Annotated in this window: 48 protein-coding genes (2 of these 48 running past the window's edge); 30 read left to right on the top strand and 18 right to left on the bottom strand. The window is 48.5% G+C overall.

The window, feature by feature from the left end; all coding sequences use genetic code 11:
* On the bottom strand, positions 1 to 88 hold the beginning of the coding sequence (locus ACYVFD_RS03015; protein ID WP_461088273.1) for a hypothetical protein. 1280 nt of this gene lie to the left of the window's left edge; the window shows 88 of its 1368 coding nt (coding positions 1-88); its start codon is at positions 86 to 88; the stop codon falls past the left edge of the window.
* A 421-nt stretch (positions 89 to 509) separates the two neighbouring features.
* Between ACYVFD_RS03015 and ACYVFD_RS03010 the strand changes: the two genes are divergently transcribed.
* A complete protein-coding gene (locus ACYVFD_RS03010) occupies positions 510 to 701 on the top strand; it encodes a cold-shock protein (protein ID WP_461088272.1) in 192 nt (63 codons plus the stop codon).
* Between the two features lie 162 nt (positions 702 to 863).
* Here ACYVFD_RS03010 and ACYVFD_RS03005 read toward each other — a convergent pair whose 3' ends face one another.
* From ACYVFD_RS03005 to ACYVFD_RS02990, 4 genes are all read right to left on the bottom strand, one after another.
* Positions 864 to 1034: a hypothetical protein gene (locus ACYVFD_RS03005; RefSeq protein ID WP_461088271.1), complete on the bottom strand. Its 171-nt coding sequence runs from the start codon at positions 1032 to 1034 to the stop codon at positions 864 to 866.
* Positions 1035 to 1089: 55 nt separating this feature from the next.
* Entirely contained in the window at positions 1090 to 1533 is a 444-nt protein-coding gene (locus ACYVFD_RS03000; RefSeq protein ID WP_461088270.1) for a cold-shock protein, read from the bottom strand.
* Between the two features lie 172 nt (positions 1534 to 1705).
* On the bottom strand, positions 1706 to 2023 hold the full coding sequence (locus tag ACYVFD_RS02995) for a hypothetical protein (protein ID WP_461088269.1): 318 nt from the start codon (positions 2021 to 2023) through the stop codon (positions 1706 to 1708).
* Between the two features lie 274 nt (positions 2024 to 2297).
* Positions 2298 to 3149: a CvfB family protein gene (locus tag ACYVFD_RS02990; protein ID WP_461088268.1), complete on the bottom strand. Its 852-nt coding sequence runs from the start codon at positions 3147 to 3149 to the stop codon at positions 2298 to 2300.
* 276 nt (positions 3150 to 3425) lie between these two features.
* On the opposite strand from ACYVFD_RS02990, the gene ACYVFD_RS02985 reads away from it, so the two are divergent.
* The 4 genes from ACYVFD_RS02985 (at position 3426) to ACYVFD_RS02970 (ending at position 7328) form a co-directional block, all read left to right on the top strand.
* Positions 3426 to 4274: a lytic transglycosylase domain-containing protein gene (locus ACYVFD_RS02985; RefSeq protein ID WP_461088267.1), complete on the top strand. Its 849-nt coding sequence runs from the start codon at positions 3426 to 3428 to the stop codon at positions 4272 to 4274.
* A 262-nt stretch (positions 4275 to 4536) separates the two neighbouring features.
* A complete protein-coding gene (locus tag ACYVFD_RS02980) occupies positions 4537 to 5349 on the top strand; it encodes an MlaE family ABC transporter permease (RefSeq protein WP_461088266.1) in 813 nt (270 codons plus the stop codon).
* Between the two features lie 93 nt (positions 5350 to 5442).
* The gene (locus ACYVFD_RS02975) at positions 5443 to 6198 is read left to right on the top strand and encodes an ABC transporter ATP-binding protein (RefSeq protein WP_461088265.1); all 756 of its coding nucleotides are present in this window, start codon (positions 5443 to 5445) and stop codon (positions 6196 to 6198) included.
* A 98-nt stretch (positions 6199 to 6296) separates the two neighbouring features.
* Positions 6297 to 7328 carry an MlaD family protein gene (locus ACYVFD_RS02970; RefSeq protein ID WP_461088264.1) on the top strand — a complete coding sequence of 344 codons (1032 nt, stop codon included), beginning with the start codon at positions 6297 to 6299 and terminating at the stop codon, positions 7326 to 7328.
* A gap of 151 nt (positions 7329 to 7479) precedes the next feature.
* On the opposite strand, the gene ACYVFD_RS02965 is transcribed toward ACYVFD_RS02970, so the two are convergent.
* The 5 genes from ACYVFD_RS02965 to ACYVFD_RS02945 all read right to left on the bottom strand — a co-directional run bounded on the left by ACYVFD_RS02965 (position 7480) and on the right by ACYVFD_RS02945 (position 12897).
* The gene (locus ACYVFD_RS02965; RefSeq protein ID WP_461088263.1) at positions 7480 to 8196 is read right to left on the bottom strand and encodes a GIN domain-containing protein; all 717 of its coding nucleotides are present in this window, start codon (positions 8194 to 8196) and stop codon (positions 7480 to 7482) included.
* Positions 8197 to 8488: 292 nt separating this feature from the next.
* On the bottom strand, positions 8489 to 10330 hold the full coding sequence (locus ACYVFD_RS02960; RefSeq protein ID WP_461088262.1) for an STN and carboxypeptidase regulatory-like domain-containing protein: 1842 nt from the start codon (positions 10328 to 10330) through the stop codon (positions 8489 to 8491).
* 56 nt (positions 10331 to 10386) lie between these two features.
* Positions 10387 to 11493 (bottom strand): FecR family protein, encoded by a 1107-nt coding sequence (locus tag ACYVFD_RS02955; protein ID WP_461088261.1) that lies wholly within the window; start codon positions 11491 to 11493, stop codon positions 10387 to 10389.
* 3 nt (positions 11494 to 11496) lie between these two features.
* On the bottom strand, positions 11497 to 12210 hold the full coding sequence (locus ACYVFD_RS02950; protein WP_461088260.1) for an RNA polymerase sigma-70 factor: 714 nt from the start codon (positions 12208 to 12210) through the stop codon (positions 11497 to 11499).
* Between the two features lie 174 nt (positions 12211 to 12384).
* Positions 12385 to 12897 (bottom strand): HPP family protein, encoded by a 513-nt coding sequence (locus ACYVFD_RS02945; protein ID WP_461088259.1) that lies wholly within the window; start codon positions 12895 to 12897, stop codon positions 12385 to 12387.
* Between the two features lie 383 nt (positions 12898 to 13280).
* Between ACYVFD_RS02945 and ACYVFD_RS02940 the strand changes: the two genes are divergently transcribed.
* A complete protein-coding gene (locus ACYVFD_RS02940; RefSeq protein ID WP_461088258.1) occupies positions 13281 to 15665 on the top strand; it encodes a TonB-dependent receptor in 2385 nt (794 codons plus the stop codon).
* A 75-nt stretch (positions 15666 to 15740) separates the two neighbouring features.
* On the opposite strand, the gene murI is transcribed toward ACYVFD_RS02940, so the two are convergent.
* Both murI and alaS read right to left on the bottom strand, forming a co-directional pair.
* Positions 15741 to 16574, bottom strand: a complete 834-nt coding sequence (murI, locus tag ACYVFD_RS02935) for a glutamate racemase (RefSeq protein WP_461088257.1) — start codon at positions 16572 to 16574, stop codon at positions 15741 to 15743.
* 98 nt (positions 16575 to 16672) lie between these two features.
* A complete protein-coding gene (gene alaS / locus ACYVFD_RS02930) occupies positions 16673 to 19333 on the bottom strand; it encodes an alanine--tRNA ligase (RefSeq protein ID WP_461088256.1) in 2661 nt (886 codons plus the stop codon).
* A 166-nt stretch (positions 19334 to 19499) separates the two neighbouring features.
* On the opposite strand from alaS, the gene ACYVFD_RS02925 reads away from it, so the two are divergent.
* Entirely contained in the window at positions 19500 to 19835 is a 336-nt protein-coding gene (locus tag ACYVFD_RS02925) for a MerR family transcriptional regulator (RefSeq protein WP_461088255.1), read from the top strand.
* A gap of 145 nt (positions 19836 to 19980) precedes the next feature.
* Here the strand turns inward: ACYVFD_RS02925 and ACYVFD_RS02920 are convergent, their stop codons facing one another.
* A complete protein-coding gene (locus ACYVFD_RS02920; protein WP_461088254.1) occupies positions 19981 to 20262 on the bottom strand; it encodes a hypothetical protein in 282 nt (93 codons plus the stop codon).
* Between the two features lie 122 nt (positions 20263 to 20384).
* Between ACYVFD_RS02920 and dprA the strand changes: the two genes are divergently transcribed.
* The 16 genes from dprA to ACYVFD_RS02840 all read left to right on the top strand — a co-directional run bounded on the left by dprA (position 20385) and on the right by ACYVFD_RS02840 (position 39640).
* Positions 20385 to 21509, top strand: a complete 1125-nt coding sequence (gene dprA / locus ACYVFD_RS02915) for a DNA-processing protein DprA (protein ID WP_461088253.1) — start codon at positions 20385 to 20387, stop codon at positions 21507 to 21509.
* 387 nt (positions 21510 to 21896) lie between these two features.
* Entirely contained in the window at positions 21897 to 22304 is a 408-nt protein-coding gene (locus ACYVFD_RS02910) for a response regulator (protein ID WP_461088252.1), read from the top strand.
* Positions 22305 to 22332: 28 nt separating this feature from the next.
* Positions 22333 to 23502, top strand: a complete 1170-nt coding sequence (locus ACYVFD_RS02905; protein WP_461088251.1) for a sugar transferase — start codon at positions 22333 to 22335, stop codon at positions 23500 to 23502.
* Positions 23481 to 24431: a glycosyltransferase family 2 protein gene (locus tag ACYVFD_RS02900; RefSeq protein ID WP_461088250.1), complete on the top strand. Its 951-nt coding sequence runs from the start codon at positions 23481 to 23483 to the stop codon at positions 24429 to 24431. The genes ACYVFD_RS02905 and ACYVFD_RS02900 overlap by 22 nt, the downstream gene beginning before the upstream one ends.
* Before the next feature lie 13 nt (positions 24432 to 24444).
* A complete protein-coding gene (locus ACYVFD_RS02895; RefSeq protein ID WP_461088249.1) occupies positions 24445 to 25638 on the top strand; it encodes a glycosyltransferase family 2 protein in 1194 nt (397 codons plus the stop codon).
* Positions 25639 to 25662: 24 nt separating this feature from the next.
* Positions 25663 to 27162 (top strand): O-antigen ligase family protein, encoded by a 1500-nt coding sequence (locus tag ACYVFD_RS02890; protein WP_461088248.1) that lies wholly within the window; start codon positions 25663 to 25665, stop codon positions 27160 to 27162.
* Entirely contained in the window at positions 27149 to 28348 is a 1200-nt protein-coding gene (locus tag ACYVFD_RS02885) for a glycosyltransferase (RefSeq protein ID WP_461088247.1), read from the top strand. Before ACYVFD_RS02890 ends, ACYVFD_RS02885 begins: the two co-directional genes overlap by 14 nt.
* Before the next feature lie 55 nt (positions 28349 to 28403).
* Positions 28404 to 29231 carry a TolC family protein gene (locus ACYVFD_RS02880; RefSeq protein WP_461088246.1) on the top strand — a complete coding sequence of 276 codons (828 nt, stop codon included), beginning with the start codon at positions 28404 to 28406 and terminating at the stop codon, positions 29229 to 29231.
* Between the two features lie 3 nt (positions 29232 to 29234).
* Positions 29235 to 31451 carry a GumC family protein gene (locus ACYVFD_RS02875; RefSeq protein WP_461088245.1) on the top strand — a complete coding sequence of 739 codons (2217 nt, stop codon included), beginning with the start codon at positions 29235 to 29237 and terminating at the stop codon, positions 31449 to 31451.
* Positions 31452 to 31456: 5 nt separating this feature from the next.
* Positions 31457 to 32893 (top strand): MOP flippase family protein, encoded by a 1437-nt coding sequence (locus ACYVFD_RS02870; RefSeq protein WP_461088244.1) that lies wholly within the window; start codon positions 31457 to 31459, stop codon positions 32891 to 32893.
* A gap of 98 nt (positions 32894 to 32991) precedes the next feature.
* Positions 32992 to 33948, top strand: a complete 957-nt coding sequence (locus tag ACYVFD_RS02865) for a hypothetical protein (RefSeq protein WP_461088243.1) — start codon at positions 32992 to 32994, stop codon at positions 33946 to 33948.
* A 157-nt stretch (positions 33949 to 34105) separates the two neighbouring features.
* A complete protein-coding gene (locus ACYVFD_RS02860) occupies positions 34106 to 34978 on the top strand; it encodes an alpha-1,2-fucosyltransferase (protein ID WP_461088242.1) in 873 nt (290 codons plus the stop codon).
* A gap of 33 nt (positions 34979 to 35011) precedes the next feature.
* Positions 35012 to 36106 carry a glycosyltransferase family 4 protein gene (locus ACYVFD_RS02855; protein ID WP_461088241.1) on the top strand — a complete coding sequence of 365 codons (1095 nt, stop codon included), beginning with the start codon at positions 35012 to 35014 and terminating at the stop codon, positions 36104 to 36106.
* A 79-nt stretch (positions 36107 to 36185) separates the two neighbouring features.
* Complete coding sequence (locus tag ACYVFD_RS02850) at positions 36186 to 37046, top strand: glycosyltransferase family 2 protein (protein ID WP_461088240.1); 861 nt, start codon at positions 36186 to 36188, stop codon at positions 37044 to 37046.
* A 112-nt stretch (positions 37047 to 37158) separates the two neighbouring features.
* Positions 37159 to 38646 carry a gliding motility-associated C-terminal domain-containing protein gene (locus ACYVFD_RS02845; protein ID WP_461088239.1) on the top strand — a complete coding sequence of 496 codons (1488 nt, stop codon included), beginning with the start codon at positions 37159 to 37161 and terminating at the stop codon, positions 38644 to 38646.
* 217 nt (positions 38647 to 38863) lie between these two features.
* Positions 38864 to 39640 (top strand): glycosyltransferase family 2 protein, encoded by a 777-nt coding sequence (locus ACYVFD_RS02840; protein WP_461088238.1) that lies wholly within the window; start codon positions 38864 to 38866, stop codon positions 39638 to 39640.
* 151 nt (positions 39641 to 39791) lie between these two features.
* On the opposite strand, the gene ACYVFD_RS02835 is transcribed toward ACYVFD_RS02840, so the two are convergent.
* Positions 39792 to 44021 (bottom strand): carbohydrate-binding protein, encoded by a 4230-nt coding sequence (locus tag ACYVFD_RS02835; protein ID WP_461088237.1) that lies wholly within the window; start codon positions 44019 to 44021, stop codon positions 39792 to 39794.
* Positions 44022 to 44304: 283 nt separating this feature from the next.
* On the opposite strand from ACYVFD_RS02835, the gene ACYVFD_RS02830 reads away from it, so the two are divergent.
* On the top strand, positions 44305 to 45504 hold the full coding sequence (locus ACYVFD_RS02830) for a glycosyltransferase family 2 protein (protein ID WP_461088236.1): 1200 nt from the start codon (positions 44305 to 44307) through the stop codon (positions 45502 to 45504).
* A 123-nt stretch (positions 45505 to 45627) separates the two neighbouring features.
* Here the strand turns inward: ACYVFD_RS02830 and ACYVFD_RS02825 are convergent, their stop codons facing one another.
* Genes ACYVFD_RS02825 through ACYVFD_RS02815 form a run of 3 tightly spaced genes read right to left on the bottom strand, consistent with a single transcriptional unit; the run spans position 45628 to position 48713 of the window.
* A complete protein-coding gene (locus ACYVFD_RS02825; protein ID WP_461088235.1) occupies positions 45628 to 46002 on the bottom strand; it encodes an Hpt domain-containing protein in 375 nt (124 codons plus the stop codon).
* A 38-nt stretch (positions 46003 to 46040) separates the two neighbouring features.
* Positions 46041 to 47570, bottom strand: coding sequence for a response regulator (locus tag ACYVFD_RS02820; protein WP_461088234.1), 1530 nt, complete (start codon positions 47568 to 47570; stop codon positions 46041 to 46043).
* A 3-nt stretch (positions 47571 to 47573) separates the two neighbouring features.
* Positions 47574 to 48713 (bottom strand): FIST signal transduction protein, encoded by a 1140-nt coding sequence (locus ACYVFD_RS02815; protein WP_461088233.1) that lies wholly within the window; start codon positions 48711 to 48713, stop codon positions 47574 to 47576.
* Between the two features lie 373 nt (positions 48714 to 49086).
* Here ACYVFD_RS02815 and ACYVFD_RS02810 point away from each other — a divergent pair, with 373 nt between their 5' ends.
* Entirely contained in the window at positions 49087 to 49215 is a 129-nt protein-coding gene (locus ACYVFD_RS02810; RefSeq protein ID WP_461088232.1) for a 30S ribosomal protein THX, read from the top strand.
* A 64-nt stretch (positions 49216 to 49279) separates the two neighbouring features.
* Here ACYVFD_RS02810 and ACYVFD_RS02805 read toward each other — a convergent pair whose 3' ends face one another.
* A complete protein-coding gene (locus ACYVFD_RS02805; protein ID WP_461088231.1) occupies positions 49280 to 51880 on the bottom strand; it encodes a hypothetical protein in 2601 nt (866 codons plus the stop codon).
* Positions 51881 to 52295: 415 nt separating this feature from the next.
* On the opposite strand from ACYVFD_RS02805, the gene ACYVFD_RS02800 reads away from it, so the two are divergent.
* The 5 genes from ACYVFD_RS02800 to ACYVFD_RS02780 all read left to right on the top strand — a co-directional run.
* Complete coding sequence (locus ACYVFD_RS02800) at positions 52296 to 52805, top strand: response regulator transcription factor (RefSeq protein WP_461088230.1); 510 nt, start codon at positions 52296 to 52298, stop codon at positions 52803 to 52805.
* Between the two features lie 234 nt (positions 52806 to 53039).
* Entirely contained in the window at positions 53040 to 54215 is a 1176-nt protein-coding gene (locus ACYVFD_RS02795) for a sugar transferase (protein WP_461088229.1), read from the top strand.
* Positions 54194 to 55123: a glycosyltransferase family 2 protein gene (locus ACYVFD_RS02790; RefSeq protein ID WP_461088228.1), complete on the top strand. Its 930-nt coding sequence runs from the start codon at positions 54194 to 54196 to the stop codon at positions 55121 to 55123. Before ACYVFD_RS02795 ends, ACYVFD_RS02790 begins: the two co-directional genes overlap by 22 nt.
* A 43-nt stretch (positions 55124 to 55166) precedes the next feature.
* A complete protein-coding gene (locus ACYVFD_RS02785) occupies positions 55167 to 56699 on the top strand; it encodes an O-antigen ligase family protein (protein WP_461088227.1) in 1533 nt (510 codons plus the stop codon).
* Positions 56656 to 57671, top strand: the 5' portion of a protein-coding gene (locus ACYVFD_RS02780) for a glycosyltransferase family 4 protein (RefSeq protein ID WP_461088226.1). It continues 130 nt past the right edge of the window; only the first 1016 of its 1146 coding nucleotides appear in the window; its start codon is at positions 56656 to 56658; the stop codon falls past the right edge of the window. The genes ACYVFD_RS02785 and ACYVFD_RS02780 overlap by 44 nt, the downstream gene beginning before the upstream one ends.

Genomic DNA, 57671 nt, shown 5'->3' with positions numbered 1-57671 from the left:
CTTGCGCGAACGAGGGCTGTAAACCAGCCCCGGCTAGTCCAAACGCAAGCAACAGAGCTTTAGCGGGGAGTTGAATGAACGATTTCATGACTGCTAATGAAGGCATTAACTGTCTTCTGTTTCAAATACGAGTTGTTGTATTCACGGTCAACAATCCGGTCCGATTCTGGCACAAATCCAGTCTAAATTGAATCACCAGCGGGACCTCTTGCTGACCATACAAAAAACGTCAGGCAGCCTGAAGGGGAGCTAAAGGAGGGGTTAAGGTTTGGTTAAAAATGAAGTATATAGGTTCACTGTTAGCTACTTCAGAAGTTGAAACAGTACTTTGGCAAGACTATTTTTTGATTGACAAAGTCATATTCCGCACATATAAGCAACTCTGCTTTCATACGGCTAACGAATTATCAACCAGCTTAGAGCTTATCTGCTGATTTACTGAAAATCAATACGATAATTACTAGGAATTGCCATTTATTGTACTGTACTTTGTGCCAAACTTTAATAAAATGCAAACAGGAATTGTAAAATTTTTCAATGAGACCAAAGGGTTTGGCTTCATTAAACCTGATGATGGTAGCGCTGATATTTTTGTACACGCTTCGGGTGTCATTGATCTTATCCGTGAAAACGACAAAGTGAAGTTCAGCGTCGAGCAGGGTAAAAAAGGCTTAAATGCTATCGATGTAGAGCGAGCTTAATTAAGCGATATACGTAATCAGTTATAAGAAAGCACACCTAATTAGGTGTGCTTTCTTACTTTAAAATGAATTTTTAATTCTAGTTACTCCAAAGAGTTCTATACTGTACCTCCATCTAATCGAAATCGCTAACGGGTAAGTCCCCTATAGCAAGTTTACTAGTTATCGACCAAACTGAGGAATTAAATCGAGTCGCTTCGTTGCCTGCTCGTCACTTAAATACAGCACGGTTTTGGGCAGACCTTTCACCATATAAGGCTTTTTAGCCACTTCGGCCTGCTGACGAGCCATCAACTGCCGTTCTTTGGCATTTAATTTTGGATATTCTCTCATACTAATTCAGGGATTTGTTAAAAGAAGGTAATGTCCATACTTAATTGACTCTCGCTTATGCCTGTTTTTTTACCTGAATGGCACTCGCTCCTTTAGGCGTAGTCTTTATTTCAAAAAGAACTCGATCATTTTCCCTAATTGGGTCGATAAATTCATTCTGATGCACAAAAATGCTTTGTCGACTTTGTCTATCCTGGATAAACCCATACCCTTTTGCAGAATCAAACTTGGTCAATGTACCTTCCCGAATTATGCTGTTCGCTCCCTGATTCTGTTCATTTCGAACAACACTATACCCCTCTGATTTAGACTGACTGTATATAGGGGGCGTTGAGGATAAGTTGCCATTTTCATCAACGTAAGCTAACATCTCATCTAAACCTTTCCCTTTAGTAGGGTTCGCTTTCCGGTCGTCGCGTTTCTCCTGCTTCTGTTGCTTCTTCTTTTGTCTGATCTTCTCTTTTTCTCGTTTATTAAATGTTTCTTTGGATGTGCCCATATAAAAAATTTTGTCGTGACAGGCAGAGCCATTGCTTGACTCTGCCAATAATTAATGAGGTGAATGATACTTGGAAATGCGTTAGCTGATTTACCACCGAAAATCAGTTAACGGTTTTTTGTCCTGAATTGATACCCTTATCAATTCAGCACGGAATTGGACTAACGGTAAGTCAGCCGCTTTTAAAGTCAGTTACTGCCTCAATATCCTTTGCATAAGCGATCATTGGTTTACCCCAGGTTACTCCTCGGCTGTATGTGCAAATCAGATACTCGTCGCTATATTTGGAGATGGCCAGTATGATTTCTTTATTTTGAATCGACGCTTCGCCGACCGTATCGGATACCAATGTTCCCTCGTGGAAATAACTGATCTGATAAACGAAATCCTGGCTCGATGGATAGCCATTGGACAGCAAGTTATCGCTCAATCGTTTTAAAATACGCTGAGCTTGGGCTTCGCTAGCCGCAAACGGGATGAAAAAATGCATCAATTGATGGTTTGTAGACGAGCTAGACCATCAACTCAACGGGGAGCAGAAGGAGAAGTAGTCGGTGAACAACTAACCGGTAAACAACTAATAAGTACCTAAAGGTACATAATTATAAATAACTTAACGGAAATTCAACCATTAATTTTATAAGATTTTGGCTCATGCTGCTAATTTCTGCTTACTATTTTAGTTGAATCAATACCCGATTGAGCTAAACAGACTCCATTAAACTCGTATATTCGCCACAGTCCGCTCTATACTGAAACCCACATCAAATCAACCGGATTCCCTTTTCTTCGAGCACAATTTTACGTTCCCGATACAGGGTTCCGATGGCTTTTTTAAAGGTCTTCTTACTCATTTCCAGCGTGCTGTAAATTTCTTCGGGCGGGCTATTGTCTGTCAGGGGCAGAAATCCATTTTCGGCTTTTAGCGTCGCCAGAATGCGTTGGGCATTGGGTTCTACGTTCTCAAACCCAGCCTTTTGTAAGCTTACGTCGACCAATCCGTCGGCACGAATCGTTTTGATGTAGCCAATTAGGGGATCACCCGGTCGAACGGTTCTAAAGATTTCGTTGGCATAAATCAGACCTTTGTAGCGATTGTTGATAATCACATTCAGGCCCAGATCAGTAGTTTCGTAGGCCAGCAATTGCACTTCTTCACCGACAACCAACTCACTGACATCGGGGTCTAGAAACCGGCCTACCTTACTGGAAGCCACTAGCCGGTTAGTGCGTCGATCCAGGTACATAAACACCACATACCACTCTCCTACCTGCATCGGACGCGACTGTTCACGATGAGGCACGAGCAGGTCTTTCTCTAATCCCCAATCCAGGAAAGCGCCCGCATTGGTTACCGAAACGACTTGCAGGGTCGCAAATTCATTGCGTTGAATAGCGGGCGTTAAGGTTGTGGCAATAGGCCGATCTTCGGAGTCGGTGTACACAAACACGTCGATATCGTCGTCCACTTCCAGCGTATCGGGTACGTATTTATTGGGCAGGAGAATGTCATTGGCAAAGTCCTGCGTTTTTCGATCCGACAGGTCGCCCAGAAAAAAACCGACGCTGGTTTGGCGGAGCGCCGTCAACGTATTTATTCGTCCGATTTCAATCATAAGTCACTAAATACTTTCCCATTCATGGAGCAACGGGATAAGCCGACCGAAAGTTATGAATTTTTAACAGGGGCATCACCTTATTTTTCGCCAAACGGTTCAACTTTATACGTCGGCAAGTTTTATTCTGAAAGGTACTGGCACTCAGTTGCTTTCGTTCCTGATACGAGGAAAAATCCAATTTCTCGAATACGTCTCTTTTTATATATGATTGATTATCAGGACACTAAACTATTGATAGTATCGTTATCATTCATTACCATCCTGAATTGAGTTTTGTTAAAGCGTATTGGATTCTCAGTGTTAATGGCCGCCCTACGTCCGGCTGTTGCGATTGCCGCCAAGTTCATTCCTCTGAATGCAAACCCCGTTTCTCTCCTTGCTAAAGCCAATGTGGTAGCCAAATCCGATGCGACGGCATCAAGTCATTTTCGGCACACAGCGGAGACGCTTTTAAAGCCCGTACTGGCATCGGCGCCCGAACTGCCCTTGCTCGATGTCGATTTCTGTGGAGAATGTTTACCACTCGATCAATCGGATGTAGTTGACCGCTGGAAACATGTGTTCACGCTATTTCGGCCACACGCCAGCGATCTGGGTAACCTTCGGCAAAAAGCCGAATCGTTTTTCCCGCTAATCGATCCAATTTTGGAGAAATACGATATTCCTGATGATTTCCGCTACATTCCACTGGCCGAAAGCGCTCTTCGGCCCAGGGCCGTTTCACGAGTTGGGGCGGCTGGTTACTGGCAGCTTATGCCCGGCACCGCCCGCGACCTGGGACTGAAAGTAAGCAAACGAGTCGATGAGCGATTCAACGTTCAGAAGGCGACCGATGCCGCCTGTCGCTATTTACGGGCCTTGTATTCACAATTAGGCTCCTGGTCGCTGGTAGCGGCTGCGTATAATGCCGGGCCGGGATTTATGAAAAATCAGTTAAAACGGAACGCTCACCGCGATTACTACCGAATGAGTTTGCCCCGTGAAACCCGTTATTACCTCTACCGGGTGCTACTATATAAAGAAGTCCTGTCGCGACCTGGCGATTACTCCTCTTTTCTGTCGCCTGCTCCACAAACGGCCTATCGGACCTGGCAACCGATTGACTTTCGGCAGGCAGCCTAAGCCGTCCATATAAACTTTAGGGAATTGAGTAGTCGAAGCGCAGCAGGTTGTTGCGCTTCGACTACTTTTGCCAAAATAAAACCACGGCTCTACAAAACAGTTATATGGGTATAATTAACCCGATGTTACTGACAAGCCGGTAATTTGGTCGGTTTTGGTTCTATTTATGCTCCTGATTCTTTAGATTCTGTAGGCGTCAAAAGAAAAACAGGGCTTATAGAATCAGAAACTCTCAGAATTAACTTAATTTTCCACCAGTTGAATGCAATCAGACGCCAATAAATCCCAACAGGCTACTGGCCGGCCTGTCACTACACGAAAATTTGACCAGATTTTTTTGAGTCTGGGTGATGTAGCCGCTTTCATAGGGCGCTTTTTTCGGGAAGTGTTCATGCCGCCTTATGAATTCAAGGAGATCATCCGGCAATGCTATGAAGTCGGCTATCGATCGCTGCTGCTCATTTCCACGACAGGCTTCATTACCGGTATGGTATTTACCAACCAGTCGCGCCCATCGCTTTCCGAATTTGGGGCTACCTCCTGGCTTCCTTCTCTTATTGCCATTGCGGTCGTACGAGCCTTAGGACCACTGGTAACCGCCCTGATTGCTGCGGGAAAAGTAGGTTCCAGCATCGGGGCCGAAATTGGTTCGATGAACGTAACTGAGCAAATCGACGCCATGGAAGTGTCGGGCACCAACCCCTTCAAGTTTCTGGTTGTGAGTCGCGTATTGGCTACCTCGTTTACGATTCCACTACTGACCATGTACACCATTTTTGTGGCCCTGATCGGTGCGTTCCTCAATGTAAATGCCAATGAGCAAACCAGCTTTACATCGTATATCCAGGAAGTATTTGGGGCCATTACCTATCTTGACATTTTTTCGTCGGTCATTAAATCCATTGTTTTTGGCTTCACCATCGGCATGGTTGGTTGCTATAAAGGTTATCATTCGTCTAAAGGAACCGAGGGCGTTGGTAAGGCGGCTAACTCATCCGTTGTGACAGCCATGTTTTTAGTATTTATTGAAGAATTGCTCTCACTACAAATCGTGTCCGCAATTCGGGGAAGCTAATTTAATTGTGATTGGGTGATTGAGTGATTGAGTGAATAGATGACACAACCATTATTCACTCAATCACTCAATCACCCAATCGCTCAATACATTATGAGCGAAAAGAATGAACCTGTTATCGTAATCAAGGGATTGAAAAAGTCCTTTGGCAGCTTGCATGTGCTACGTGGGGTTGATTTGGAAGTGAATAAAGGCGAAAACGTGGTCGTGCTGGGCCGGTCAGGAACGGGTAAGTCTGTCCTGATCAAGATCATGGTCGGTCTACTCAAACCCGATGCCGGCAAAGTGATTATTCTAGGTGAGGATGTAGAGACACTCCGAGGTAAAGAACTGGATGAATTTCGCCAGAAAGTTGGATTTTCGTTTCAGAGCAGTGCCCTCTACGATAGTATGAGCATCCGGGAAAACCTGGAATTTCCGCTGGTGCGCAACGTTCGGAATCTGAGCCGGGGAGAGATCGACAAGGCCGTCAAAAAAGCGCTGGACGACGTTGGTCTGTCGCAAACCATCGATCAGATGCCCGCCGAACTGTCGGGAGGTCAGCGAAAACGGATTGGCATCGCCCGTACGCTGATTCTAAAACCGGAGATTATGCTGTATGATGAGCCAACGGCGGGCCTGGACCCGATTACCAGCGTTGAAATCAACAACCTGATCAACGACGTGCAGGAGCGGCTTGGGGCAACCTCCATCATCATCACCCACGACCTGACCTGCGCTAAAAGCACCGGTGACCGGGTAGCTATGCTCTTGGACGGCAAATTTGCACGCGTGGGCACCTTCGACGAAGTATTCGCGGATAAAGACGAACGCATACAACAATTTTATGACTACAAGTTTGTGGATTGAGTGTAATGAGTCGAAGAATCTAAACATTTTATAGGTTTCACTGATTACACTAACTGCATCTACTACACCACTTTCACTTACTCCACTTATCACTAGAAATGAGTACTGAATCGACAAAACGCTCTGTGGTCGTAGGCATATTCGTCCTACTGGGCATTATTATTTTGATCGCGGGAATATTTGTACTGGGGGGCCAGCAGAAGCGCTTCACCAGTACCATTCGTCTGGCAGCCCTGTTCAAAGATGTTGGCGGATTGAAAAACGGCAATAACGTCTGGTTTTCCGGTGTTAAAATCGGGACCGTTAAGCGGATTAGCTTTGTGAGTAGCTCACAGGTAGAAGTCGACATGAATATTGAGGAAAGCTCCAAACAGTATATCCGCAAAGACGCTTCAGCAACCATTGGTTCCGATGGATTAATTGGCAATAAGATCGTTGTGATTTCAGGAGGAACAACTCGTCAGCCTGAAGTAGAAGACGGCGATCGATTAAAAACCACTGAAGCCCTGAGTTCCGATCAGATCATGGCGACCTTGCAGGAGAACAACAATAATCTCTTGAAGGTAACCAACGATTTTAAAGAACTGGTTGGCAATCTGAAACGGGGGAAAGGCACCGTAGGCGCTGTCCTGACCGATTCGATGGTAGCGGATAATTTCAAACGGGCCATGGTCAACCTGGAAAAGGCTTCCAATAATACGGTTCGGGTAACAGGTTCGGTCGCTCAATTTGCCGCAAAACTCAACACCAAAGGAACACTGGCGAATGAACTAGTAACCGACACCACCGTATTCCGGCGGTTAAGCCGGGCAGCTACCCGGTTCGAATCGACCGTGACGGCTGCCGACCAGAGCGTGGCTACGCTTCGGCAAACGTCGATCAATCTGAACCGGGCATCGGATAAACTGAACAATACCAACAGTCCACTCGGCATTCTGCTGACCGACAAGGAAACGGCCACTAACCTTCAGGTAACACTGCGGAATTTAAGTACAGGAACCGCCATCCTGAATGAAGACCTCAAAGCCGCCCAGAGCAACTTCCTGCTGCGGGGCTTTTTTAAGAAGAAAGCGAAGGCTGAGGCTAAACAAAAAGCGGATAGTACTGCGGCTGCGACACCGAAGCCGTAATTGCCTATTTTTGTCATTCCGACCGAAGGGGGAATCTCATACTTGACTGATAATCAGCTTTGAGATTCCTCCCTTCGGTCGGAATGACAACCAGGGCCTTTGGAAAGAGTCTCAAATAGGCCAAATAATTGCCTTCCAACATAGTTAGAGTCTACAATTCATTCTGCACCGTACTGGCACCGCTCACACGCTGATCAACAGCCGGTTTCCCTCGATACCGGACAGCGCTGGCTCCACTAGCTTCAACCACAAGACTGCTGCTGACGCTAACATTGGCTTTACTGGCTCCCGACAAATCCAACCCTGCATTATCGACTGGATAATCGAAGGCTTGTAAGAGTGAAGCACCCGATAAATCAGCCGTCAGGAAGGTTCCCTTACCATTTATTCGAAGTACCGAAGCACCTGATAGATTAATTGTCGGACGGGCGGCCTGTATGTCAAACTGCCCTTCGGAAGCGCCCGATAGCGTAATATCGAAAACATCCACATTGGTAAAACCCGTGATCGTTGACCGAACAGCTCCCGAAAATTCCACTCCACGGAGGCTGGGCATTGTAATTCGGAATGTGGTCGCATACTGACGATTTCGGGCAACCCGGTACTGGGCTTTCAGCGTACCATTTCGCGTATATACATCCAGGTCGTCCAGATTTCGACGGTCACCCTCTACGGTGATGCTATAGGATGGACCTTGCTGAACCGTAACGACAAAGGCGCTGCCCATATCCAGCCGGTCGAAATTGGTGAGTGCGTAGCTTTGCTGAGCGGTCTGGTATGGCCCAACATCTTCCCGAATTAAGGAGCATCCTGATAGAGAAAGAGCGATTGTCACGAGCGAGATGCCTAAAAATTTTGTGCGTGTCATGTTTATACTTGTCGTTTAATAGTTTTCAGAGCTGTCAAGGTTGTATCCAAAGCTCTTTTGACCTCATGACAGCTATAAGCGTCCTCCCCCCTACGCTATCGACAAAAATATTTTTCACCCTTGCCCAAAACCTCACCCCCAACCCCTCTCCTAAAACAGGAGAGGAGCTAATATTTCGTCCTAATCGAGGATCAGCCCGGCCCTCACCTAAAAATGATTTGACGGAATTAATCACCAGAATTTCAGTCTTATCAGCCCACTGCTTTAGCTGTGGGTTTAACAATATACCCAATTAAAAGAACCGCAGTCCGAACTGGAAGCCGATCCAGCCCCAGTGGCGGGCGTTGCTATAGGCATCGGCACGGTCGGAAACCAGCATAACGTCGGGTTGTAGCAACGGAACCGGCCGATCGTCGGTACTGAAATACCAGTTGGCTGATGGTCCGAATGCCAGAGCGACATGGTTACCCAATCGGGTTTCAATCAGTGTATTTAGCCGAATCTGGTTGTTCCAGCCGCGAGGATACGTTCCATCGAAGTAAAACAGGTGATGGTCGATCAGTTCCAGGTTCAACAACGTGGCGTTCGACAAGCGAAAGGCCGTTCCCAGACCATAACCAGCACTGAGTCGGGGACTGCCAACCCGGTCGAAACTGTGCCCGGCAGTCAGGATATTATAAAATCGCTGGACACCCGTTCGTAAGGTCACGTTCAGCAGATTAACCTCGTTGGCGGCTATCTCAACACGCTTGTAACCTCCTTTTCGTACGAAGCTCACGAGACCAATTGGTACGCTACCGACCGTATCGGCCACATTGATCAGCCCCACCTGAAGACCGTTGGTAACTCGACGGGCTCCGTTCAGAATACCACTAACCTGCCACCCACGTACATCTCCTCTGGCCATATTCACCAGGCCAGCCAGTTGGACCCCGTTGACCGAACGACCCGCCACATTGATCAGTCCGGCTATCTGCCCTCCCTGAACCTGCTGGTTGGCATAGTTGACCAGCCCGGCTACCTGTGCCCCATTAACGGCCCGGCCCGCCGTGTTGACCAAGCCAGCCAACTGGGCGCCTTTTACATACTGATTGGCATAGTTGATGAGTCCAGCCGCCTGTACGCCATCGACATGGCCACCAATGATGTTGGCTAAACCAGCGCCCTGAAATCCATCAACATCGGTTCGAACCAGGTTCATCAATCCACCAACTTCAAACGCCCGAACGCCAAACGAATAACCCATCAGGGCATTGACCGAAATGCGGTTGCTGATACGTCCACTTAGGCGACCATTGGTGCCAAAAAACGGAACAAATGATACCTGCCAGTCACGATACAGCGTATCACGGCTTAGGTTGATGTCGTGAATGGCCTGCTGGGCCGATACAAACAGTTTCGAAATGCCGGCCCACCCTTTATCGACAACAGACATTGGCTGCTGAGCGGTTGAGTCCACCATAGGGGCAGGCGGTTCGACCGAAACCGATGCCAGCGGAGGGTCAACGGGTCGAAGGGTATCTTCGCTCACCCGGATTGGCAACGTTTGTACCGACGATGTCGCGGGCGGCAGGGGTGTCATTCGGATGGTGACCGCGTGGGAAATCCTGGACCGAATCAGCACTGTTTCACCCAAATACGCCTGTTTACGTACATCCAGCCGTACATTAGGGAGATTTGTTGGCAGCTGTAACCGGTAATAACCAAACGGATTGCTGACGGTAGAGGCCAGGGTTGTTTTTTCAAAAATACTGGCCCTGGCAATGCGTTCGCCGGTACGTTCGTCCAGAATATAGCCATCCAGCAGGAAACTCTTTGGGGCCGATTCTGGCGGATCGGCCCGGAACAGGATCACATGATTTCCCCGCGATTTATAGGTCACGCGGTTCAGAAATACCCGATTCAGCACTTCCCGAACGGGCGTATTCATTAGCCGCAGGGTAACCAAGGTATTGCCATCAATACGGGTTGGATCGTACGAAAATTCAAACCGCCCGGCCCGACTGATCTGGCGAAGGGCATTGTCGAGGGTCGCATTCCGAATATCCACCGAAATAACCCGATCCAGTGGAGGTATCGATTGAGCCGACAGGTGAAGGCTCACGAAGAAGAAACAAAAGAGAAAATAACGCATTGGACTTACTAACAGTGGTTTTACGACAAGACAGCCATCTGGTCGCTTACCCCTATTCATCGGCATCCGGCACCGTCTAAAATAATCGACTTCCCTTCATGACGAACCTGTAAACCAAGTGTTTCGGCCGTTACAGCTACCACTTCATCCAGCGACATTTTATCGAACCGGGTTTTCAGTCGGCAGTTATCCAGTCGGGTACTGGCCAGTTGTACATCCGAGTTATAGTGCTGGTTGATGGTCTGAACCACATTGACCAGTGGCTCATTATCGAACACCAGCAGTCCGGTTTTGTAGGCAAATGCGTTTGCGGCTAACTGGGCCGACCGACGGATGGTATCGCCCTGCTCATCGAAGGTAGCCTGTTGGTCCTTCGTGAGCAGAACGGCTTTGGGGCCACTCGAAAACCGCACTTTACCCGTCTGCACCGCAACACTGACATTGTTGTCATACGCTCGTACGTTGAACGATGTGCCCAGCACCTGTACTACGGTCGGGCGGGCCTTAATCCGGAAGGGCCGGCTGGGGTCGGGGGTTACATCAAAAAAAGCTTCTCCATTCAGGGTCACCTCGCGTCGTTCGTTTGCAAAAGCCGTGGGGTAAGTCAATGTAGACTGTCGATTCAGGACGATTCGGGAACCATCCGGTAGGGTTTTTCGAAGGGGCTTATCACCGGTTACAAGCGTAACTGTGTGGATCGCCGGATTATCGTGTCCCATATACCGAAACTGATACACTAACCAGCCCAGACTCACTACTAGCGCCAGTACAGCCGCCACTCGATAGGTAACCTGCCGCCAGTAACTGTCCCACTCAAACTTCCGACGGGGAATAGATGTAACAGACTGACTTGAATCAGCACTTACCCGTCCATCGATGGTGCGGATTTTCTGCTGAACCGATCCCCAGGCAGCATCTGTATCCACCTCGAACTGCTTTGCCGGACTGTCTACCCGTGGCTTATCACGCTTCCCACTTGTTCCGGGTTGTTTGGCCGCATTCCAGATGCGTTCGAATTTGACAAAATCGTCATGAGAAGGTTCAGAGATCCCTGCGTTGCGACTGACAAGCCATTGGCGTACCCGTGCCGATTCGGCCGGATCGGTTTCACCTGCCAGAAACTTGCCCAGTAAGGCATCGTCGATGGGTTGTTGATCGGCCATGGCTTAGATAAAATGAATAATGGATAATGAAGAATGAAAAATGGTCAATAAGGATAGCGCGTCTGGTTCGCTCAGCCAGCTAACAGCATTCAGTATCCATTGTCCATTATACATTCCCAGCGCCAATACAATTGGTAAGTACTCACTCAATTCAGTCCGTAAGATACGCAGGGCTTTGCCAATCTGATTCTCAACTGTTTTAATTGATATACCTAATCGTTCGGCAATTTCCCCATAGCGAAGCTCTTCGAACCGGCTTAGTGTAAAGACCAGTCGGCATTGCTCGGGTAACTTCTGAATCGCCCGTTGGATCTGATGAGCCAATTCGTCACCAATCATCCGCTGAGCGGGCGATTCGGCCGATTCTTCTCCGATGTGATGGATATACTCCCGATGTTCGTCGCGGACGGCTACGTGCTTGAGCCGATTCAGGCACCGATTATGAACCGACCGATACAGATAGGATTTGAGCGACACCGTAATGAGTAAGCCTTCGCGTTTCTCCCAAATAGCCAGAAACATGGCCTGAACTTCCTCTTCGGCCTCATCGGGGTCGGTCAGCAACTGGCAGGCATACCGGCACAGCGACGCATAATGCTGCCTGAATACGGCTTCAAAATCGCGTTCGCTACCCGTTCGGATAGCCTCGATGACATCCTGCTCGGTTAGGGGCACTGGTGTAGTATGATAAATGACAGGTGATTGCAAAGCTATCATTTTTGCCAAACATCCGGTTGTTCAGCATTATGACACTTAGTTGCCGGTCGACCCCTACGCCGTTTTCAAAAAAAGTTTTAGCCTTATGGTCAAAACTTTTTTTGAAAACGGCGTAGGGGTCGCAATGACAAAATTATGGAGGCAAGATAAACGTAGTCCAATAGTGACTCCGCATCATTCTTGTTCGGCAGCAGCCAGATAGGTCGGATAGGGAGCCGTCTGAGATTCTGTCACAACAAAGGGCTTCGACTGAATCGCTGGGAAAAGTTGCTTCTGAATCCACTGAGCGGCATAATGAACCCCTAAAATTGCCACCACAAACACAACCATGAACAGGTAATCCTGAAAAGGATGCGCGGATTTTACAAGCTGAAATAGAAGAGCGATGGCGGGCGGATGCACTGATGAAACCGAAGCCATTATGGCTACAACCACTAACGTCATTGCCAGTAAACCAAATAGGTTGTTCCCCCAGAAGACGAAGGTGATTAACCCCAGATGACCAACCAGCATGTAGCCAATCAAGACCGAACGCGGGTGCGCAAAAGTACCTTTCGGATTTGCAGCCAACAGTACACACGTAGCTACGAAGGCAGGCAATAAAGACAAATGATGAAACTTTAATGCGACCAGAAATAGGATTTCGATTCCAAGAATGTATACTGCCCAACGAATAGCCGTTTGCATAACGAAAGCGTTTAGGGATTCAACGTGACTTAGTAGGAGTTACCTATTGCCATTATCATGCCAAGCCTATACTGACTATTTCATTCGAGACTGCTCGCCGAACTTTGGCAAGGCTGATTCCATAGTTGATAATCAGATGCTTGTATCAGCCGTGCCAAAGTTTAAAATGCACTCTCTTTCTTCCCAATTGATTTACAATAAAAAAATCTGTCTCCTATCTAATTGCCATAATCTGTAGAAAGCACGCTATTGCTGACCACTGATTACCCGCCTATAAACTTCTTTCATACGAAGAGCCTGAAACATGAAATTTTTTGAACGATGTATAGGGGTTAATGCCTTGTCGGCTGTCAGGAGTAGGAATCAACGTACGCTACTCTCACATGCAACTCCTTTCGCAATTCGCACTATTCGCTATTTTTTTGATCTCATTATCACTCCAGGCTCAGCCGTTTACGCAAACCATTCGGGGTACGGTCATCGATCAAAGTCTGCAAACGCCCCTGCCTGGTGCTACGGTGGTTATACTCAACTCATCGCCGGTTAAAGGAACCAGTACGAATGCAGCCGGTGAGTTTAAGCTTACACAAGTCCCTGTTGGTCGGCAAACGCTCCAAATCAGTGTCATCGGCTACAAAAATACGACCCTGCAAAATATCACCGTCGATGCCGGTAAAGAACTGGTACTGAGCATCTCGCTCGAAGAAGCAATTAGCCAGTTATCTGAAGTAACGGTGAAGCCAACCATTGAAAAAGACAAACCGATCAACGAAATGGCAACGGTATCGGCCCGCACGTTTTCGGTGGAAGAAACCCAAAAGTTTGCTGCTGCCGTCAACGATCCCGCCCGGATGGCCACCGCCTATGCCGGGGTTGTTGGGGGCGATGACGGAGGCAATTATATCGTCATTCGGGGGAATGCGCCTAACGGACTGCTGTGGCGCATGGAAGGGGTCGAAATTCCGAACCCGAATCATTTCTCCAGTCTGGGAACGGCAGGCGGAGGCATTTCTATTCTGAGCGCGCAATTACTGGCTAACTCCGATTTTTTGACGGGCGCTTTCCCTGCCGAATACGGCAATGCGCTATCGGGGGTTTTCGATTTGAAGCTACGACGTGGCAACAACACCAAACGGGAATATACCGTGCAGGCCGGTGTGCTTGGCATCGATCTGGCAGCCGAAGGACCAATTGCGAAAGGGTACAACGGCTCGTTTCTGGTAAACTATCGCTACTCAACGCTTGGACTGCTTTCAAAAGCGGGAGTCAATATTGGCACGGGCGAAAATGTCTTTCAGGACCTGTCGTTCAATGTGTATCTGCCCACGAAGAAGATCGGGACATTCACGCTCTTTGGCTTTGGTGGACTGAGTAACAGCAAGGTCAACGCTACAGCCGATTCAAGTAAATGGACAACGAATTATGACCAGTACAATGACGATTTCCGGTCCAATACAGGTGCCGTTGGCGTAACACACAGTCTACCGATTGGCCGTAGAGCCTTACTCAAAACGGTGTTGCTGGCTTCGGGCTATGAAAATCGGGATCGCACAGACCTACTGGACCCTGCAAGGGAATACGCAGCTACGGAACGGGAGAACTACGCCTTCTTAACGCAAAAGCGTATTCTATCGACTACCCTGACGTATAAGCTCAATTCCAGATGTACGTTTCGTACCGGCTTAATTGGCACGCAATTACTCTACGATCTGACCCAAAAATCGTGGGAGCCAGAACAGCAACAAGTGCTGACGCGCGTGCGGGTGAGTGACCAGACCAGTACACTACAGGCGTTTGGGCAGTGGAATTACAGGCTATCGGAGCAACTGACGATCAATGCCGGACTGCATTACCTTCACCTGGCCCTCAATGGCACATCGGCACTGGAACCACGGGGCTCAGTACGCTGGGCGTTCTCACCCGACAGGTCGATCAGCCTGGGGTACGGCCTGCATAGCCAACTGCAAAACCCGGCAACGTACTTCGTGCTCCCAGTCGACCAAACCGCTACTACCGTATCCGCCAACCGAAACTTAGGTTTTACGCGTTCTCATCATTACGTGCTGGCCTACGACCAGCGGCTCAACAGCCATAGTGAGGGCGCTCCCCTTCGTCTGAAAGTTGAAACCTATTACCAGCATCTGTTTAATATTCCGGTAAGTGCCAATCAACGCGACTCTTTTGCGATTATCAATCGTATTGACGGGTCTTCCGACCGGGCGCTGGCGAATACGGGGCATGGCCGAAATTACGGGCTTGAATTAACTCTTGAGCAATTTCTGAATCGATCCGCATCAGGCAACAGTCTATATTTTCTCTTATCGTCGTCGCTCTACAACTCGGAGTATCAGGGTTCCGATGGCGTTTGGCGAAACACCCGATGGAATGGTCATTTCGCCGAAAGTCTGTTAGTAGGTAAAGAATGGGTGTCGGGCTCGAGCGTCTTTGGCCTGAATCTTAAACTAAGTTACTACGGCGGCTACCGAGACACACCAATCGATGTAGCGGAGTCAAAACGGTTAGGCGAGACAGTTTACATAGATAATCAGTCGTTTACTGAACAGTTGCCCGCTTACTTCCGGCCCGACGTTCGGCTGAGCTGGAAGAAAAACAGACCCCGCTCAACTCGTACACTCTCCCTCGATTTGCAGAATGCCATCAACCGGCAGAACGTTTATAACCACTATTTCGATCCGGCGAGTGGTACCGTTAAATCCTACTATGCTACCGGCCTGATACCCGTATTGAGCTATCGCGTGGTGTTTTAAGTAAGGCGGACATCTTGTCCGCATAGTCATAGGCTAGGTTCTAGTTTCGACTATGCGGACAAGATGTCCGCCTTTCTAGAGTGCCAGATGCAATGACCGTACCAGTTCGCCATAAAAGACGGTAGCCTGTCGGTCGAAGTCTTCGGTGGAGTCGGTTGTCAAAAAAGTACGTAGGCCATGTTTACTGCATTTCGTTTCGATTTCAGGATGTCGTACCAGATAATCCGCCAGACTTTCGGCCACGATGCCCCCCTGACTGAGGATCGTTGTCCCAACAGGTGCATACTGCCGGATTTTTTCCAGCAACAGCGGATAATGCGTACAGGCCAACAGGATCGTGTCAATTCCAGATGACTGACCCATTAGCCGCTCAATGTGCTGTTTGACAAAATAATCGGCTCCGGCATGATCGTATTCGCCGTTTTCGACCAGTGGCACCCACATCGGGCAGGCCTCCTGATAGACATTTAGTTCTGGAAAGAATTTCTCAATTTCAACCACATACGATTCTGAGGTGACCGTTCCACGCGTGGCCAGAATCCCGACGTTTCCTGTTTTTGAGTAATTACCAATTACTTCGGTAGTTGGTCGAATCACACCCAGCACCCGCCTATCGGAACCATCTAGTCCGGGCGCTAATGTCGGCAAATCGAGTTGCTGGATATTCCGTAAGGCTTTAGCCGACGCGGTATTACAGGCCAGTATGACCAATCGGCAACCTTGGCCGAACAGATGCCGAACGCACTCTAAAGTATAGTGGTAAACGGTTTCGAACGAGCGCGTACCGTAAGGCGTGCGGGCGTTATCACCCAGGTATACGTAGTCGTACTGTGGAAGCTTTTTAACGATTTCGCGTAATATAGTCAGGCCACCGTAGCCCGAATCAAATACACCAATAGGTTGATTCATTGAAAAAGTCATGTACGGTCAGAAATGGTCAGGCGTTGTCAGGTATCGTCTTTTCAAAACGAACAACACCTGACAACGCCTGACAACTTTTGACAAAATTATCCCAGCAATTCTTTACCCTGCGCCAGCGCGGCATCCAGGCCAGACAGATCAGAACCACCCGCCGTCGCGAAAAAGGGTTGTCCACCGCCACCGCCTTTGATGTTTCTGGCCAGTTCTTTCACAACTTGCCCTGCATTCAGGTTTTTACCTTGAATCAGCGAATCGGGCAGCATCACCGCCAGTTGGGGTTTACCGTTAATGTCAGCGCCAAGCACAACCGCCAGATTATCAACTTTAGCTTTCAGATCGTAAGCCAGTTGTTTCAGCGCATCAGCCGAAGGCACGTCAACTTTCTCAACTAATCGCGAATGCCCATTAACCGTTTCAACTTTCTCAAGAAGTTGGTTTTTCAACTGCTGAACTTTCTCATTCTGTAAGGCTTCGACCTGTTTTTGCAACGCGCTGCGTTCTTCGAGCAAGGTCTGTACGGCTTTCACTACGTCTTTCGGTGCTTTGAGCAGTTCTTTCAGTTCTGTCACAACAGCCATCTGCTCATTAATCAGCGCTTCAGCCCCGGCCGAGGTTTTAGCCTCTACCCGACGAACGCCCGTCGATACAGAACCTTCGCCCGTGAACTTAAACAGACCGATATGTCCCGTTGCCGGTACGTGCGTGCCGCCACAGAGTTCAACCGAATAACTCGGATCGAACGTAATGACCCGAACAAAATCGCCATATTTCTCACCAAACAGGGCTGTAGCGCCGAGTGCTTTTGCCTGTTCGATGGGTACATTCCGTTTTTCGTCAAGCTTAATGTCTTCCCGGATTTTTTCGTTTACAATTCGCTCTACTTCGGCCAGTTGCTCATCGGTCACTTTGCTGAAGTGCGAGAAGTCGAAGCGCAGGGCATCGGGGCCAACATACGAGCCTTTCTGTGCGACGTGCGTACCCAGCACTTCCCGAAGGGCCGAGTGCAGCAGGTGTGTAGCCGAGTGGTTGCTGGCAATAAGTCCCCGACGCGAAGTATTGATCACGGCATAGACCGTATCGGCTTCGGTCAGTAAGTCGTCAATACCCTCCACGTTCTGGATAATATGAATCACCAGGTCATTCTCTTTCTTCGTGTCGAGTACCGTCAGCATGCCGATCTGATCTGATTCCTTGAACAGTTCGAGTACGCCGGTATCGCCAATCTGACCACCCGATTCGGCATAGAAGGGTGTCTTATCCAGCACCACCTGCACCTGTGTTCCCTGCTTGTTCTGAATCTTCCGGTACTTCACAATCTGGGCATACGCATCGGGTTGATCGTATCCCAAAAACTCGACTTTATTGTCCAGTTCGGCCAGTTCAATCCAGTCGCCAGCCGACGAGGCAGCATCTTTCCGGGACCGGACTTTCTGCTCCTGAAGCGCTTTCTGAAAACCGGCTTCGTCGATCGAAAGTCCTTTTTCGCGGGCAATCAGGGCCGTTAAATCGGCCGGAAAACCGAAGGTATCGTTCAGTTCAAAAACTGTTTCACCAGGGATTTCTTTCTTACCATCGGTAGTAAGTTGACCGATGATCTGATCCAGACGACCAAGTCCGGTTCCCAGCGTCCGCAGGAACGCAATCTCCTCTTCCCGAATCACCGTCGCGACAAAATCGCGCTGGGCGTTAAGTTCAGGGAATACGTCGGCAAACTGCATAGCCAGCGTTGGCACGAGTTTGGTCATGAACGGCTCGGTCAGATTCAGGTACGAATACCCATACCGAATAGCCCGGCGAAGAATTCGACGGATTACGTAACCCGCTTTGGCATTCGACGGTACCAGTCCATCGGCAATGGCAAACGACACGGCCCGGATATGGTCGGATATGACGCGCATCGCAACGTCGGTCATGCTCGTACCAGCTTCGTATTTTTTACCCGACAGTTCTTCGATTACATGAATCGTCCCCGAAAAAACATCGGTATCGTAGTTCGACTTTTTGGCCTGAATCGCCATACAAAGCCGCTCAAAGCCCATCCCCGTATCGACATGGCGGGCAGGCAGCGGCTCCAGCGATCCATCCGCCTTACGGTTGAACTGCATGAACACCAGGTTCCAGATTTCAACAACCTGTGGGTGATCGGCGTTGACAAGCTCTTTACCGGGTTTTTCGGCTACTTCTTCGGGCGAGCGAAGGTCAACGTGAATTTCCGAACAGGGGCCACAGGGACCCGTATCGCCCATTTCCCAGAAGTTATCCTTCTTATTCCCGTAAATAATCCGGTCTTCGCCAACGATGGGTTTCCAGAGATCGAACGCTTCCTGATCAAAGGGTACATTATCCTTCTGATCACCCTGAAATACCGATACATACAACCGATCTTTCGGCAGTTTATAAACCTCGGTCAGCAGTTCCCACGCCCATTCAATCGCTTCTTTTTTGAAATAATCCCCAAACGACCAGTTGCCCAGCATCTCGAACATGGTGTGGTGATAGGTATCGAACCCTACATCTTCAAGGTCGTTGTGCTTACCCGACACGCGCAGGCATTTCTGCGTATCGGCCACCCGCTTCGATGGGGGCGTACCATTGCCGAGGAAAAAATCTTTAAACTGCGCCATACCCGAGTTGTTGAACATCAGCGTCGGGTCGTTTTTGGCAACGAGCGGAGCTGAAGAGACAATCAGGTGGCCTTTGGAATGGAAGAAATCGAGAAAATGCCGACGTATTTCGTGGGAAGTCATCTTTATAGTTAATGTATTTAGGAGTGAGGAGCGAGGAGTGAGGAGCCATCCGGTGAATAAGAAAAGACCGGATGGCTCCTCACTCCTCGCTCCTCACTCCCAACTTCTTTTTGCAAAAATACGCCAAATCGTTGCAGGTTTGACGGAACGTCAGCAAGTTTGTCGAATGGAAGGTTCTGGTAAGCTTTATTACGGCATAAAAGAGGTGGCCGAGCTATTCGGCATTAATGCCTCCAAGCTACGCTATTACGAAAAGGAATTCCCCACCCTACAACCGAAGAAGAATCGCTCCGGCGACCGAGTATATACCCAGGCCGACATCAATCACCTGACAGAAATTCTGGATCTGATCAACAATCAGAAGTATACGCTACCGGGTGCTCGCGAATTTCTGAAAGAACGCGAAAGTCGCAAACAGGAAAATGCCCGCTATGTTGCCAAGTTGAAAAAGCTAAAATCGTTTCTGGAAAAACTCCGGGATGGTCTGGAGAGCGTGGAGTAGCTATTATTTCATATCCTTACCTGTTCTTCGCAGTTGTTCTGACCAGTTACGCATACGTTCTTCGTAGCTAACTGATCTTCCTTTATCAGGATTAGCCAATAGCCACTCAACAAAGTCTTTCGGGGTTGGAAAACGTTTCTTAAAATTAACGAAAGAAGTATCGGTTGAAGATTTCTTGCTCATACGATAAATAAACCTGAGTGAGTCGTACTGTATCATCGCCTACTAACTCAAAAGTAAACGAAATAAACTTGTTTTTCGATGTGTAGCCAATTACATATCCAAACCTATCCGTTGACATAAAATCATCATATCGGCTTTTCAGATCATAAAATAACTGCTGAATCTCCTCCGTCGTAATGCATTGACTGGCCAGCTCGTCCAGATTCAGAAATGAGTAATCAAAATGAAATCTAGGAATATCCATCTACGATAAGCAGTCAAACTTTTAATCAACCAGTACAGCCAATTAGATGCATTATAAGTAGACAGGTATCGGAATAATCTTTAAAAAAGCGGATGTTTGTGGCTAAACATTCCAATAATTCTGTGCCCACCGATACACAATACCAGATTGCTCTTTCCCTTGTCCCCGGCGTTGGCAGCATTCTCATTCGTCAACTGATTAGCTACTGTGGTTCAGCCAGCGAGGTTTTTCAGGCCCCGATGGCGCGTCTGCTCAAAATTCCGGGTATCGGTGATGTAACCGCCCGGGCAATTCGAAAACCCGATGCACTCACCGAAGCCGAACAGATCATGAAACGGCTGGAGAAAATCGGCTCATCAGCACTCTTTTACACCGATAAAGCCTATCCAGCCCGGCTGAAAACGCTTTACGACGCCCCTGCTCTGCTGTATGTTCAGGGATCAGGCAATCTGAATCCCGCACGAACCATTGGCCTGGTTGGCACACGTCAGGCTACTGACTACGGTCGACGAATTACGAACGACATGCTCGAAGCCCTCACGCCCTATGGGGTCAATGTGATCAGCGGTCTGGCGTATGGAATCGATATAGCGGCCCATCGTGCCAGTTTAGTAAACAACCTACCCACCTTTGGCGTAATGGCCAGCGGCATCGACATCATTTATCCGAATGTGCATCAGAAAACGGCCCAGGAAATGCTCATACAGGGTGGTTTGCTTACCGAGAGCCCACCGGGTACCAAGCCTGATGCTCATTTATTTCCAGCCCGAAACCGAATCATAGCCGGGTTAAGCGATGTGGTGGTGGTGGTTGAAGCAGCCGCCAAAGGAGGGGCGTTAATCACCGCCGAATATGCCAATAATTACCACCGCGACGTATTTGCTGTACCGGGGCAGTTGAACCAGGCTTTTTCGGCCGGTTGTAACAAGCTGATCCGGGAAAATAAAGCGCAGATTTATACGAACCCGAAAGATCTGATTGAAGCGCTCAACTGGGATCAGCCGCAAGCCCAGCCCACCGGACTGCCTATGGCCAAGCCGACGTCGGCCGAAATACCGCTGGATATTACTGATGACGAAAGTCAGATTCTTGCCCTCCTTCGCCAATCACAGGCTATGCACGTGGACGATCTAAGCTGGAAAAGTCAGATCCCGATGGGTCGATTGGCATCCCTTCTTCTCAATCTGGAATTTAGAGGTTTTGTGCGGTCGTTGCCCGGCAAGAAGTACGCCATCGTATATGTATAAATTTCATTTACACTATACCACGCCCTCTTCATAAACCAAATTCATCGTATCTCGTCAGCATGAAGAGCGAAACCCTTTCATAACCAAGGGCATCCGCATTATCAGTTCCAATAAATACACTATTTATCAAGTGAATAAAACTAATATATATATTTTGTCGATAAAATTCAATAATTGACAACTTATATACCACCTGATTATCGTATTTGCATACAATCATAGTTGACATTACCTACCGTAAAATTAATTTATTGTAATTTCTGTCAAAAAACAGAAAGCTTAAGCCACCTTTTTGTTTACTATATCAGCATTTCATAACCATAATACCTAACTTTACAATTCAAAAAATCTTACTGTAATAGACCTACTGAGTAAATTTGTGCTTATATGAAAAAACTATACAATGTATTAGTGATTGAAGATGATTCCTTTATTCGTAAGGTGTTACGACAAACATTGAAAGATGATTTCGACGTAACAACAAAAGAAAACGGGATGGAAGGGATGGCATGGCTGGAGGAAGGCAACCCCGTCGATATAATTCTATCGGATATACAAATGCCCCATATGGACGGTAAAAACCTAATCGGCATGCTTAGGGCCAGTCCTGTTTTTAAAAAATTACCCATCATTATTTTATCAACCTACGCCGATAGCGACACGCGTATTGCCTGCCTGAAAATGGGCGCTGATGATTATATCATCAAACCGTTCAACCCAATGGAGGTAAAAACCAAGATTGCGACTGTATTACGCCGGATGGAAGCCAGCGTTGGCCAGCCTGATGCCGATTGATAAGCGTTCTTTTGTTTAACAACATATCATGAAGGCTGTGAGCGAAAGTATTCAATCCTTTCGGGTGCTCTTTGTTGACAACGACGATCGACGTATCAAATCGTTTCAGCGAGCATTCCCCTCGCCCATTGACGTTATCGGTGTGGCTGATAGCTGGGCGGCAATTTCGTATCTGGATGATAACGAAGTTGTTGATCTGATTCTTTATACTGACGATACGAATACCCGTGGCTTTATGAACGCCTATAAGGCGAAACAGAGCCGCACCAAAATACCTATTATTTTACTGACCGATCAGGAGCAGGTTGATCTGACAGCCGCGCCGTATCATGGTTTTATCATTGATGCTTTTCCGATTAACTACTCGGAGGCTGCTCTTAAAATCCGTATAAACTACCTGATCCAAAAGCGGGATTACCAGCGAAGCGGCCGGGTCGTTCATAAGCCCGTATCGGTTCGAATGCCCGTGGGCAAACGGATCTTCGATATTGTTCTGTCCTTTGCGATCCTGACCATGATCTCTCCACTGCTGCTTATCGTCGCAGTGTTGGTTAAACTCGACTCCCGAGGGCCTGTTTTCTACAGTTCCAAACGAGTCGGCATGGGGTTCAAGATTTTCGACATGTACAAGTTCCGCACGATGAGTACTGGTGCCGACAAACTGCTGGCGGGTATGTCGTCGCAGAATATGTACAATAAGGTGGTGGATGAAAAACCGGAGGATGAACTATGCGACGACTGTAAGCTAGCCAATGTTCCCTGTCAGCGGCCACTTTATCTGGATCAGAAGCAAATCTGCGAACACCAGTATCATCGCGAACAGAAAGCGAAAGCCATGTTCAGCAAGTTTAAGGAAGATCCCCGGGTGACACGTCTGGGCAAAATCCTACGGAACACCAGTATCGACGAACTACCGCAATTATTCAATATCCTTAAGGGTGATATGTCTTTTGTCGGCAATCGGCCGCTTCCATTATATGAAGCCGAAAAGTTGACAAACATTGGCTACGCCCGTCGGTTTGCCGCTCCGGCTGGTTTGACCGGTTTATGGCAGGTCACAAAACGGGGAAAATCGAAAGTATCGGATCTGGAGCGTATCCAGCTGGATGTACTGTATGCCAAACGGTACTCCTTACGGACGGACTTGATTATTTTGCTGAGAACATTAAAAGCGGTATGGCAGAAGGAGAATGTGTAGACAGGAAGCCGTTGATTTCGCTGATTACCGTCAATTACAAGCAGGCGGTAGTAACCTGTGATCTGCTGGAATCGACCCGGGCGCTGACCTATCCGCGCTACGAAATTATTGTCGTCAACAACGGATCGAAAGACGACCTTGCCGAACGAATTGCGCAGGGAAACTACCCGCACGTAACGTACATCGATAGCCCCGAAAATCTGGGATTTTCGGGGGGTAATAACCTGGGAATCCGGCACGCCAAAGGCGACTATTACTTTCTGCTCAACAACGATACCATTGTCACGCCCGATTTGCTCGAACAGCTATTGGCTCCTTTTGCCGATCATCCGGCTGTCGGAGTTGTCTGCCCCAAGATTCGCTATTACGACCAGCCCAATGTGATCCAGTATGCTGGCTATCACCCACTTAATCAATATACCGGTCGAACCTGGGCCATTGGTCTAATGGAACCCGATAAGGGGCAGTACGATAATCCTGGAGCTACCTGGTTTGCTCATGGGGCCGCTATGCTCGTCAGTAAGGCTGTTCTTGAGCGGGCGGGTTCTCTCGATGACAGCTTCTTTCTGTATTACGAAGAGCTGGATTGGTCGGCACGCATTCGCCGGGCCGGATTTGAAATCTATTACCAGCCCAAGGCGCTGATCTATCATCGCGAATCGATGAGTGTTGGCAAAATGAACCCAATGAAGGTGTACTACCATACCCGTAATCGGTTGTGGTTCATGCGCCGGAACGTCGATGGGTTTCCCCTGCTGGTTTTTTACCTATATTTTTTTTTCATTGCTCTCCCAAAGGCCCTAACCCAATACATAGTACGATGGCAACCCGACTACCTCAAAGCGGTAAAGGATGCTATCATCTGGAATTTTATGCATACCCCAAAACTGACGACACCCCAACCAGTACCGGCTGTTGTTACGGGCTAACGATACCACACATATGGAAGCACTACTATTAATCTGTATCGGGCTTGTGGTCTATACATACCTGGGTTATGGACTGCTGGTATGGTTCTTGATCCGGCTTCGCCCTCGCCGACCTGCCGTTCCTGACATCTCGGACGATTTTATGCCCGAAGTAACGCTCATTGTACCGGCTTATAATGAACTCGACTGCCTGCCTGCCAAGGTGGCCAACTCGCTGGGCCAATCGTACCCGCGCGAACGAATTCACTTCCTGTTCGTTACGGAAGGCTCGACCGACGGGTCGGATGATTACCTGCGCACAAACTATGGCGATGCGGTTGACATTCTGGGAGGTACCGAACGGCGTGGTAAAGTAGCGGCTATGAACATGGCTATGCAACAGGTGAAAACGCCCATTGTGATTTTTACCGATGCCAATACGCAGTTGAATCTTGACGCAGTTCGGAACATTGTCCGGCACTTTCGCGATCCGAAGGTTGGCGCGGTAGCCGGAGAAAAACGAATACAAACGGCCGACAACGAATCGGCTGCGGGTTCGGGCGAAGGAATCTACTGGAAATACGAATCGCAGTTGAAACGCTGGGATGCTGAACTCCAGACAATTGTTGGGGCGGCTGGTGAGCTATTTGCCGTCCGAACGGAGCTGTATGAGCCCGTATCGCCCAATACTATTCTGGACGATTTCATGATTTCGCTGCTCATCGCAGGAAACGGATACCGGGTGGCCTACGAACCCGACGCCTATGCTCTCGAACGGCCATCGTTTTCGATCATCGACGAACAGAAACGCAAAGTCCGTATTGCAGCCGGTGGTTTTCAGTCGATTGTATGGCTCAAGCACCTGCTCAATCCGTTTCGGTACGGTGTGCTCACCTTCGAGTATGTATCACACCGGGTGATGCGCTGGGCAGTAACACCATTGTGCTTACCCCTGATCGTTCTGCTAAACGCCGGATTGGTCATACGAGATGGCTGGAATTCGGGTTGGGGATGGCTGATGATCGGGCAAATTTTATTTTATGGCGCAGCTTGGTTAGGCTATACGTTGGAAAAACGACAAATACGCTTGAAGGCAGCTTTCGTTCCCTTCTATTTTACGTTTATGAATATCTGTGCACTTGCAGGTTTGGTTCGCTATTTGCGGGGGAATCAATCAGGAACCTGGGAGAAAGTACGGCGTGCCAATGCAGTCGACGCACTCACCTAACTAACCTGACAGTCGTTCTTCATTATGGCACAATCGGCATTTTCACTGAACAGTCCTACATCTGGCCAGTACTGGTTATATGGTCTCCTGGGAGGCCTATACTCGTTTATGGTAGGGTATCTGATCAGTAAAATGGGGCCGGTTGGAGGAGCAATGGCCATAATAGGTCCGCTGGCCCTACTGGTTGTGATTCTGGTTCTCAAAGAGCCGCGCGTTGGCCTGTTAATTTACCTGCACCTTAGCTTTCTGGTCGGTTGGGCCCGGTTTATTTCGGTTTCGTTTCCCATCGGGCTACTGATCGATGGCATGTTAGCCCTTACGCTACTGAGTCTCTTTGTGAATGGCCATCGGTTAGAATGGCGTCGATTATTGAGTCCTACATTTGCGCTGATTGCCATCTGGTTTACGTATACAGTCATCGAACTGCTTAATCCTGAAGCGCCTTATCGGCCTGCCTGGTTTTTCCATGTACGGGCTTTTTCGATGCACTGGTTTATGGCCGCCATTATTGTACTGGTGGTTCCCATTAGCCGACGCGACATTCGTATACTGATCTATTCGTGGCTGGGCTGGTCATTTTTTGCGGCCTTATGGGCGTTTAAGCAGCAATACATTGGGCTGGAACCGGCCGAGGTTTACTGGCTCAGCCAGGGTAACAACGGAGTTACACATATCCTATTTGGACAACTTAGAAGTTTTTCGTTTTATTCCGATGCAGCTCAATTTGGGGCCGAGATGGCCGGGGCTACACTGATCACGGTGATTTACAGCTTTGAAGAAAAAAAGCTGACGCATAAAGTCTTTTTGGTTGTACTGGCACTGGTGTACTTCTGGGGCTATGCTGTTTCGGGCACGCGTAGTGCCCTGTTTGTGATGCTGGCTGGTTTTCCGTTTTACCTACTACTCAAACGGGATTTTACAAAACTTATCATTGGCGTGATACTGGCCGTTCCGCTGGTTCTGCTGCTTATGTACACCAGCGTCGGGAGTTCGAACTACCAGGTACAACGGATGCGTTCGGCCCTGACGCCCATGAACGATCCTTCGTTTCTCCTGCGGCTGCAAAACCAGGAGAAACTCAAGCGTATTCTGGCCGACTACCCGTTCGGAGCCGGTATTGGCACCTCAACGGATATGGGGGCGCGGTTTTCGCCCTGGCACTGGGCGGCCCAGACTCCTCCCGACAGTTGGTACGTAGAACTCTGGATTGAAACAGGTCGGGTTGGCGTCACGCTATATATCCTGATGCTCATTGGCTTAGCCGCAATTGGCGTCTACCGGGTCTGGCAACTAAAAGACCCCTGGCTGGTGAAGGTGATGTATGCGTTTCTGGCTGAGTTTGTCGGGATCGCCGTCATGAGCTATTCCAACCCGGTTCTTGGCCAGTTTCCCACCGACAGTTTTATTTTCATGACAACCATCCTGATCACCACCTGCAACCGGTGGGATACCCCACAGCCTGCCCCTCACCCGGATGCTGTCCTGTACTCAAACCCCACGCCCGATATCTATGAAACAGTTTGATAGCATCATCTGCATTTCTCAAACTTCCTGGAAGGGCGATTTCCAGAAAGCCGTTGTTCAGCTTATGACTGAGCTATCGGCCCGGCATCGGGTGCTTTTTGTCGACTATCTCTATACCGTCAAAGACCTGGTCACAGGCCGAAAGGAAGCCTCGACACAAGAGCTGTTGTTCGGAAATCCACTGAACAAAATTGATAATCACGGCGGGGAGGATCTGTATGTATGGTCACCCCCGATTATTCTTCCCATCAACTGGATGAGCGATACCACGCACGACATGTTTCTGCGCTGGAATGTCAATCGGCTGGTAGGCCAGTTACAGACGGTCCTGAAGAAACTGGATATGCATCGGCCTCTGGTGATCAACGCCTATAATCCGGTGTTTGGCTTACCCATGCTGGGCAAACTCAACGAATGTGCCACCCTATACTACTGTTTCGACGAAATATCGGCGGCTGGAGAGTGGATGAGTCGGCACGGTATGCGCTTTGAAGAAGCGTATCTTCGGCGGGTCGATGCGGTAGTTACTACGTCTGAAACGCTGCGTCAGGATAAGGCTACGGTGCAACCACATACGTACTGCGTGAAAAATGGGGCCAATTTTGACCTGTTCAATCAGGCCAGGCTCCTGGCCCAACAACAGCCCCCCTCAACGCCAACCGTCGGTTACCTGGGCTCGGCCGATAACCGGATCAATATCGATATCATGGAATACTGCGCCCGCACCATGCCGGATGTAGAATTTCAATTTATTGGTGAAGTTCATGAACCGCTGCTCCCCCAGCGACTGAGCCAGTACCCAAACGTGAAATTTATTCCACCTCACCAACCTACTGAGTTGCCACCCTTACTGGCTAAATTGAGTGTGGGCATTATACCCTTTGTGCGCAATCGGCATACATACACCATTTATCCACTGAAAATCAACGAATATTTAGCCGCTGGACTACCCGTTGTATCGACGACATTCTCGATTCTGGACGATTTCGACGGCGTTATCGAACTGGCCGATACCCCCGAACAGTTTGCCGAAGCGATTCGCCGGGCACTGGCCGACACCGGTTCTCAGCGGGTTGAGCAACGTGTCAAGATGGCTCAGCGCAACTCATGGACCGAACGAGCCCGCGAATTTGAAACCGTCATTCAGCAGATGCCCAAAGCCTGGCGACAAACTCAACCTGCCTAATCATTCTATCAACGTTTATCCAATGATCAATGACTTTTCCAGGACTCTCACACCAATGAAGCGGCATATGATTAACCGACTAAGACAACTTACCCCCCCACTGGCGGGTGTACTGACGTTGTGCATGACGGTCAACGTTAGTGGCTATGGTCAGGGAGTCTCTCCTCAACAAACCACTGGTACACAGTCCACCACCGCCCCGTCTGCCGCCGTTACGGCCGATAGTATGGTGTTCGATTTCAATCAGGACATTGCCGTCCAGTTGATTTCGTTTGAGGAGATGTTTAAGCTAGCGCTGGCCTATTCGCCAACCGTCAAATTCGAAAATGCGATAGCGGCCGGATCGCAGGCCTCCTACAACCTGTCGAAGGTGCAGATTCTGCAAAATGTTACCGCCTACGCCAACTATTCATCGGGTAACCAGGCCATTCTATCGACGGGCACGAATGCCAATGATCAGCTCGCACAGATCTCGAACGGGTATCGGTATGGCGCCAACCTGACGTTTAGCATTCATGATCTCTTCGGCCGCTCACAACAGGTTCGACTGGCTAAATCGAATTACGATGCCTCCATGGAGCGCCGACGACTGTCGGAGATCCAGTTACGACGCGACCTGTTTAATCTGTATCAGGACCTGTTGCTGGCCCAGAAAATTCTTCAGATTCGTTTGCGCGACGATCAGGCATCGCTGGCCGCTTTCCGAATCGCCGAGGTAGAGCTGCAAAAGGGGAAAATCGCTCCCGAAGCGCATGCCTTCAACAGTAACCGATATGCCGAAACCCGAACCACCGTCGAACAGGCCAAGACCGGATTCATTAAAGCTATTTATGCACTCGAACTCTTTGTTGGTGTGCCAATTCGTCAACTGAAACGTATCTGACCTATGACTTTTCAGGAACTTGGGCGGCTTTTGAAGCAGCATCTTATCTGGTTTATCGTGTTTCCCTGCCTGGGAGCCGGTGCCGTTTTTTATTTCATGCGTAACGAGGTCAAAACCTACAAGACCAAGGCAACGCTCTATACCGGTTTTACATCGGGTTATCGACTAAATTCAGCCAAAGAAGGCTTTCAGGTCGATTATTCGGGAATCAGCAATGCGTTCGACAACGTACTGACCACGCTTAATTCCAACCAGACGCTGTATCAAATTGGTCTCCGGCTACTCAGTCAGCACCTGTACCTGACCAAACCAACGGACCGTCAGCTTTCAGCAACCAGTTTTCAGAAGCTTCAGCAAGCTATTCCAGCCAGCTTAAAGCAGACGCTGACGAAAACGGGAAATCAGGACTCGACTCGTAACCAGCTTGACCGGCTGGCCCAAAGTTCGACCGATAACCCTGTTCGGGCTTTGCTCGCCAAAACGGGTAGTGACTATTCGGCCGAGACCATTGGCAAGAAGCTCAAAGCATCGCGCCGGGCTGCCAGTGACATGCTGGATATGGAGTATGAAGCCGATGATCCGGCTATAGCTCAGCAAACCCTCGATCTGGCCGTTGCCGAACTCAACGAACGGTACACCAACCTAAAGCGGGGCGAAACGGCTCCCGTTCTGAGCTATTACGAAGCCAATACCAAAGCCGCCAAACAACGGCTCGACCAGGCCGAGTCTAAACTACGAGCGTTCAACGTCGCCCACAATGTCCTCAATTTTGAAGATGAATTAAAAACTCGCTCGACCACCCGGGAAGCGCTGGTTGATGAATACAACAAAGAGGTGATGTTGTCGAGAGCGGCCAAAGCAGCTATGGACGCGCTGAACCAACGCATGTCGGGAGGAGGTAATCTATTGAAGATCAACACTGAACTCACGGATAAGCAAGCAGAGCTGACCGCTGCCGAAGCCCAGTTGATCAACGCCCGGACGAACGGCCAGCCTCAGTCTGTATTGGATAAACACCAGGCGAAGATCACCCAGCTCTCGGCCGAACTAAAGCAGATTGCCCAGAATTACTTTGCCGCTGACAATACTTCGGAATCGATTCCTAAGCTGAAGCTGATCAATGAATGGCTCGACAAGGTACTCGAATACGAGGGGGCTGCTGCCCGAACGGACATTGTCAAAAAACGACTGGACGAATACCAGGCTGAATCGGCGGCATTCCCTCCCCTGGAATCGGAGCAACGACAACTGACCCGCGATCTGGATGTGGCCGAAAAGGAATACCTCGGGATGGTTCAATCGCTGAACGAAGCCCAGACCCACAGCCAGGATATTACCCTCAAAGGTGCGCTGTCGGTACTTGATCCACCCGTATTTCCAATGGCTCCGCAGGCTCCAAAACGGCTGCTCTTTATGGCCATTGGTGCCGGTGCAGGCCTGATCATTGCCTTACTGCTGGCAGCCTTCCGCACCTGGGCCGACAAGCGGGTCAATTCGCTGCTGCAGGCCGAACAGCGCATTGGCAGTCCGATCATTGCGTTGTTCCCGACGGTCAAAAAATTTGCGCTCAATTCGAAAGCCAGCCGGGCAGCTACCAGTATGTTCGAGCAGTTGGCGAATGCCATCAACATTACCATCGAACAGCGAAGTAACCCCTCCTACCCGCCCATCATTACCCTGTTCAGTACACGGAGTAAGCAGGGGAAAACCTGGTTTGCCCACGGGCTGGCCCGTATCTATGCCGAATCGGGCGAACAGGTGGCCTACTACTATCCGCAGCTTACCAATACGGATCAAAAGTTTGAGCAGGATGGTATTCATTTCTTTCCGTATGAGCTGCACCCTAATTTCATGAACATCAGGGAGCCGGAAGACTTGCTGACGGGCGAGGATGCCATGATTGTAACGCGGTTTGATAAGGTCATTCTGGAACTTCCCCCGCTGGTCAGTAGCTCTATTCCGCTGCACCTGGTTAGCAAGAGTGCCGTTTCGCTTATGATTCTGACAATCCATACGCTTTGGGGACGCCGGGACAAGCAATTGTACGCCCTCTATCTGAAAGCGGCCCGACAACCCGTATTGGTGGCGCTAAACAAAGTGGCAGAAAGTAACCTGGATGCACCAAGCCTCAACGACATTAAACAAGGTTTACCGCGTACCCAAAACGGTCCGGGCATACCGGGGCAATCGTCTAAAAACCCAAAGCTTCTTAACCAGTAGTCGACATGAGTCATAAGCAACAGGCAATTAGTGGTGGAAAGTGGATGAGCATCTCAACTGCGCTGTCGACCCTGTTTCAGTTTGGACAGGTAGCGGTGCTGGCTCGGCTGCTGGAACCATCGGTATTTGGCATTGTTAGTGTCAGCACCCTCCTGATTGCGTTCTTTAACATTTTTGCCAACCTCGGCTTTTCCAATTCGATCATTTATAAACAGGAAGACGACCAGCAGGTGCTGTCCACCATCTACCTGCTGAATCTGATCTTGGGGCTGGTTATTGGCATCGTTGTTTTTTTTAGCTGGCCACTGGTAGCCGCCTATTACAAAGAACCCCGCCTGGAGGCCGTCATTAAGCTATCGTCTCTGTATTTTATTGTGGTTTATGTGGGCCAGATTTACCTGTTCCTGCTTCAGAAAGAGCTTCGGTTTAAGGCCGTGGCCACCATCGATATGACAGGTACGTTCATCGGTACCGGCACAACGATCCTGCTGGCGTATAACGGCTTTGCGGAGCTGGCTATGATATTTGGGCAATTGGCTCAGCAAAGTGCCAAATCGATTCTTCAGATCATCTACGGACGGCGGCATTTTACGCCTACCTTAAAATTTGATCTGGCGCTTATCAAAGATCACCTCCGGTTTGGTCTCTACAATGTAGGTGATGGGATTGTCGGCTTTATACAGGCCAACTCTGATAATATTCTGGTAGGCGGCTTGCTGGGCGTAAAGCCCCTCGGCTATTACACGCTGGCCTCTCAATTAGCCGTTTTTCCGATTGCCCGGCTTAACCCAATTGTGCTCCAGGTAGCGTATCCGATTCTGGCCAAACTGAAAGGCGATACGGACGAACTAAAAAAATCGTACCTGACCATTCTGGATTTGCTGAGCTATGTCAATCTGCCCCTGCTGGCGGGTCTGTTCATTACGGCCGATAGTGTGGTACCGCTTTTCTACGGGCCTGGCTGGGAACCCACGATTCTACTGATCCGCATTTTTGTGTTTGTCAGCATTTTCACCTTCCTGAGCAATCCTCTGTTCACGCTGGCTTTTTCGAAAGGGAAGCCCAAGCTTCTATTTCAACTCAACGTCGCGACGCTTTTTATTAAGATTCCGCTCGTTTATGTGCTTGCGCAGTATTGGGGAGTTGTGGGCATTGCAGTCGCCTTTATGCTGGCAACCCTGGCCAATATGCTCCTCAATTTCCGAATCGTTCATTCGCTCATTGGTCCATTTCTGACCGAATTCGCCCAAGCCATTGCCAAACCGATCGTATTCTGTCTGTTGATGGTGGGTGCCATAATGCTCTACAAATCGTACGTCGATACACTGAGTGTGGTGCATACCATTGTGGAAGTCGTAATAGGTGCATTGATATTTATTGGCTTAACCATACGTTTCAAATTCCCATTAGCGGAGTTGAAAACGCTGGGGAAAGCTGTGTAATTAATATGATTTACGGTTTACGGTGGCTGACGCAAGAAGTATTGATGCGTCAGCCACCGTAAACCCAATACTGAGACCCGAAACTTGAACTAGAACGTATGCAACGGCTTATTTTAAAATCTTTATATGTAGTAGCCTGGCTGAGATACCCGAAGCTTCGAAAGGATCTGCGGTATTTTGTTCGGGATAATTACTACTGTAAACTGGTTCAGGGCCGTTACGCCATTCGGGATTATGCCCTCAAAAAGCACTACAAAGTCATTAGCTATCAGGGCGAATTCGATCAGGAGCTGCGGTATGTGCTGCCCTTTGCCTATTGGCATCATCTGAACGGGACACTGAAAAAAACCATTTCGGCCAAAAACACGAAGGAGTTTTACTTTTTCAGTGCCAACCACGAAGAGCGGTTTACGAAGCGGATCTGGACGGAGTCATACGACCATTACGATGTGCCGAATATGACCCACAATTACTTCTACAGTTTTCAGAAGTGGGCACAGGTACCCTACAAGGAAACGTATCGAAACGACATCTTCGTGTACGATAAGCCGATCCTGGTCATTGCCAACAAATACAATATCGAGTGGGATCAGCCGCCCATCAATTTTCTGGACATTCCCACCCTCGACCGAATCATCAATACATACGGTTCGACGTACCAGATCATTTACAATCGGCCGCTACCAACGCAGATTGTTGGCGACAACAGCGAAACCATGTCGCTCAATGAGCATGCCTGGCTGCGGGAAAACCATCCGAACGTAGTACTGATGGACGATTTGTTTGCCCAATACCACCCTTCGGTTGTAAACAACTACAACCACCTGCAACTGATGGTGTACGCCAACTGTAGCCATTTCATTTCGATGCATGGAGGTACAGCCGCATTTGCCAGTTGTTTTGGCGGTACCAACATCATCCTGTCGAATCCGAACTGGGGGCACGAGCACGCTTTTCATGAATACCAGACGCTATTCCCCAAGTTGTCGGGCGCAACAATTCTGCACGCCCGTGACCGGGAAGAAGTTATAAACCATTTGAGTACCCATTACTAACGTAGTAGACAGTAACCTTACCTCACCCCAACCCCTCTCCTAAAACGGAGAGGGGCTAAAAACTGGGAACAAAGCCCCTCTCCTGTTTTAGGAGAGGGGTTGGGGTGAGGTCATTTTTAACCACCGTTCCCTCTTTTGACTAAATAGTCTTAATACAATGATTATCAGCCGAGTAACCAGTGGCTTAGGGAATCAGCTTTTTCAGTATGCGGCTGCTCGCAACCTCTCCCTGAAAAATAAGTCGGCGTTTTACGTCGACCTGAGCTATTATTTGTACGAGTACCCGGACGATACGTCGCGTTCGTTCAAGCTCGGATTCTTTTCTGTTCCCTACCGTATCCTTCAGGAGTCGCCCGTCGAATACCTGTCGAAGTCGACGCGGCTATTACCGAATCGTAGTTTACCGCCTTTCTTCAAGTTCCTGAAAGAGAAGCAGTTTCACTACGACGAGACTATTTTAAAGACCCATGCTGCCTGTATCATCATGGAAGGGTTCTGGCAAACGGAGCGTTATTTTCAGGAGAATGCCGACAGCATCCGCCGTGAACTGCAGTTGAGTAAGACACCCAGCTCTGAATTCGATAGTTACCAGCAACAGATTCAGGATACCCCCGTTCCGGTATCTGTCCATGTCCGCCGGGGCGATTACGTCAATCACCCGGAGTTCAGCAAAACGTTTGGCTTCATTGGTATCGACTATTACAAAACGGCCATTCGCCATCTGACCAAGGAGATCAAAAATCCAGCCTTTTACATCTTCAGCGACGATAAAGAGTGGGCACGGGAGAATTTGCCGCTGCCTGCCGACAGTGTATTTGTGACCAACACCGGACCAAGTGGCGATGTGGCGGATCTGGTTCTGATGAGTAAATGCCATCATCACATCATTGCAAACAGTTCGTTCAGTTGGTGGGGAGCCTGGCTCAACCCCAACCCCAACAAGCTGGTTATTACACCCAAACACTGGTACAAAAATCAACCCACCTGGAATACGAAAGACCTGCTTCCATCGACCTGGCATTCGCTGTAAGCAACCAATCTGGCACCACAACCCACGACTTAAATGAAAGTTTTTATTGATCACCAGAAATTCAGTACGCAGAAGTACGGCGGTATCAGCCGATACTTTGCCAACATTATTGAAGGAATCAAACACTCGGATTCGATTACGTATCAGTTAGGGGTTGTGCACGCCAAAAATCACTATCTACAAAACGAACCCCTCCCGCTCAAAGGCGCCCTGAGTGATAAGATTTTGAGTCGGAAAGATAAACTCGATTATCTGCTGAATCAGTTTTACTGCGAACGGCTGCTTAGTAAGTCAGAATTTGACGTTTTTCACCCAACTTACTACGACCCGTATTTTTTCAAACAGCTCAAAAAGCCGCTGGTCGTTACGATCCATGACCTGACTTACGAGCGATTACCCGAATATTTCTGGGCGCAGGACCCCCTCACCTACCAGAAACGACTCAATATTGAGCGGGCCGACGCTATTATCGCCATTTCAAATACTACCCGGAATGATCTGCTCCATTTTTTCAAGGTCGATCCGGCCAAAGTATCGGTGATTTACCACGGTATTGATATTGATACGCCACTCCAGTTTGCCCCAGTTCCGAATCTGCCAGAGCGGTATGTGCTTTTTGTGGGCGACCGAAGTGGCTATAAGAACTTTTATCTGTTCATGAACGCGATCAAGCCTTTGCTACTCAGCGACCCTGGCCTGAACGTGATCCTGACCGGTGGCGGAAAGATCGAAATAGCCGATCAGGAATTTTTAAAACGACTGGCACTTAGCGATCAGGTCAGGCATATCAATGCGACCGACGAGCAACTAAACATGCTCTACCAAAAGGCGCAACTCTTTGTGTATCCGTCGCTTTATGAAGGATTTGGCTTACCGATTCTGGAGGCATTCAAGGCGCGTTGTCCCATTTTGTTAAGCGATACGGAGTGTTTTCGGGAAGTGGCCGCCGATGCGGCTGTCTTTTTCAAAGCAACCGATCAGGACGACCTGACCAGTAAGCTTTCCAGCACGCTGGCCGACAGTACCTTACGAGCCGATCTCGTGGCGCGAGGAACCAAACGATTGGCCGATTTCCCGCTCAAAAAATCGGTTGATGCGACACTCGATGTGTATAAATCATTGGCCTGATGCTCATTCTAACTGAAACGCTGCGGCCTATTATAAAACCTGATATGCTGTCTATCATCATTGATTAACTCATACGATTATGAACCTGTTAAAAGCCCCCGACTGGATAAACGAGTTCAATTTCAAGTATAAATCATTCGACGAGATTCCTCAGTCGGTTTTTGATACCATCAACCAAAATCTTGATGGTATTCAGAAGCCCGACCCATTGGTGAGCATTGTGGTTCCGGCCTGGAACGAGGAAGTTAATATTCTTCGGAGTGTTGCGTCGCTGGCGAAAATGAAAACGGATATTCCGCTGGAGATTCTGATCGTGAACAACAATTCAACGGATCAGACCCAGAAAACGCTCGATAAGCTCCATGTGCGCAGCGTATTCCAGTCCATTCAGGGCTGGGGCCCTGCCCGACAGATGGGGCTCGAACAAGCACGCGGCAAATACCTGCTGACGGCCGATTCAGACTGTCTGTACCCACCCGATTGGGTCAACGAGTTGATGGCGGTTCTGCAGCAGCCGGGCGTGGTGTGTGTGTACGGCCGCTATTCATTCATTCCCTCACCCGGATTTTCACGCTGGAAACTGTCGCTGCTCGAAGCCATGAAAGATGGTATGGCCGAACTCCGGCATATGAAACGACCCCATCTGAACGCCTATGGGATGAGCCTTGGCTATATCCGTGACTATGCGCTGAAGGTCGGCTATGTGATGCATAAGATTCGGGGCGAAGACGGACGTATGTGCTTCGACTTGATGAAATATGGCGAGATAAAGCAGGTGAAATCGAGTAAAGCCCGCGTCTGGACAGGCACGCGTACGCTCGAAAAAGATGGTAGTTTTTCCCGAACGGTATGGCTGAAAATTGGAATCGAACTACGTCGTTTTCGCGGCTTATTCGTTTCCCAGGCCCCGCACGACACCAAAACGTCAACAAACAATTAACGTCTGTTGTCAGACTGGCTCTTTGGCCTCTGAAGTTTCATGAACTGACTATAGAGAGCCAGACCCATCCTTTCAACAACTTGTATATACTCAACAGAACCTCTAGCCAACCATGCCCTCACGTCAATCCGTTTTCGGCTGGATTGTTCCCTTTTTGCTGGTATTGGCAACAGGTACGCTGTGTCGGGCCCAGTGCAGTCAGGGGTCGATCATCTGCGAAACGTTTGGTGCGGGTGTTCGTGGGGCCTTACCGGCTGGACAAACAAAATTCACCTATAAACCCATCGCCTGCCCGGAAGATGGCGAATACAATGTGATGGATACTGTATCAGGAAGTTGCCACGGACAGGCCTGGCATTTTGTACCCGAAGACCATACTCCCGGCGATGTTCGGGGGAATATGTTCGTGGTCAATGCTTCCTACCAGCCCAGCGAATTTTATAGCCAAACGGTAACTGGCTTATGCCCCGGTGTTACGTATGAGTTTTCGCTTTGGGCATTGAATTTAAATAAAGTGATGGTAGCCGGTCCCTGCGACGAGTTCAGCCTTCGCAATCCAATCATTGTCATGCGGATCGAACAACCAGATGGTACACTCATTCGCGAGCTTACCCAACCTGCCATTCCCCGATCCAATACGCCCACCTGGGTGCAGTTGACCATGCAGTTTGCCATCCAGACCAACGTGAATGATATTGTGGTCAAACTGGTAAATCAGGGGCTTGGCGGCTGTGGCAATGATCTGATCATCGACGACATTGGCTTCCGGCCCATCCATCCAGCCCTGACCATTCAATTTGCCAACTCAACGGCCAATGAGGTATCGGCCTGTGCTCACAGTTCCCTAACCCTTCGGGTAGGAGCGGCTGTTGGGTATCCGAACCCGGTTTATTTATGGCAGCAAAGCCGCGACAATGTGAACTGGACAACGGCACCCGGTTCGGGCAAAGCGAGCTACACGATCAATCCGGTTCAGAAGGGGCGAATGTATTACCGTCTTCGCAATACGCAGCCGATCAACGAAGCGGCCGTCGGGCGGTCGCAGTGCTCGGCCGAATCGAATGTACTGGTGGTGGATGGAATACCCGATGCTCCGGTCAATTTAGGCCCTACCCTGACCTTATGTGAGGGCACATCGGCCATTTTTAGTGTTCCGGATACCCTGTCCCCGGCAGCTACGTTCGTCTGGTCGGACCGGAGTACCAAGCGGCAGTTTACGGTCACAACAGCGGGTACTTACTGGCTGGAAACAACCCTGAATGGCTGCCCCTACCGCGACTCGGTCGATGTTATCGTTCAAAACTGTCATCTGGAAGACACCTATATACCTGATGCTTTTACGCCCAATGGCGATGCGGTGAATGATCAGTTACTGATTCGTCATGCGGGTCAATTTATCAGGTATCATTTCCGGGTTTACGACCGATGGGGCAACCTGATTTTTGCGAGTACCCAGCCCGAAAATTCCTGGGATGGCACTTACCGAAATGAACCTTGTACCGTTGGTACCTATGCCTGGACATTCGACTACAGCATGCGCAGCATAACGAGCGAAGAACGTCATTTTACCCGAAGTGGTTGGGTCTTACTAATTCGGTAACCCTACATAGACAAAGAAAGAAAATACAAACAACTAGAGATGGCAACCCCGAAAAATAGTAACTTATTATATACTCAGACGATTTTCTTCCTCTGTCAGACTTCTGTTGTTAAGTCTATGATTTATACGGTTTCTGCTGGCGCTGCTGATCCGCTGACGGCCAATTGTACAAAAAATTGATAAAACCTTAAACCATTATACTGGTAAAAATTCGTTTATGAAAAACACCTACGACTTTCCCGACGTCAGCCTTCTGGTTACGCACTATAACCGCAGCCACTCGCTCGAAAACCTGTTACAGAGTTTTCGGCAGCTAAACTGCCGTTTTGGCGATATCGTTGTGTCGGACGATGGAAGTAAGGAACATCACCGCACCTATCTGGAAAAACTTCAGCCTGAATATGGCTTTCAATTAGTGACTACTCCCGTCAACAAGGGCCTGGGCAATAATATCAATAAAGGTCAGCTTGCCGTTCGAACACCGTACACCCTATACGTACAGGAGGACTTTGAGCCCACAACGGCCTTCCCCGATCGGCTGATCGAATCGCTGGCTATTCTCAACAAAGAGCCTCAGTTCGATATTGTACGGTTCTATGCCTATATCCGCTATCCCTATCTGAAGCCCTACAATAAAGCCTTTTCGGAAATGTTTATTCCGCCCTGGTCCATCAATTACAAGAAATTATACGAATACAGCGACCACCCACACCTTCGTCGGAGTACGTTTCTGGATAAGTTCGGGCGGTACAGGGAAGGAATTCACCCCGACCAGACCGAATATCGTATGAGCATTGCGTTTATTCAGAAGAAAGGAAAAGGGTTGTTTTACAACAACTATACGGAATTGTTTTATCAGAAAAATAGCCAGGAAGAACCCAGTACCATCAGTCGTAAATACTGGACATTCAGTAAAAATCCAGCGATAGCCACCGTTCGGTATATCTATCGGCTTATTAAAATCAATTATGACATTCGCTTTTTACGGCTCTAACCACTTTCTATTCAGCTATCATTTTCATAACCTTTACGAATGAATTAGCAATACGACTTATCCCATTCCTGACAGGGTATATTGACAAAAAAACAGGGTTTCACTCCTTAGGCGAAGCAAAACCCTGTTCTGGCAATCCTACGTTTCTACCTTAGTGAACCCGTAGTACTTTCTGCTGTACACGTTCACCATCCTGCTTGACTTCCAGGATGTACATGCCAACCGCCAATTGAGTCAGGTCCAGTTTTTCGGAGAATCGGTCGCCGGTTTTATGGATTTTAGTGGTCTGCTGAATCCGCCCCTGCCCGGCGTCGAACAACGTTACATCGAGCGGTGAGCTACTGATCCGCTCAACATCGATACTTACATAACTGGTCGTCGGGTTTGGGTAAACGCGAATCGACTCGGCAAGGCTTTTATCTTCCTTTGCGACACTGGCGGCTACCCGTGCATTAGGAGACGCGGCACCAGGTACCACAAACATCGGTGTTTCGGTTACAGTTAGTTCCAGCTTCCCTTGATTGGTGCTTACCGTTTGTAGTTCCATGTCGTTACTACCCACCTTAGGCCGATAAATCTGCGCCTGCGTGGCAGCTCCCAAATCCAGCGTATAGGTTGCCGTCCGGCCAACTTCATCCGGCACCACCAGCACGTAAGCCGATTTGCCGTCTTTTTCGTACCGATCCACAAACGGGTCGCGGTTGAGGGTCTCTTTGTACGCATACTCCCCAAACAACTTATTGGTCTGATAGAGGAAATCAGCAGCGGGTCGTCGGGTCAGATTATCGCCATTGGCCAGTCCCGATGTGCCGAACATGCCACCCGAACCGTTGTCGTCGTAAAGCTGATAGAAGAACAATTTTTCGATGCCTTCGCGAGCGTACAGCAAAGCCGTTCGCAAAATCCAGTCGCCCTGAGTTTCGAGAGCGGACTTGTTGCCTATCGGAATAGCACGGATAGGGCTACCCTGATTGACATCATACCCTGCTTCGGTAATCCAGACGGGCATATCGTAGGATTGCAGGTGTGCCGTTTTCCGGAAATCCTGCGCAATTTTATAGATCGGCGCTACTTCTGGAGCCGCTCCCCGAGTTGATGTTCCACTCTGCGACGACGAGGTATTGTCGGAATACATGTGGTAGTTGATAATATCCCAGCACAGGTTAACCGTTCCATCTGGTTTATACCCCCGGTACTGGATGCACCAGTCAATCATTCCCTTCACATAATCGGAACCGGCCGAGGCCGACGCCAGTCCGCCAATGACCACTTTCACCGATGGATCGGCATTTTTCACCCCCACACCTGGTCCCATGGTGTTTTTATGCCCATCGTAGAAGGCCGACAGGTTAGCAGCATATTCACGGGCGGTCTGATACGCTTTGCGGCCTTTCCACCACTTATCGCGTTCGTTATCGCATTCGATGTATTTGATCAGGCCCAGGCCAATTTTGACGCTGTTTGGATTATCTCCCGTCCAGCGTGGGGTGGTATTGACGCTCAGCAAAGCGGGGTTTACGTTCGGATTGCTACCATACCGGGCCATATACTGGAACCCTGCCTTTGCCTGTTCGATGTACGAATGAGGGTCGGAGAAATCTTTGCCGTAGCGAACCGGCACATTTTCGGCATCGCGCTGGTCGCTGGGGTAGGTATTTACCATCCATTCGGGCAGCGTTTTCAGGCAGGCCAGCACCTCAATTCCCTCGGCTTTACAGCGCTCGTAGATGGCATCGTAGTTCCAGCCTCCACTTAGGGTAGGATTGTAGGAATAGTCGCCTTCGTTCGATTCCAGCTTATTCCAGTCCATGTAATGCCGGATGCCCGAAAAGCTTTTCACGATATTCATCTTCGCTTCGTTGATCTGCCAGGGCGTGTTTCCATCCTCAAAATTCCATTCGTAGGCATTCACACCCAGCATATCTTTCAGCTTCACGGCTTTGGTAGGTGCAGGCGTTACGATCTGGGTCGAGGGTGTATAGGAACCATACAACTCCATCTCCGTTGGGAAAGCGCTATAGGAGTTGATTACCAGATAGCGGGCATTCGTGATGGGAACATCCAGCTTGAATTTTGCATCGCCCGAAGTTGATCGGCTCGGATACGGCCCTACCCAGGTCGCATACTGATCGCCGGTGAAGGTGGCAATGGGAATACGCTGCCATTGATCGGTAATGATCGACAGAGTCAGCGGATTATCCGTGAAATTGCCCGTGAAGTCGTAGAATTTGACACTTTCAATCGTCATCGACTCACCCGGCAAAAGAGGGTAATAGGCATCGTAATTGGACAGTACCTTACCCCAGCCCGTTTCGACGTTCACATCGGTGATGCCATCAAACAGACCGTCCAGACCATTGCTCACATTATTGAGCTGATACCAGCGCTTGGGATCAATCGTAATTTTCTGACCCAGCGTAACGGTAGAGGCCGTAACCGTCTGCGTCTGCGTTACATCTGTAGCCGCCAGGAAAGACGTAGAAGCGGCCTGAGATGCCGTAATGGTTGCCGTTCCTGTTCCTACAACCGATGCTTTCCAAACGCCCGTTGCATTCGACACCGAAACGACCGATGGATTGGATGACGTAAACGTTACAGGAGATTCGGCATTGTTACTGGTAGCACTCAGGGTAAAGTCGGGATCACCCACGGTTTTATTGGGCAAAGCGGCAAATGTAATCGTCGCCGGAGCCTTCACCGAGCCTCCCTGAATCACATTGAACCAGTTAAAATTCCAGGTGCCGGGGTTCGTGTAGATGCGCAGAACCTGACTCCCTGCCGGTAAGGTGGCTGTTGTGCTGATGGTCTGCCAGTTTTGCCAGCCACCAGTTCTTGGAACGTCGACACTGCCCAGTGTGGTGCCATCCTCCGACTTAATAAAGATGACCCCATTTCCATAGCTATTAGCGACCCGGAACTGGAACGTATATATACCTGCCGAAGCGACATTGACATTATAGTCCATCCAGTCGCCATCATCGATATTACCCAGGTTTTGCCCACCACCCTCATCCGAGGTTGTTTCGGGCCGTACGTCGCTGGCTACGTCAAACGATTCGGCTTCGAGCTTACCCGGCAAACTCCGGCCTTCTGAAGCTTCGAACCAATTCAGATTCCAATTTCCTTTCACTACATAAAGCCGTAGTGTTTGGCTGCCCGCCGTCAGATGAACCGTAGCACTGATGGTTTTCCAGCTTTGCAGACCACCCGTCCGGGGTACATCAACTGCTTTCAGTACGGTGCCGTCGGCTTTGCGAAGTTCAAATTGGGCCCCATCGCCCCAGCCATTGGCCACCCGGAACCGGAATGAGTAAACCCCACTATGAGCCACACTCACGTTGTAATCCATCCAGTCGCCATCGTCGATGCTGCTAATATTCTGTCCACCGGTTGCATCGGCCGTAGTTTCGGCCTGGACACCCTGCATTGCCGTATAGTCTTCCGCTTCCAGATGACCCGGAATTGAGCCGCCATTCTGGATTACATTGAACCAGTTAAAATTCCAGGTACCGGGATTGGTGTAGATACGCAACACCTGACTCCCTGCTGGTAAATTGACGGCCGTACTTACGGTTGCCCAGTTTTGCCAGCCGCCGGTGCGGGGTACATTCACGCTACCGAGTGTCGTACCGTCTTCCGACTTAATAAAGATAACCCCATTTCCATAGCTATTCGATACCCGGAACTGGAAGGTGTACTCGCCCGCCGAAGCGACATTGACATTATAATCCATCCAGTCACCATCGTCGATATAGCCCAGGTTTTGACCACCACCCTCATCCGAGGTTGTTTCGGGCCGTACATCGCTGGCTACATCAAACGATTCGGCTTCGAACTTACCCGGCAAATTCCGGCTGGCCGATGCTTCGAACCAGTTGAAATTCCAACTTCCCCGCACAATATACATGCGTAAGGTTTGGCTGCCCGCCGTCAGATGAACCGTAGCGCCGATGGTTTTCCAGCTTTGTAACCCACCCGTCCGGGGCACATCGACTGCTTTCAGTACGGTGCCGTCGGCTTTGCGAAGTTCAAACTTCGCATCGTCGACCCAGCCATTGGCAACCCGAAATCGAAATGAATAAACACCGTCCTGTGGTACGTTGACCGGATAATCCATCCAGTCACCATCATCCATATAACCGATGTTTTGACCACCACCCTCATCGGCAGTAGACTCGGGCTGAACACCTTGCATGGCGCTGTAATTTTCGGCCTCAACATGTCCGGGCAACGTCACTTCACTAACAAGGCGATTGAAAAGCAGGTAACTATAGGCGTCGAGGGTGCGGCTTAAAAAAGAGGCAAGTCCACCGGGCCTTGATAAGACCACCGTGGTAACGGTAAGTAGGGAGAAACAGACGAATAATAGAGTTTTTTTCATGTGGGAAGGCTGAATTTAAATTGACGAATTACGGAGAACTTCAACAAATAGAACAAGATAACAATCAGATTGTAAGCTTGTTAGAACTACAATCGGCTAAAATACACCAATTTTTTCATATATCAACTCAAACATAAGACTTTTGTTGTTAATCAAAAATATATCATTTACTATTTATTTACCATTATCAAAATCATATAAACATATAAGATACGTCATTTCGTATTCATAGTTTTTTTATGTTATTTTGTTTCTAAGCATACATATTCCGAAAGGCCTGCCTATGATAGCGTCTCTTTACTATTTTATCTTGCTGTTGATTACTGGCTATCTGGTATTCAATGTGTTCTATTTGTTTACAACCGCAGTAGCAGGCCGTCTAGGAAATGCCGATGATTCGCTGGATACCAACGCCACCCTTCGGCGGATTGCGGTGTTGATTCCGGCTTATAAAGAAGACGGTGTGATCATAGGCTCCGTAGTTGCCAATCTCAAGCAATCGTATCCATCCGACTGGTACGATTTAATCGTGATTGCCGATTCGTTTCAACCGCAAACCCTGGAGCAGCTTTCCTCCTACCCGATCAAAATCATCCCGGTTGAATTTGAGCAATCGACGGTTCAGAAATCAATTAAATACGCATTGAATTCGCTACCAGAAGGGTATTATGACATTATCGTGATTTCGGATGCCGATAACCATATGGCCCCCGATTTTCTGAGCCGGATAAATCAGGCCTTCGAAAAAGGCTGGAAGGCTATACAAGGGCACCGGGTGGCCAAAAACACCAATACCAGTGTGGCTATTTTCGATGCCATGAACGAAGAGGTAAATAATAACCTATTCCGGGCAGGTCAGCGAGCTTTAGGCCTATCAGCTACCCTCATTGGATCGGGCATGGGCTTTGAGCCTATAGCTATGAAACGATTAATGAATCAAATACAGACGGTCAGTGGCTACGATAAGGAGCTCGAAATGCTACTCCTGACTGATGGTATCAAAATCGGCTATCTGCACAAAGCCTTCACGTTTGATGAGAAAGTCCAGAATATCGCCGTTTTTGAACGACAGCGCACTCGCTGGATAGCCGCTCAGGTTTACTTCATCAAAGAATATTTCGCCGTTGGCATGCAGCAACTGGCCCGAGGTAATTTTCACGCATTCAACGCGCTGGTCAAATCGTTATTGCTTCCCCGAACGCTGCTTCTAGTTGCTGTTTTCGCTCTGTTTTTCGTCAACCTGATTATCTACAATCCTGCGCTATTACTTTTCTCGGCTGGATTAATTGGCGTATTATCATTTAGCCTGGCCATTTCAATACCACTGTACTTATGGCGTAAAATCTCAATTCAGGACTTTATGGTTCTGCCACAGCTTATTCTGAGTATGATGCGCACATTACTAAGCTTTAAACAGGCGGGTAAGAAATTCCTGCATACACCACATACCGAAACATCAGAGTCGCAGCAAGAGACGGTATAGGTCAACTTGTTTTATTGTGACCCGAGAATTTCCCCTTTCGTGCTCTCAATTAAAAGAGCCTCCCGGTCGACCGGGAGGCTCTTTTAATTGAGAGCACGAAAGGAATCAAAAACAACTGGATACCTAGCTAGTCAGTCGGGCCAATTCTTCCCGAATCAAAGGCATAGCTTTGTCGAGGCCATATTTAAACTGGCTCCAGCCTAGCTTTATATCTTCCGAACTTCCGCCTGTTTTGGCCAGTGTCTCGATGCTCCGTAGTTTAGCTTCTAAAGCCGTTAGGCCAACCATTCCAACCCAGGGCAACATTTTATGAGCAATTTTAGCGACTTCGGTCCAATTTTGTTGATCAATTTCCATTTCGATCTCCCGAAAATCGGGGAACACCTCATCCAGAAACAGCTCGAACAGGCTGGCAATCTGATCATTATCACCGTCGTACAATTCATTCAGGCGGTCATAGTCAATGGTATGTAAACTAGCCGAATTAAAATTCTCCATGGTCATTAACTATATAGACTCTCTCTTATATACACTGACTAATTGCCGGGAATCCGCTGGCTATATTTCGCAATTTTATTAAATAAATCTTTAGGATTGAATGGCTTAGTAACATAATCATCCATACCTACATGCACAGCCCGGTCCCGATTGCTAAAGGTAGCGGATGCAGTTAAGGCAACAATAGGAATGCGGGAATTCATTTTTCGAATTTCGGCAGCCGCCGTATAACCATCCATTACGGGCATCTGTAAGTCCATCAAAATCAGATCGTAATTTTTGGTTCGGCATTTATCCACGCCCACCTGACCATTTTCGGCCGTATCGACCTCAATACCCCATTTATGCAGGAACTTCAGCGCTACCTTTACGTTGACGGGATAATCTTCGACCAACAGAATGTGTAACCCCTTTAGTGTCTTTTCATCAACCGTATCCGGAGCAGCTATAGTCACAGCAGCCGTTTGACTAATGGGTAGGTTCAGGATGAAAGAGAACGTAGCCCCTTTTCCTTCCTGACTATCGACCTGAATGGCACTACCATACAGTTCGAGCAACTTTTTGGTGATGACCAGCCCAAGCCCCGTGCCGCCGAACTTACGGGTAGTGGCCGAGTTGGCCTGGGTAAACATGTTGAAAATAGCCTCCTGCTTTTCGGCGGCAATACCAATCCCCGTATCCTGAACCGACACAAAAATCGACGCCATTTCTTCAGTCCGATTTTCCAGTGCCAGTTCGATGGTGATGGTGCCGTGATGCGTGAACTTAATGGCATTAGACACCAGGTTCGTAAGTACCTGACCGATACGCAACGAATCGCCAATCAGTGCATTCGGGATATCATCATCGATCATCAACCGAATCCGGTTGCCTTTTTCCTGTGCTTTGGCCTGTTGAGCCCGTTTTATATTCGATACCAGCTGTTTGAAGTCGAAGGTTGTTTCTTCCAGTTCAACTTTCCCAGCTTCGATCTTGCTGAAGTCCAGAATATCGTTGATCAGTGCCTGCAGGTGTTCGATCGAGAACTGAAGCGTTTTCAGATTTTCGACCATCGTTGGCGGTACTTCTTCCTGTAACATCAGGTAAGTCATGCCCACAATTCCGTTGAGTGGTGTTCGGATTTCATGACTCATCATCGACAGGAAGTCCGACTTTGCCTGCGTGGCTTTTTCAGCTTCGTCTTTTGCCAGGCGCAATTCAGCCTCGATGCTCTTCCGGTATTCGATTTGTCGCTGCAGAAAATTGACCAGGCCTACGAGGTTGTCGTTATCGAAATCAGCAATGGAATCGCCTTCGGGGACTTCAATCAATTCAATGGCTTCCATCAGTTTTTCGACCGACTGCCGACGCTGGCTGACTTCCTCTTTTAACCGCTGATTTACCTTTGAATACTCCCGGTCATTCAATAAGGCTGAATGTTCGAGCAGTTCGTTATCGCGGGCAAAGTTCTGGTAAGATTCATTTACAGACTGAATGAACTGCTGTAGGTTTTCATTCTGAAGGCATTCTTTGGTTAAATGCCGATTTATCTGACGTACTAGTGTTTTATGTAGCGCTCCCTCATTCATTACTTACTGCTCAGAGAAAATGGTTATGGTCATGGTTTGGTTATGGAGTTCGCCGGGTGAGTTGGGGCCCGCCGGAGCAATTTCGCCGTACGAATAAAAACCGGTAATACAGGGTTCGCTTCCGAAAATTCCCCGAGCCACTTCTACTTCTTCCTCCGTACGCTGCCCCAACACGAGCTTCCGGCCAACGCAACTAATCAATAAAGCCAATTCGGGGGTTGTTCCCAACTGTGTGAGTGAATTCTGGGCGGCCGTTGCCGAGGCTTCAACCAGCCGATCCAAATTTGGCCGCATAAACCGAACGGTAGACCCTTGTGGAATATCGCCGGCAAATACCATACTCTTCGCTGTTTCGTCGATGGACAAAATTGTCCGTACCAACGGTCTGGAATCTGGGGTTATCTTAATCGACAGCGGAAACAGTAAGGCCGTTCCGGGTAACCCTTCGGCGTATTTACCCAGGTAATCCTTATACAAATCTAATGCACTTCGGTCGTCGATCTGGTACAGTTCATTATACGTCGACTTGGTCACTTCGCGTTCAGGTCCGAATACATCCCATCCGCCCATGGTGCCATGACCTATCTTTAATTCTTTTCCGTAAAGGCCAATACCGACTACTTTACCGGATTCGGGATTCTGATTAGCGCCAACCAGTGTCCGCTCGAAGCGGTCGGCATCGCCAGCCAGACCACCAATTACAGGCACTTGCTTCTTCAGGCATTTGTTGGCAGCTCCCGTCAGTTCACTGCCGTTTACAACGCCCCCATCGGAGATCAGGATGATACCGGCCAGTTCATCGCCATCGAGCGCACTGCCAACCTGCTCGCCTACGCGCCCGCTGTCTTTATGGTTACTGATGTCGAACTGCACGGTGCGCACCATCGACTTTTCAAATTCTACTGCCGTAACCACCAGCGTCTCGTCGTACACTTTATCGGCAACAATCTCGCCTGAGGTTGAATTAATAACGATTTGAGCATTCGGATAAACTTCCCGTAAATACGCATAGGAATCGATCGTTTCCAGTAGTTTCCGCCCCCCGAAAGCCAGTACTAATTGTGCTTTTTCGGGTACAAAATCCGGGGATTCTGAAACCGTTTCCCAGTTATTCGCCGAAAATTTAGATTGCCTTATTTTCATATATATAAATCGGTAAAAATCACAATAATAGGCTATTTTGTTTACCTACAAAACTACTAAAAAAAATTACTAAATTTATTTAATAAACAATAATGGTAATACTTATTTACCCTTTAAAACCACTCAATAAACATTTATACCCTAATTACTCTCTTCATTAAATCTATCATTATCAATATTCTCATTTTGCAACTCTAACTACCCAGCGACCTACTCCGAAGGTTATAATTTTTCAGCAATTATTTACTTCTCGGTAAAGTCCCGTTCTTGTTGGCTTGAGTAGGCTAACAACCGTATAACATAGTATATCTGTCAAAAATTTGTCTTTTTCGAATAAACTACACAAATCATTCAACTAAACTACGACTAGCGTATGGGCAAAGGCGATAGAAAATCCAGGAAAGGAAAGATTTCCATGGGCTCGTATGGCAATACTCGCCCGCAAAAACCTAAACAGTTGGTAATGTCGAAACCTGAAGCCAAGCCAACTGCTAAAAAGTAAAACAGGAATCATAAAAAAGACGCCAGCGATTCGTTGGCGTCTTTTTTATGATTCCTGGATAAACTTATCGGGTCTTAGTCTTCTTCGCAGGTTGTTTTGGTGCTTCCGTATCCACTGGACTCATTGAGTCAGCTTCAGGCATAGGTTCCATTGGGCGATTACGGCTTTCCCGGAACGCAACAAAGCCAATCAACCCGATCAGGAGCACATTGCAGATCAGATCAATCATATCGCCAGTTTTTGCCAGCGGGGGATCGAATCGAAACTCAATGGTATGCTTTCCTGCCGGAACGTGCATGGCACGCAGCGTATAATTAGCACGCAAGTGTGGAGCTGGCTTACCGTCAATAAAAGCCTGCCAGTCTTCTTGGCCCCTGTAATATACTTCTGAGAATACGACCAATCCATCCCGAACGGCGTTTGCCTGATAGATTAGCTTATCAGGCCTATAGCTCGTCAACTGAATGGAACTACCTGTGTGGTCCATTTTAGCTGGCAAATTCCCTAATTCGGCCGCAAATCGTTTGTCGACTACAGCCGTGTCGCGTGGGTTCAGGGTTTTCATTGCGGCCATTTCCTCATCCGCGTTGGCCACTTGCTGCACGTTTCCAACAAACCAGGCAGCACCCAGCACCTCCGGATTTGGAATCACGATCGGCCCGGCCGGTTGCTGCGGATTAGCCGGATTAGCCTGCCCTTCCTGAATCACGTATTTCGCATTCAGCATGTTCAGAATGTGGAGCGTATTGGGCTGAAACGCGTAATTGATCAGTTCGTTGTACCGCCGGAGCCGGGTTGTGTTGTAGCCCCCTATCGATCGATGGAAGTAGGAAGTCCGGTTCGTTTCCATAAACGACCCCGTCTGGTCGAACACGCGATACCCCAGCGATTTGTCCTGAAGGATCTGTTCATCGGCCGGGGTTGGCTCAAAAATATTCGTCACCTGCGATTTAGGCACAAAATCGGCGTTGTTCAAAAACCGCTTGTCGACAGCAAACAGATCGAAAATGACGACAGCCAGCAGTAAGGGGTAGAATACCGTCGACTTAATTTTATCGGTGATAAATAACCAGACAATCCCGGCAGTCAATACGATCAGAATAACTGACCGGAATGCATCGGAACGCATCATACTTTGCCGGTCGCTGATGAGGGGAGCCAGAAAATCTTTACTTGCCTCGCCAAAATACCGGGATAAGATCATCGCGTCGTTGGGGGTCTGGAAGGTAAAGAACGTTCCGCCCATAACGGCCATTACCAGCGCCACACCCGCTGTTACGCCCAGGCTGATCAGTAGTGGTTGCCGTAATTGAGCAAACGTGAGTTTCTGATTCACAATAGTCTGAAGCCCCAGCGCTGCCCCGGCCGCCAGAAACAACTGGGCTAAACAAAACGCCATGGTCATGGCCCTGAATTTGTTCAGGTAGGGTAAGTAGTCGAATAAAAACTCATTGAAAAATAACAGGTTTTTACCCCAGGCCAGCATAATCATCAGCACGGCGGCACTCAGCAGCCACCACCGGATTGGATTACGAATAACAAACATCCCCAGTACAAAGAGGAACAGTAGAGCTGCCCCTGCATAGGCCGGTCCGCCTACCATCGGCTGATCGCCCCAATACGTGGGTGCCCCTAATTCAGCTAGTTGTTTGGCCGCTCCCGGATCTACCCCCCGATTCACCATCGCCTTGTAAAACTCAGAGTCGGTTGTCAATCCACCTCCCGATGCCCCTCCAAAGGCGCTTGGAATCAGCAGCGTGAGTGTTTCGGCCTTCCCATAACTATAAGTAAAGGCGTAATCTTTATCCAGTCCTCCTTTCGATTCACTGCTTGGCGTTTTCCCATCGGGATTCGTTGTTTTCGCCGTCAGCTCCGACTTACCCCGAATCGTTTCCTTCGTATATTGATTCAGCACCAGCAATCGTTTACCGAAACTGCCCGCTGCGATTGCGCCAACCACGGCCAATGTAGCCAATCCCAACGCAAATTGCCGTCCCTGACCATTTCGGATTAAGGTAATCCCTTCAATAAGGACGTAAAGGCCGACCGTCATGAACAGATAGTAGGTGATCTGAATGTGATTAGCGCCTAATTCCATCGACAGAAAAAGACCTGTCAGCGCAGCCCCAATCCAATAACGCCCCCGCAGCGCCAGAATAACCCCAGCCAACATACCCGCTCCGTAGCCCAGGGCAAAAAGCTTGGACACGTGGCCCGCTTCAAGGCTAACAATGCTAAACGTACCTAATCCATAGGCAGCAGCTCCCAGTGCCGCGAGCCAGGCATTACACCCCAGTACAACCAGCAGGATATACATACTGAACATCACTACGAAAACTATACTGGCCGTATTCGGCAATATATTAACTACCCCCATCACGGCTTTATACACCAGGATATATGGATAGTTGAAATCGATCATATAACCGGGCATACCACTAAATACGGCATCGGTCCAAAGCGGTTTATCGCCCGTTTGTTTGGTTATGTCCCGTATTTCACGAGCAGCCGCCGACGCTTCCTGAACGTCGTGCATCGACAGCGTTTTTCCCGATAAAACAGGAGAGAAATAAACTAAGGTTAGGATAAATAGCCCCAGTATAGCAATCAGGTGGGGTCGAAATCCGGTCCGCCGGAGCGGTTGAAATCGGGTTGGTTGGTTCATAAATACAACTGATACGTAGGCCAAAGATACGGCTTTGTGCTAAAACGGATAGGATACTTATGGATTGTTCATGCTTACTGACCGATCCGTAAGGGTCAATACTAAAACGAGGTCGAAACAGCTACCGCTTAATCAATTTTGTATTTTATTAAGTTAACTATTAGTCTATGGATAACACCGCATTAGTGGATTATACATTCAAAAGGCTTATAAACGTAAAATATTTATTATCAGAAGGTTAATCACTCTAACAAATTAATCTAATTTAATATATAAAGTATAATTTTTCCGAGGCAATTGACGCGACCTTATAAGAGGAAAGTAGTTTTTTTTTACTACAAAAAGTAACCGGCCATTTCTCCGGTAGTCTAAAAATTTAAAATCTAACCCATAAGTAATTTTAACTTCATAACAAATGAACGCCAGGTATCATTTGCTGATTGTGGATGAAAACCCGTATGTGGTGAACATTCTCGTCGAAACACTGAATAAAGATTTCAAGATTACGGTAGCTAATTCGGGGCAGGAAGCTGCCCGGCTACTGATTCAGGGAAATCGTTTTGATTGTGTATTGACGGAGTTGGATCTGACTTTTTTCAACGGTCTTGAGCTAACCAAACTTATACGAATGAGCCGGCTGGCATCTCAAACGCCGGTAGTTATCCTCTCAAACGTACCCGACAGCGCAACTCGGATTCAATGTCTCGAACAAGGCGTTGATGCGTTTCTTTCCAAGCCATTTAACCCATTAGAAGTAAAAGCAAAATTACACGCACTACTTCGGCGGGTTGAATTACCTATTGAAGAAATTCATCGACAACTTATGCCTCTGTCTAATGAGCCAGAAACGAAAACGTTCTGGCATCAAAAGTCGCGACTTTTGTCGATGCTCTTTGGTAATTATTCTTTGTCCCAAAGCGCATAAGATTTTTCTGATTGCCTTTCAACTCGTTTAAGCGCTTCAGCGTTTAGTGTACTGCGTACATTCCGTATTATATAGTACTATTTCAAGAAAAAATACGATTCAATATAACATAGTTTCGTGTTTACTAACGATTCGTTTGTATTTCATTACTAAATACATCGGTCTTCCACTCCGATTATGTCGGTCTGCCACCAATCATATTACCCTTTTTCAACGTCCATTTTAGAAAATAAAATGTTAAATACTTGTGTCTTATTGGTCATGCAGGACGATCTGATCGCCAACCGCATTGCTACCATTGCAGGCACGACCTGTTCTGTGGTAAGGTTCAGGGAAGAGAAAGACGCCCAACAGTGGCTGACCGATAGTCAGAAAGTAGATCTGATCATTGCCGATAAACATACAGGCCTGGCAACGGCTGCCATCATCCGGGCTAAAGAAGATTATCGACTGGTTCCTTTTCTGGTTACCTGCCGACTCGGCGAAACCCAATTACTCCAAACAGCGCTGATCACAGGCGCTACTGACATACTGGTCATTAACGAAGACAATCATCGACTCGCATCGAAAATAAACTACTACCTCTCCTTAAATAGTCAGGTTCGCGCTTTTTTAACTCAGGATTCGTCCTCAACTCCCGTTCACCATCTGACCATTCCCTGGTGGAAACGAGTCATCGACATCACGGTTTCGCTCGCTATTCTATTCCTGCTATCGCCCTTGATGCTGCTGGTTGCGTTGCTGATTTTTCTGGATTCTAAAGGGCCTGTCATCTACAAGTCAAAGCGGGCCGGAGCCAATTTCCATGTTTTCGACATGTATAAGTTTCGGACTATGCGCGTCGAAGCCGATCAATTATTAAATCAACTTGCCGACCATAACATCTATGCCCCCTCAACAAGTCCAAATACTCCAACAAATGATGTGGAACACCTTTGCAGTGCTTGTCGAGCACAGGGGATATCCTGTCAACGTCTGCTTTTTGATCAAGACAAACCCATCTGTGAAAAAGCGTATCTACAGGAAGCGAGGACCTCAGCTAAATTTATGAAATTCCGGAACGACCCGCGTGTAACCCGACTGGGTACGTTCCTCCGCAATAGCAGTATCGACGAATTGCCTCAACTGTTCAACATTCTGCTGGGCGATATGTCATTGGTTGGCAACCGGCCACTACCCTTGTACGAAGCCGAAAAGCTTACTTCCGATGAATTCGCCAAGCGGTTTGCTGGTCCGGCCGGATTAACGGGCCTCTGGCAGGTGCAAAAACGAGCTAAAGGCCAGGAAATAATGTCGGATCGGGAACGAACATTACTCGATATCGAATACTCTCACACGTTTTCACTCAAAACGGACCTCCTCATTATCTGGAGAACCTTTTTCAGCTTATGGCAAAAAGAGAACGTGTAATGGATAAGGAAGGGCAGGCTTGTGTGTCGATTATCACGATCAACTATAACCAGGCTGAAATAACCCGGCAATTTCTGGAGTCGGCCAACACCCTAACTTATCCGAATTATGAACTGATCGTAGTCGATAATGCATCGGCCCAGCCGCTTGATGCCGTCATCGACTCAACTCAATATCCTCACCTGCGCATTGTCCGGAGCGAAGAAAACCTGGGCTTTACGGGTGGGAATAATTTAGGCATTCAGCTAGCTAAAGGTGATTTCTTTTTCATTGTCAATAACGACACCGAGTTATCGCCAGCCATACTGGACGAACTGTTGAAGCCCTTTGCCGAGAACGAACAGGTAGGTGTTACCTGCCCTAAAATTCGTTTTTTCGATGCGCCCCAGTTGGTACAGTATGCTGGTTATAACCCGATTAACATGTTTACCGGGCAGACTACGGCCATTGGCTTTAAGCAAAAAGACGATGGACAGTTTGATAAGCCGCATTCGACCTACTTTGCCCATGGCTGTGCCATGATGGTGAGCCGAAACGTGGTGGAGAAAGTGGGGCGATTTGCGGAACGCTTTTTTCTGTATTACGAAGAACTGGACTGGTCGCAGCGCATCCGGAATGCAGGTTATCTGATTTATTACCAGCCGTCGGCATCTATTCTTCATAAAGAATCGGTGTCGGTCGGGCAGAATAGCCCTCTGCGAACCTATTACCTGACGCGCAACCGCATCCTGTTTATGCGACGCCATTGTTCGGCGTTTCAGCGGATGGTGTTTTTTCTGTTTTTCAGTGCGTTTGTGTTTCCCAAGCATGTTGGTACCTACCTGATTCTGGGTCGGCTGCAACATGCAAAAGCCTTTATTAACGGTGCCTTCTGGAATCTAACTTCACCCAGTATATCGCCGGTTTAGTCATACATTAAGCTCAACGAATGACCTTGGTCCATACCCTGTTATGAATCTGGACTTACCAACGAACCACCCTTTTCAGCTTATCGGCCAATGGCGCGATAAGCCCTGGTTTTTTACGGTATTAGGCCTCCTGGTAGCAGTTTTAGCCGGTTGGCTGGTGGGTGCCTGGGGTATTATGGGCGCGCTTGTAACTGTAGGCCTGCCTGTTGCATTAGGCATAGGTATCAGCATCCTGCTGGAACCTCGTATCGGTCTGTTCCTGTATGTTCAGCTTAGTTTTATCCTCGGATTTAGTCGTCTTCTGGAAACGGATTTAGCGCTGGGCACGGGATTGGATGCCGTGCTGGTATTAACGCTGGTAAGTACCTTCCTGAATGGTAAACGGATGAACTGGAAACGACTACGTCGGCCGGTCTTCTGGCTCCTGATTACCTGGATGACCTTTACGATTCTGGAATATTTCAATCCGGGTCACCCCTATCCGGCTGCCTGGTTTTATGGTGCTCGCTCGCTCTCGCTCAACTGGTTTCTGATTGCTATTGTGGTGCTGGTAGCACCCATTACCAAAAAGGATATTCGTCTATTTATAGGAGCCTGGCTTTTCTGGTCCTTTCTAGCTGCTTTATGGGCGTTTAAGCAGCAGTACATCGGTTTGGAGCCTGCCGAAGTCCGGTGGTTGGCCGCAGGGGCAGCCAAACAGCATATTTTATGGGGCCAGTTACGCAGTTTTTCATTTTACTCCGATGCGGGTCAGTTTGGCTCCGAAATGGCAGGCGTAACGCTGGTGTGTATCATCTTCTTTTTTGAGACGCAGTCCTGGTTAAAACGATTTCTTTGCGTCTTTCTGGTAGTCATTTTCTTCTGGGGTTTTGCCGTGTCAGGTACGCGGGGAGCCCTATTTGTGATTGTAGCCGGTTATCCAGCTTATTTCATTTTAAAGCGGAACCTGGTGTACATTTTACGAGGGCTGGCCGTTGCCCTTCCTATTTTAGCCTTCCTCTTATTTACCCATATTGGCGACTCTAACTACCAAATCTGGCGGATACGAACCGCGCTACGACCGACGCAGGACGCTTCCTTTCTGGTTCGACTGGAGAACCAGCAACGGTTGCAGCATTACTTAAAAGACATGCCCTTTGGGGCTGGCATTGGTACCACATCGGGCAATGGGCAACGGTTTACTCCCAACTATTTTGCCTCCCAGATCCCAACCGACAGTTGGTACGTTCAGGTCTGGATTGAAACCGGGATTGTAGGTTTGTCCGTGTACCTGACCTTTCTGGGCATTATTATGCTGATCGGCACCATTAAAGTCTGGCAACTGAAAGACCCGTGGTTAACCTCCATCATGATTGCCCTGCTGGCTGAGTTTGCCGGAATCTGTGTGGTGAGTTACACCAATCCCATTCTTGGCCAGTTTCCGACCAGCACTATTCTGTTCATCAACTCGATTTTATTTACCACCTGTGACCGCTGGGATACACCTGTTCAGCCCCGGTCATTGGTTCATTCTACCCATAAGAGCTATTTATATGAGAATCGGAATAGAAGCACAACGACTCCTACGTCCGCATAAGCACGGAATGGATATCGTCGCGCTGGAAACCATACGAGCGTTGGCGAATCATAGGGAACACGAATTTATTATTTTCGTCAAACCCGACGCAGACCATAAGGGGTTACCCGACTCACCGAACGTGCAGTTGGTGGAGCTTCCAGGTGGCCCATACCCCGTTTGGGAACAATATACGCTCCCAAAAGCAATTGCGCAGTACGGTATCGATTTACTACACTGTACGGCCAATACGGCCCCGCTCAACTGCCCGGTACCTTTGGTTGTAACACTCCACGATATTATTTTTCTGGAACGACAGCCCTTGTTGGCAGGAAGCTGGTACCAGCGGTTCGGAAACCAATATCGACGCTGGAATGTACCCCGTATTGTTCGGAACTGCGAGCGGCTTATCACGGTATCGAACTTTGAACGTCAGCGGATTATCGATCATCTGCACCTCGATCCAGCCCGGGTTGTATCCATCTGGAATGCTGTAAGCAACCAGTTTCGGGTTATCAACGATCAGGACCAACTGGATAGCATTCGCCAGAAGTACAAACTACCCAAAGACTTTATCTTTTTCCTGGGAAATACCGACCCTAAAAAGAACGTACGCGGTGTATTAGAATCGCTACTTTTACTGAAACAACAGGGACAGCTCACCTTACCAGTCGTTATTTCGAATCTGCCGGCTTCAGCATTAAACGACATTCTAACTGAAATTGATGGTCATTCGCTGATAAACGACATTATTTTATGCGGCTACATTCCCAATTATATCCTGCCGTTTATTTATAATGCCGCTACGATCTTCCTATGCCCATCCTTGCGGGAAAGTTTCGGGTTACCGATACTGGAAGCGATGGCATCCGGTACGCCTGTACTTACGTCAACGACTTCTTCGATGCCCGAGGTGGCTGGCAATGCAGCCTTACTAGTTGATCCAACCTCAACGGAGGAAATGGCCGATGGCATTAATAAGCTCATTTCCAG

It is taken from the genome of Spirosoma gilvum, from assembly GCF_054776815.1.
Note: the sequence above shows the minus strand (reverse complement) of the source record. Positions and strands in the feature narration are given on the sequence as shown.

Excerpts from the sequence above, each read along its gene's own strand:
- ACYVFD_RS02995 (WP_461088269.1), bottom strand. The coding sequence starts at position 2,023 with ATGCATTTTTTCATCCCGTTTGCGGCTAGCGAAGCCCAAGCTCAGCGT.
- ACYVFD_RS02960 (WP_461088262.1), bottom strand. The coding sequence starts at position 10,330 with ATGCGTTATTTTCTCTTTTGTTTCTTCTTCGTGAGCCTTCACCTGTCG.
- ACYVFD_RS02835 (WP_461088237.1), bottom strand. The coding sequence starts at position 44,021 with ATGAAAAAAACTCTATTATTCGTCTGTTTCTCCCTACTTACCGTTACC.
- ACYVFD_RS02880 (WP_461088246.1), top strand. The coding sequence starts at position 28,404 with ATGAAGCGGCATATGATTAACCGACTAAGACAACTTACCCCCCCACTG.
- ACYVFD_RS02805 (WP_461088231.1), bottom strand. The coding sequence starts at position 51,880 with ATGAACCAACCAACCCGATTTCAACCGCTCCGGCGGACCGGATTTCGA.
- ACYVFD_RS02865 (WP_461088243.1), top strand. The coding sequence starts at position 32,992 with ATGCAACGGCTTATTTTAAAATCTTTATATGTAGTAGCCTGGCTGAGA.
- ACYVFD_RS02860 (WP_461088242.1), top strand. The coding sequence starts at position 34,106 with ATGATTATCAGCCGAGTAACCAGTGGCTTAGGGAATCAGCTTTTTCAG.
- alaS (WP_461088256.1), bottom strand. The coding sequence starts at position 19,333 with ATGACTTCCCACGAAATACGTCGGCATTTTCTCGATTTCTTCCATTCC.
- ACYVFD_RS02830 (WP_461088236.1), top strand. The coding sequence starts at position 44,305 with ATGATAGCGTCTCTTTACTATTTTATCTTGCTGTTGATTACTGGCTAT.
- ACYVFD_RS02950 (WP_461088260.1), bottom strand. The coding sequence starts at position 12,210 with ATGATAGCTTTGCAATCACCTGTCATTTATCATACTACACCAGTGCCC.
- ACYVFD_RS02895 (WP_461088249.1), top strand. The coding sequence starts at position 24,445 with ATGGAAGCACTACTATTAATCTGTATCGGGCTTGTGGTCTATACATAC.
- ACYVFD_RS02900 (WP_461088250.1), top strand. The coding sequence starts at position 23,481 with ATGGCAGAAGGAGAATGTGTAGACAGGAAGCCGTTGATTTCGCTGATT.
- ACYVFD_RS02825 (WP_461088235.1), bottom strand. The coding sequence starts at position 46,002 with ATGGAGAATTTTAATTCGGCTAGTTTACATACCATTGACTATGACCGC.
- ACYVFD_RS02890 (WP_461088248.1), top strand. The coding sequence starts at position 25,663 with ATGGCACAATCGGCATTTTCACTGAACAGTCCTACATCTGGCCAGTAC.
- ACYVFD_RS02980 (WP_461088266.1), top strand. The coding sequence starts at position 4,537 with ATGCAATCAGACGCCAATAAATCCCAACAGGCTACTGGCCGGCCTGTC.
- ACYVFD_RS02840 (WP_461088238.1), top strand. The coding sequence starts at position 38,864 with ATGAAAAACACCTACGACTTTCCCGACGTCAGCCTTCTGGTTACGCAC.
- ACYVFD_RS02945 (WP_461088259.1), bottom strand. The coding sequence starts at position 12,897 with ATGCAAACGGCTATTCGTTGGGCAGTATACATTCTTGGAATCGAAATC.
- ACYVFD_RS03000 (WP_461088270.1), bottom strand. The coding sequence starts at position 1,533 with ATGGGCACATCCAAAGAAACATTTAATAAACGAGAAAAAGAGAAGATC.
- ACYVFD_RS02965 (WP_461088263.1), bottom strand. The coding sequence starts at position 8,196 with ATGACACGCACAAAATTTTTAGGCATCTCGCTCGTGACAATCGCTCTT.
- ACYVFD_RS02810 (WP_461088232.1), top strand. The coding sequence starts at position 49,087 with ATGGGCAAAGGCGATAGAAAATCCAGGAAAGGAAAGATTTCCATGGGC.
- ACYVFD_RS03005 (WP_461088271.1), bottom strand. The coding sequence starts at position 1,034 with ATGAGAGAATATCCAAAATTAAATGCCAAAGAACGGCAGTTGATGGCT.
- ACYVFD_RS02875 (WP_461088245.1), top strand. The coding sequence starts at position 29,235 with ATGACTTTTCAGGAACTTGGGCGGCTTTTGAAGCAGCATCTTATCTGG.
- ACYVFD_RS02905 (WP_461088251.1), top strand. The coding sequence starts at position 22,333 with ATGAAGGCTGTGAGCGAAAGTATTCAATCCTTTCGGGTGCTCTTTGTT.
- ACYVFD_RS02970 (WP_461088264.1), top strand. The coding sequence starts at position 6,297 with ATGAGTACTGAATCGACAAAACGCTCTGTGGTCGTAGGCATATTCGTC.
- ACYVFD_RS02845 (WP_461088239.1), top strand. The coding sequence starts at position 37,159 with ATGCCCTCACGTCAATCCGTTTTCGGCTGGATTGTTCCCTTTTTGCTG.
- ACYVFD_RS02955 (WP_461088261.1), bottom strand. The coding sequence starts at position 11,493 with ATGGCCGATCAACAACCCATCGACGATGCCTTACTGGGCAAGTTTCTG.
- ACYVFD_RS02990 (WP_461088268.1), bottom strand. The coding sequence starts at position 3,149 with ATGATTGAAATCGGACGAATAAATACGTTGACGGCGCTCCGCCAAACC.
- murI (WP_461088257.1), bottom strand. The coding sequence starts at position 16,574 with ATGAATCAACCTATTGGTGTATTTGATTCGGGCTACGGTGGCCTGACT.
- ACYVFD_RS02870 (WP_461088244.1), top strand. The coding sequence starts at position 31,457 with ATGAGTCATAAGCAACAGGCAATTAGTGGTGGAAAGTGGATGAGCATC.
- ACYVFD_RS02855 (WP_461088241.1), top strand. The coding sequence starts at position 35,012 with ATGAAAGTTTTTATTGATCACCAGAAATTCAGTACGCAGAAGTACGGC.
- ACYVFD_RS02800 (WP_461088230.1), top strand. The coding sequence starts at position 52,296 with ATGAACGCCAGGTATCATTTGCTGATTGTGGATGAAAACCCGTATGTG.
- ACYVFD_RS02785 (WP_461088227.1), top strand. The coding sequence starts at position 55,167 with ATGAATCTGGACTTACCAACGAACCACCCTTTTCAGCTTATCGGCCAA.
- ACYVFD_RS02920 (WP_461088254.1), bottom strand. The coding sequence starts at position 20,262 with ATGGATATTCCTAGATTTCATTTTGATTACTCATTTCTGAATCTGGAC.
- ACYVFD_RS02795 (WP_461088229.1), top strand. The coding sequence starts at position 53,040 with ATGTTAAATACTTGTGTCTTATTGGTCATGCAGGACGATCTGATCGCC.
- ACYVFD_RS02850 (WP_461088240.1), top strand. The coding sequence starts at position 36,186 with ATGAACCTGTTAAAAGCCCCCGACTGGATAAACGAGTTCAATTTCAAG.
- ACYVFD_RS02925 (WP_461088255.1), top strand. The coding sequence starts at position 19,500 with ATGGAAGGTTCTGGTAAGCTTTATTACGGCATAAAAGAGGTGGCCGAG.
- ACYVFD_RS02820 (WP_461088234.1), bottom strand. The coding sequence starts at position 47,570 with ATGAATGAGGGAGCGCTACATAAAACACTAGTACGTCAGATAAATCGG.
- ACYVFD_RS02815 (WP_461088233.1), bottom strand. The coding sequence starts at position 48,713 with ATGAAAATAAGGCAATCTAAATTTTCGGCGAATAACTGGGAAACGGTT.
- ACYVFD_RS02975 (WP_461088265.1), top strand. The coding sequence starts at position 5,443 with ATGAGCGAAAAGAATGAACCTGTTATCGTAATCAAGGGATTGAAAAAG.
- ACYVFD_RS02910 (WP_461088252.1), top strand. The coding sequence starts at position 21,897 with ATGAAAAAACTATACAATGTATTAGTGATTGAAGATGATTCCTTTATT.
- ACYVFD_RS02940 (WP_461088258.1), top strand. The coding sequence starts at position 13,281 with ATGCAACTCCTTTCGCAATTCGCACTATTCGCTATTTTTTTGATCTCA.
- ACYVFD_RS03010 (WP_461088272.1), top strand. The coding sequence starts at position 510 with ATGCAAACAGGAATTGTAAAATTTTTCAATGAGACCAAAGGGTTTGGC.
- ACYVFD_RS02790 (WP_461088228.1), top strand. The coding sequence starts at position 54,194 with ATGGCAAAAAGAGAACGTGTAATGGATAAGGAAGGGCAGGCTTGTGTG.
- ACYVFD_RS02885 (WP_461088247.1), top strand. The coding sequence starts at position 27,149 with ATGAAACAGTTTGATAGCATCATCTGCATTTCTCAAACTTCCTGGAAG.